The sequence below is a fragment of the Bacillus thermozeamaize genome (assembly GCA_002159075.1).
Classification (GTDB): Bacteria; Bacillota; Bacilli; order ZCTH02-B2; family ZCTH02-B2; genus Bacillus_BB; species Bacillus_BB thermozeamaize.
The window spans coordinates 57,672-115,342 of the sequence record LZRT01000056.1 but is presented as its reverse complement, the minus strand read 5'-3'; the positions used below and the strand labels follow the sequence as shown (position 1 = coordinate 115,342).

Sequence of the window (57,671 nt, the reverse complement as noted above, 5' to 3'; positions counted from 1 at the left end):
CCTTTTCCAACAAGAGGGCGCCAGGTCCCGGAAGGTGGCCGTTGATGAGAGCCGTCACCAGCCCTTCTGTCAACAATGCTTGGACCACAGGGCGCTTGAACTTGGTCTGAGCGACAAAATCGGGATCAAAATACATCGGGTTGTAATCGCCGGTCAACTCCGCACATTTTTCGACGTCTTCCCACGTAAATACACGTGACATTTCCGCCATCTGACCCAGGTAATATTTTTCCAACAGCGATGGCTCCATGCTCCCCCTCTTTTCTTCTGGCATTCAAATTCTAGTAATACAAATCATGACACAGATCATGGAATTCTGTCAAAAGAAAACCACCCCCTAACCAAAGGTGGTATCAGGGGGTGCCATTTATCACAATGTCCCAGCTATTTCTCTATTTTTTTAATCCTCCATCGTCGACAGATCCCCGGTCGGCAGGCCCAGTTCCCAGGCCTTCAACACCCGGCGCATGATCTTTCCGCTGCGCGTCTTGGGCAGGGATTCGCGAAATTCGATCTCCCTCGGCGCGGCGTGGGCAGCCAGCCCGTTGCGGACAAACAGGCGGATCTCTTCCTTCAGTTCTTCACTGGGCTGATACCCCTGGCGCAAAGCGACAAACGCCTTGATGATCTCGCCGCGAACCGGATCCGGCTTGCCAATCACAGCCGCTTCGGCCACCGCGGGATGTTCCACCAGCTTGCTCTCCACCTCAAAGGGGCCGACCCGTTCGCCGGAGGTCATGATCACATCGTCCACCCGGCCCTGGAACCAGACATAGCCGTCCTCGTCCATGGAGGCGGAGTCCCCGGAGACGTACCAGCCGGGAAAGCGGAAATATTCCTTGTACTTCTCCTCGTTTTTCCAGATCTTCCGCATCATCGACGGCCAGCCCGCCTTGACGCAGAGGTTCCCCATCTGCCCGCGGGGCACTTCGTTACCCTCATCATCCAGAATGGCCACCGTAATGCCGGGAAACGGTTTGCCCATGGAACCGGGCTTGATTGGCAAAGACGGGAAATTGGCGATGAGCTGCCCGCCCGTCTCCGTCATCCACCAGTTGTCATGAATCCGCAGTCCATAGGCTTTCAGCCCCCAGCGGACCACTTCCGCATTCAGCGGTTCGCCGACGCTGAGAATGTGGCGGAGCGAGCTGAGATCGTATTCCTTGATGACCTCCTCTCCCGCGCCCATCAGCATCCGGAACGAAGTGGGCGCGCTGTACCAGACCGTGACGCGGTATTTCTCGATGGTGGCATACCAGTCACGGGGATTGAAACGTCCGCCGCGGATCACGCTGGAGACGCCGTTGAGCCATGGACCAAACACCCCGTACGAAGTGCCGGTCACCCAACCGGGATCGGCGGTGCACCAGTAGATGTCATCTTCCTTCAAATCCAGCACCCACTTGGCGGTCTGATAGTGCTGGATCATCGCGTTATGCACGTGATAAACGCCCTTCGGTTTGCCGGTAGACCCCGAAGTATAATGCAGGATCATCCCGTCTTCCCGGTCCACCCATTCGATCTCCAATTCCCTCGAGGCTTCCGCCATTTCCCGCTCATAACTGTAAAAGCGGGTGCCTGCCTCTTCCGGCGGGAGTTCATCGGCCCCCACCAGGATGATGTGCTTCAGGTGAGGCAGTTCTTTATACGGCACCCTGGGCAACAGCGCCGGCGTCGTCACCAGCGCCACCGCCTCGCTGTTTTCCAGCCGGTCGCGTACCGCCTGCTCCATAAATGCTTCAAACAGCGGGCCGGCAATGGCACCCACCTTCAATATCCCGATCAGGCTGACATACAGCTCCGGCGTCCGCGGCATGAAGAGGAACACCCGATCCCCTTTTTTTACGCCCAGCTTCCGCAAGACGTTGCCGAATTGGTTTGAAAGCAGTTTCATTTCCAGAAACGTATATTTCTCATCCCGCTGTGCATCGCTGTAGTACAACGCCACCTTGTTTTTCCGCCAGGTCTCGGCATGGCGATCCACCGCCTCATAGGCCATGTTCACCTTTCCTGTCTTGTGCCAGGTAAATTCTTTTTCCACCTGTTCCCAGGAAAAGGTAGCATAAGCCTCGTCATAGTCCTTCATGTTCGGATTCTCTGCCGTAGGGGGGATCCATTCGCTCATCTTTCTTCCTCCTTGACGGGTTCTTCCATGTTGTTGAAGCGACAGACGATCAATGTTTATATTATCATGGTATTCTGTGGATTCGCAACCAAATTCAGATTTTTACATTTCTGCACCAATTCCGGTATTGGCTTTGACGTACAGCTCTTCATACTTGTCCTCATACGATTCGGGCCTGCTCAGCAGCGTAACGATCACCGACGTCAAAAAGCCCAGCGGCACGCTGATGATTCCCGGGTTGGCCAGGGGAAAGATGGCATTTTCCTTCATCACGCTCGGACCCAGCATCACCAGGGTGACCGCGGAAATCATCCCGACCAGCATGCCGGCAATCGCCCCGGTGGTATTGAACCGTTTCCAGTAAATCGAAAAGATAATCGCCGGCAGATTGGCACTGGCAGCCACGGCAAAGGCCAGCGCCACCAGATAGGCCACGTTTTGCCCTTTGGCCAGGATCCCGATCAGAATGGAAACCGCACCGACGACGAGCGCGGTATAGCGGGCCACCTGGAACTGTTGCTTTTCATCGGCCTGGCCCCGCTTGATCACGTTGGTATAGATGTCATGCGCGAAGGCACCGGAAGCGGCAAGCACCAATCCTGCCACCACAGCGACAATCGTGGCGAAGGAGACTGCCGCAATGGCCGCCATGAACATCTCCCCGCCGATGCTTCCCGCACCTCCGCCGAGATACTGCGCAAGCAACGGGGCAGCCATGTTTCCGCCTTTGTCTGCCGCCTTGATCGCGTCCGGACCCACCAGGACGGCGGCACCAAAGCCGACGAACGTAATCAACACGTAAAAGGCGCCGATGAGGATCATCGCCCAGATCACCGATTTACGCGCCTCCTGCGCCGACGGCACAGTGTAGAAGCGGATGAGGATATGAGGCAAGCCTGCCGTGCCGAGGATCAGGGCAATTCCCAAGGACACCAGGTCAATCGGATTCTTGTAGAGCAGCCCGGGCTGCAGGAATTCCACCCCGTTCTTCTCAGCCACCGCGCCGAACAGATTGGACGGGTTAAAACCGAAGATCACGGCCAAAAAGAGGATGATGATGATGGTGCCCGACATCAAAAGCACCGCTTTGACAATCTGTACCCAGCTGGTGGCCAGCATCCCGCCGAACACCACGTAGATGATCATCAAGACACCGATGAGCACCACAGCCCCCTCGTAGGGAATCCCGGTCAACAGCTGGATGATCGACCCGGCACCCACCATCTGGGCCACCATGTAGAAGGTGCTGACCACCAGCGTCACAATCGCCGCCATCGTCCGCACGGGCACCGGCTTGAGCCGGTAAGCCAGGACGTCGGCCAGCGTGTATTTGCCGGAGTTGCGCAAGGGCTCGGCAACGATATACAGCACCACAATATACCCCATCAGCCAGCCAACCGCATACATGAACCCATCATAACCGTTCAGGGCCACCAAACCCGCAATCCCCAGGAAGGAGGCTGCGCTCAGGTAGTCCCCGGCAATGGCCAGGCCATTTTGCCACCCGGTCAGCGAACGCCCGGCCGCGTAAAAATCGGTGGTGCTCTTGTTGCGCTTGGCGGCCCAGTACGTGATGTACATCGTCAGCGCAACAATCGCGGCAAAAAGTACGATCCCAAACACATGCGCGCCCATCTTCACGCCCCCTTCCGGCCGTATTTGTCCATCAGGATTTTGGCCTGTTCGTCAAACTGCCTGGCCTTGCCCACATACAGAAATGCCAGCCCCCAGGCGACGAGATAATAAAGCATGCCGTACAAATAGCCAAAGGTGACATGGCCCACGACAAAGGAATTCATCAGCGGCCTGGCATAACCGGCCAGGATTGGCAAGGTCAGATAATAGATCAAAAAGAGCAGCACAATCGGCCAGATAAAGAGCAGTTTGGAGCGCCTGAGTCGCTGAAATTCCGCCGAATTGGCAATCCGGTCATACCTCTCCACAAGCTGCACCCCCATTGGTAAATATTAACATTTGTAAATCTTCTGTCATATTAAGATCAGGGCAGTAAGCGCTTACTGTTTTCAGTATATCGCGAATATGGAGTGCAGTTGTGAAAAGAGGCTTTAATTGCTTTGTTCCGTGTCTGATTTGTTCATATTCGATGTCGAATGGTGCAAGCATTGGCGCCTGCGATCCTGGGTCACCACCCCAGCAGCGCGAATAACCGCTTTGCCGCCGCCCGGCTGACAGGGATTTTGCTCCTTTTTCCGTCCTTGAGAATCAGGTTCCAGGCCCCATTGAACCAGGGCGTAATCTCCTGGATGTAATCCAGATTGACCAGATAGCTTCGGTGCGTGCGAAAAAAGGGATACCCTCGCAGTTTTTCCTCCAACTCCTGCAGGGTCATCCGGCTTTGAATCGTCTCCTTTTCCGTATGAATTTCCAGGTACCGGTCCACGCGAACCGCGTAGCAAACGGATTCCGGCTGCAGGACCACCATTCTCTCCCCATCCTCGATCAACAGCTTGCTCAACCGCACTTCCTGCAACTGGGTTTGAGCGGCGGCCGCCGGCGCGTTGGACATCCTTTTGCGCACCCGTTCCATCGCCACCTTGAAGCGGGCCTCATCATACGGTTTCAACAAATAATCCACCGCCTCCAGTTCAAATGCCTCCACGGCGAAATCGTCATACGCGGTCGTGAAGACAAACAAGGGAACCTCATCGTCACGGGATTCGGTGACCAGCCGCCGGGCCACCTCCACACCGGAAGGTCCTGGCATCTGGATGTCCAGAAAGATCACATTGGGACGGTATTGATCATATAACGCCAGCAATTGTTCGCCGGTCTCCGCGCTGGGGCAAAGGGTGACATCCTCCTCCTGCTGCAAAAGGTATGCCAGCTCCTCCCGCGCCAACCGTTCGTCCTCCGCAATCATGGCCCGAATCTTCATCACATCCCCTCCCCGTTATTCATCTCCCGATGGGGGATCCGGAAAAACACCTCGCTTCCCCCCGACGGCAAGTTGCGGATATGGAGGCGGGAAGACTCACCCAGCAACCCAATCAGGCGCTGGTTGACGTTGTACAGGCCGATCCCTCCCCCCTTCGAGCTGGACAACGGCATCCTTCCGGCCTGTTCCAGCACCGTTTTCGGAAAACCGCAGCCATTGTCCCGCACGGTGATCTGAATCCATCGGGAGCCTCTGGCGATGACGATCTCCACCCTCCCGCCATCCGCCACATTGCGCAGCCCGTGGGTAATGCAGTTTTCCACCAATGGCTGGATGGAGGATGGCGGCAACAGGGCCTGTCCGACACCTTCTTCAATCCGGCAAGTGATCGTCAAGCGTTCGGCAAAGCGGGCCCGGATGATCTCCAGATAAGCGTTCAGATGCTCGCACTCCTGTTCCAGCCGAATCAGAGAAGCGGAGGCCAGGCGGAGGTTCAAGCGCATGTAGTGACCCAACTGGACCGTGATATGGCGCGCCATATCCGGATCCACCCGGATGAGCGTGGCGATCAGATGCAGCGTGTTGAAGAGGAAGTGGGGGTTGATCTGTGCCTGCAAATTCCGCAGTTCCGCATCCCGAATCAACAGCCGCATCTTCTCTGCCGCCACGGCGCTGAGCTGATTGGAGATCAACTTCCCCAACCCTTGCGCCAATGCCACCTCAACGGCACGTAATTGGTGGATTTTGCCGTAATACAGTTTGATCAGCCCAATCACTTCGCCAGACTGGAAAATCGGCACGATAATGGCCGCCTGCAACGGGCAGTTCGGATAACGGCAGCGAATCTCATCCCGGGAATGGGCGACAAAAATTCGCCCTCCCCGAATCGCCTCCTGGGCCAGGCGGGTCATCAGCGGATCACCTTGCCGGTGGTGATCGGCCCCCAAGCCGATATGCGCCAAAACCGCTTCCCGATCCGTGACCGAAACGGCACCCACGTTCAACTCCTTGTAGAGCAACTCGGCAATCCCCCGGGCACGCTCCACCGGCGACTCGTTCTCCAAATAAGGCAACGCCTTTTCGGCAATCGCCAGAGCCCGCCGCGTCTCCAGCGCCGCTTCCTGTTCTTTCTCATGCCATGCCAGACGGATCATGGCCGTAAACACGGCAATGGCGACGCTGTTGGAAATCACCAGCGGCGGTCCGATCAGATTGACCAATGACACCATCACCTCGGGTTCCTCCGTAAAAATGAGCAGCAGCCCCATCTTCAAAATGGGAGGAAAAATGCCGATAAACAACGCCTTGGACGGGGCGATAATCCGCTCCTCGGAAAAAAAGCGGGCCGTCAGCCCGGCCAGCAGGCCGGTCAGTGGATTCACGAGAAGATTGGCCAAACTTCCCATCCCCCCAAGGGAAAACAGGTAAACACCGGCCATCACCCCGGCACCCAACCCGACAAACGGGCCGCCCAACAGCCCCGCTATCACAATTGCGACCAACGACGAACCGACCAGCATCTGGGATTCTTCCAACGAAAACACCCAAAAATGGGGGATAAAGCTCTCCCCGTCCATCAACACCCCGGCCTGCGCCGCAGCTATCCCGAAAAGGCCGAAAATCATCGCGTGCAGCAAGGTCGTCTTGACATCAAGCTCCCGATCCAAAAGGGAACGAAATCCGGGAATACGCGTCAGCATAAAGGCCACAACCAGCAACAAACCAAGCCGTTCAAACAGGGTCAGCGTCAGGAGTTCCACGTCTGTCTCCTCCCCGCCTCATCCAGCGGATCGATGCCTGTCTGTGCCCGTACCAACAGACGGGCAAAACGGGCCTGATCGAGCGGCTTGCGTGACAAAAGCGTTCCCAGCACGGCACCCAAAAAACCGATTGGAATGGCGATAATTCCCGGATTATATAACGGAAAAATCGCTTCCCTGGCAATCCAGCCATGTTCCGGACTCATGATATGGGGACCCAAGATCACCAATACCAAGGAGGCCAAAAAACCGCTGGTCATTCCCACCATGGCCCCCACCTCATTGAAACGCTTCCAGTAAATGGTCAGCACAATCGTGGGGAGGTTGCTGGAAGCGGCCACGACAAAGGTGAGCGAGACGAGAAAAGCCACATTGAGGTTTTCCAAACCCAGCGAAAACAGCGTGGATATCAATCCGATCCCGGCCGCCGTCCACTTGGCCACCCGCAGCTGCTCCTTTTCCGTCGCCATGCCGCCGCGTAACACATGATTGTACACATCATGCGCCAGGGATGTCGTGGCAGAAATGACCAGCCCCGTGACGACAGCCACAATGGTCGCAAAGGCGATGGCCGCGATGAAGGCCATCAGAAAGTCACCGCCCAGCACTTCGGCCAGCAAGGGAGCGGCCAGGTTGCCCGTCGGGTCCGTGGCCATGAGCTGCCACCACCCGACCAGCGCCACCGTGCCCAGTCCCAAAATCAGGGTCATCACATAAAAGAGGCCGATGATCCAACTGGCGGTGATCACCGAACGCCGGACCGCCACCGCATCCTTCACCGTAAAAAAGCGGATCAGAATGTGCGGCAAACCGGCCGTCCCGCAAAGCAGCGTCAGGTTCAAGGAAAGCATCTCCAACGGCGAAGCAAAAAGGTTTCCCGGCAAAAAGAACTGCTCCCGCAGCGGCGTCCCTTCCACCACCTGCTGCAGCAAGGCCGACAACTGCCAGTCAAATCGGGACAGCAGCATCAGGGAGAGAAGAAACGTCCCCGACATCAACAGCACCGTCTTGACAATCTGTACCCACGAGGCAGCCACCATCCCTCCAAAAACCACATACACCGTCATCAGACTGCCGATCACCAGCACCGAAACCGAATAATCGATTCCCAGCAGCATCCGGATCAGCAGGCCGGAGGCCACCAGTTGCGGGATCATATAAAAAATGGAAATCATGAAGGTGCCCGCCGCCATCGCCAGACGCATCCGCCGTCCGGGAAACCGGAAACAAATGACGTCGCCCACCGAAAACTTTCCGAGATGGCGGACCGGTTCAGCGACGACAAACAAAACGACCAGATAAGAAACCAGAAAGCCGATGGAATACAAAAAGCCGTCAAATCCTTCCAGTGCGATGGCGCCGGTGATGCCCAGAAAAGAGGCCGCACTGATATAATCGCCGGCGATCGCCATGCCGTTTTGCAGCCCGGTCAGGCTGCCCTCGGCCGTGTAAAACAGATGCGTGGTCTGTTTTCGCTGCGCGGCCCAATGCGTGATGATTAAGGTGCTGCCCACGATGCAGAGAAACAGCAAAAAAGTGGTCAGATTCATCGTCGAATCCCCTGTCTGATTTCTTCAACCAGCCGATCAAACGATTTGGACTTGCGCCAGTAGAGCCAAGCAAAGAACCAGGTCATCACCAATTGCGCAAAAGCGAATAACCATCCCCAAGGCAAATCCCAAAACGGCGACGGCAGGCTCATCCAATGCGGAAACAGTCCGATCGAGACGGGCAGAATGAAATAAAAGGCCATAAAACAGGCGATGGCCCGCACAAGGAACCGGTACTTGCGGCGGATGAGCAGCCGAAAAAGCGCCATTTCAGCCATCATTTCGGCCTGTGTTTTGCCAGCCAAGGTCCATGACCCTCTTTCCGATTTTTCAGTATTTCTTTTTAAAAAAATGTACCATGATTCGGAAATCGTCGCAAAGGATATTTTGGCCGGCCAATGTGTAGCTATTCTGTGAATTCACGGTTCCGTTGTTTTTTCCCGCATACCGATCCAGTATAATGAGTACACCAGAAGTTACTCCGATAAGGAGAGGAGCTGCGGCAAATGAAAGTGAAAATGAAACACGTCAAGCAGTACCATTCGATGCCCTTTGTGACGCCGAATGGGGAAGAGCTGTTGATCGAAGGCCCGGTACCTCCTGAAACCGTCGCCCGTTACCCGCTGCATGAAGAATGTGACGCCTTTCGCATCCCGGAAAAACAGCACCAGGCGCTGATCGAGATTGCCGGTTTCGAGGAAGCGAGGATTATCCTGGCACACAACGAAACCGTGACGGTCGGCTACGTCACATTCCTTTATCCCGATCCGCTGGAAAGCTGGTCAGACGGACACATGGAAGACCTTCTCGAACTGGGAGCCATCGAAATCGCGCCAGCATACCGCAAAGGAGGACTGGCCAAGGCGCTTCTCAAGGTGGCTTTCATGGATCCCCATATGGAAAACTATATCGTCTTTACCACCGAATACTGCTGGCACTGGGACTTGAAACGCACCGGCCTGTCCGTCTGGGAATACCGCAAAGTGATGGAAAAAGTGATGAACAGTGCCGGTCTGGAATGGATGGCCACCGATGACCCGGAGATCTGCTCACACCCCGCCAATGCCTTGATGGTCCGGATCGGCAAACAGGTTCCGCAAAGTTCCATCGAAGCCTTTGATCGCCTCCGCCTCCGCCGCCGCTACATGTACTAATCTTTCCCCCCGTCTGTCGGACGTGCTATAATAACCTCAATCTAAAAAACTGACAGACAACCTTGTGGGAGAAGGACGCGATGGCAAAACACAACAGCGCCTTTGTCTACAGTGAGGCGTTTCAAACCTACAAATTCCACAACGATCACCCATTCAATCAAAAACGGCTCCAACTGACGCTCGATTTGATTCAAAAAATGAAGCTCATCCGGCCGGAACAGATCATCACCCCGCGAATGGCCACCGAGACAGAACTGGAACTGATTCTGGATGCACATTTCATCCAGGCCGTCAGGCAGCTTGATCCCACCGAAGATGACACCCCCACGCACCCCATTGACGCAGAAGCATATGGACTTGGCACCGAAGACAATCCCATCTTCCCAGGCATGTACAAAGCCAGCCTGCTCAGCGTCGGCGGGACGCTGGTCGCCACCGAACTGGTCATGGAAGGGCATGTCCGGCACGCGCTAAACCTGGGAGGAGGACTGCATCACGGTTTGCGAAACAAGGCAGCCGGCTTTTGCATCTTCAACGATGCGGCCGTAGCCATCGCCCATATCCGCAAAAAGTACCAGGCACGGGTCCTTTACATTGACACCGATGCCCATCACGGTGATGGTGTGCAATGGCTTTTTTACGATGATCCCAATGTCATGACCATCTCCATTCACGAAACCGGACGCTACCTCTTTCCAGGAACGGGCGACGTGGATGAACGGGGGGCGGGAGCGGGCCTTGGCTACAGCATCAACCTGCCTTTGGACGCTTTTACCGAGGACGATTCTTATATCGACATGATTCATCAGCTGCTGCCCACGGCCGCCCGCAGCTTTCGCCCTGACGTGATCATCAGCCAGAACGGATGTGATGCCCACCGCTTCGATCCCCTCACCCACCTGGCCACTTCCATGCGCGTCTTTCAGGCCATCCCCCGGCTGGTTCATCAATTGGCGCACGAGCTGTGCGACGGCCGGTGGATCGCCTTGGGAGGCGGCGGTTATGACATCTGGCGTGTCGTTCCCCGTGCCTGGGCGCTGCTGTGGGCGGAAATGAACGACATTCACTTGGAAGATCAGCAGCTGCCGCAGCAATGGCTGAATCAATGGCAGGCGGAAAGTCCGGTAACCCTTCCGCCCAGGCTTTTTGACCCGCCGATGAAACCGATTCCACGCCGCCAGGAAATTGAAGCGAAAAACCGGCGCACCCTGGAACGACTGTTGTGGTACGTTCCAAAAGCGTAAAAAAAGGCACAGGGCGGATTCGTCATCTCCGCCATGTGCCATTATTCATCGCCGATGGGACGCGTGCGTGTGGAATCCCTTTCGATCCACTGGTGCAGCAATACGACCCGCTGTTCCTCGACCGGTTCATGATTCATGAACTTGGTCAACAGGCGCATCGCCACCGCACCCAGATCGTACATTGGCTGTCCGATGGTGGTCAGCTTCGGCCGCACCATGGACGCCAGTGGGATGTTATCATAACCGATGACCTCAATATCCTCCGGCACCCGCAGGCCATGCTCCTGAATGGCATGAATGGCGCCGACTGCCATTTCGTCACTGACGCAAAAAACCGCCGTCGGTGGTTCGGGGATCGCCAGCAGCTCCTGCATCGCCGCAAAGCCGGAATCATACCGGTAATCCCCGATCCGGACCAACTGTTCATCAAAGGGGAGATCCGCCGTCTCCAGCGCTTCCCGGTATCCCTCAAATTTGGCCCGGCCCCGCTGCGGATCCTCCAACGGCCCGCCAATCAGCGCGATTCGCCGGTGCCCTCCCTCGATCAAGTGGTGCGTGGCCTCCGAAGCGGCAAGGCGATGGTTGATGTTGACCGCGGGAAACCGGCGCTTCTCATCCCGCGTGGCACAGAGCACGATGGGTACATGCGCGGAATCAAATACCTCCTCGTGCTCCGGCGTGATCTCCCTGCCCATAAACAGCAGGCCGTCCACCTGCTTTTCGAGAAAGGTATTGATCAAATCCAGCTCTTTCGGTTTTTGTTGATCGGAGTTCCCCAAAATGATGTTATAATGGTACATTTTGGCAATATCTTCCACGCCTCGTGTCACTTCGGCATAAAAGGGGTTGGAGATGTCCGGAATCACCACCCCGACGGTGGTCGTCTTCTTGCTGGCCAGTCCCCGGGCCACGGCGTTGGGACGGTAGCCCAAACGTTCAATCGTCTCCATCACCTTTTTCCGCGTGGACGGTTTGACATTCGGGTTTCCGTTCACCACGCGGGAGACGGTAGCCATCGAAACCCCCGCTTCCCTGGCCACATCATAGATGGTCACGCTCATCCGACGCCTTCACCTCCTTGTTTCAAAACCTACGACTCGACAAAAGACAACTTGTCAATCAGGCCAGCTTCCCGCAACCCCTTCATCAAACCGGAAAACTGCTCCAGGTTCAGCTGCTGGTTGGCATCAGAAAGAGCCACCGCGGGATTGGGATGCACTTCCACCATAATTCCGTCTGCGCCCGCTGCCAGGGCGGCCTTGGCAATCGGCAGGACAATGTCCCTCCGGCCAGTGGAATGGCTGATATCCACCAGAACCGGCAGATGGGTCTCTTGCTTGAGAATCGGCACAGCCGAGATATCCAGCGTGTTCCGCGTTGCCTTCTCATACGTGCGGATGCCGCGTTCAATCAGCATCACCTGATCATTTCCCTGGGAGAGAATGTACTCGGCTGCATACATGAACTCCTCCATGGTTGCCGCCAAGCCCCGTTTCAACAAAACCGGCTTGCGCACTTTGCCGGCCTCTTTCAGGAGGGCAAAATTCTGCATGTTGCGCGCGCCGATCTGGATGACATCCACGTATTCCAAGGCCTGTTCCAAATCACCCGGCGTGACGATCTCGCTGACGACGGCCAGACCGAATTCATCGGCCACGCGCCGCAAAATGCGCAGCCCTTCCACGCCCAGTCCCTGGAAATCATACGGAGAGGTGCGAGGCTTAAAGGCTCCGCCCCGTAACAGCTTCACCCCTTCCTGCACCAGGACCTTGGCCACCGCCCGAACCTGTTCCTCGGTTTCGACGGAACATGGACCGGCCACCATCACCGGCTGATGGGGCTCACCCAGCACCACATCCCCAACCTTGACATGAGTGTTGCCCGATTTCCGCTTGCGGCTGACCAGCAACGCTTCCTTGCTGTCCTCTTTTTGCAACTTGAGGCTGGCCTTGAAAATCTCCTTGAACAAATGCTGTATCGTGGCATCATCAAATGGGCCCTCGTTCATCTCGATCAGCCGGGCCAGCATTTCCGACTCGCGAACCGGATCGTAACGGCGCACACCCTGCTTTTCCTTAAGTTGCCCAATTTGCTCCACGACAGCCGCCCGTTCATTCAACCATTTCAACAACTGGATATTGATTTCATCCAGGCGTTTCCGTAATTCTTCCAAACTGTTTCCATCCAGGCTGCTTCGTTCCAAACCTCTCCACTCCCTTAAATCGATCTTTTATTTTGTCTATTATAACGGATTTGCCTGCTGTCGTCACCCGGCACACGTTTCTGGCAGACAAATCATCTCATGGGAAATGCGGACAGATCATCACGTGGGGAAACACATGGGGAAATAAGAATTTCTGGGATGCAGCCTGCAAGGGTATAATGAAGGGGATAAAGGTAAAGTGAGAAAGCATCAATGAATGAGGTGATTGGCCATGGCAAACACGGTAATTGTGATGAAAGGGGATCAGACCGGGCAGGAGTTGCTGGAAGAGGCCCTGCGGATTCTGGCCCCAAATGTGATCGGGTTCGAGGTTTTGTTGGAAACGTATGACCTGAGCCTGGAACATCGCCGGCAAACACGAAACAAGGTGGTTTATGAGGCAGCCCAGGCGATGAAGCAGGCCGGCTACGGGATCAAGGCAGCCACCATCACGCCGGAAGAAAAAAATGACGTTGGCAGTCCCAACGCCATTCTCCGCGAAGAAATCGACGGCAAGGTCATCGTGCGAACCGGCCGCCGGATACCCGGGATTGTGCCCATCGCGGGCCTTCATGCCCCTATCTCCGTTGTCCGCATGGCCGTCGGCGATGCATACGGCGCCAAGGAATGGCGGGAAGGCGAAGGCCTGGAAGAGGTGGCCTACCGGACAGAAATGATTGACCGTGCCACCTGCCGGGCTGTCGCCGAATATGCCTTTCAGCAGGCCAAGCGGATGCGGGGCAAGGTGTTTGGCGGGCCGAAATACACCGTCAGCCCTGTCTATGAAGGCATGCTGAAGGAGGAAATGGACGCGGCCTCAAAGCGCCACCCGGAAGTGGAATACGAACCGCAACTGATTGATGCCACCTATGCGCTGCTCGTCTCTTCCGGCGGGGAACCGCTGGTCATTCCGGCGTTGAACCGGGACGGCGATTGCCTCAGCGATCTGGTGCTCCAGCTGTTCGGCAGCATCGCCGGCGCCGAATCGCTCCTCCTCAGCCTGGATGAACACCTCAGGACACGCGTGGTCATGGCGGAAGCCCCGCATGGCACAGCCCCCTCCCTTTACGGTAAAAACATCGCCAACCCGATGGCCATGATCCTGGCTTGCGCAGCACTCCTGAACCACTTCCCGGACAACAAGGGGCCGATCGCCGCCCGCGCTATTTATGAAGGAACCATCGAAGTGGTGCGGGAAGGCACCCGCACACCGGATCTGGGGGGAACAGCCACCACTTCCGAATTTGTCGATGCCGTGATCAAGAAAGTACAGACCAAACTGGACGCCTGGGATGCCATTCATTACGAACTGTAGCCGATGCCAGCTTCAGCCATCGATCAGCTTCGCGCCAGTACTTCTTCGCGCCAGGGCTTCACGCTATGTATCAGGTAGAAACCAGCTGCGCCCAGGCGCGGAGCTTCTCCTCAATCTCTCCCATCCAGCGAGCATCTCCCAATGAACGGGCCAAAAGCAACAGATCCAGCAGTTCATCCACCTTAATCCGGCGCATCGCTTCCGTCCAATGCTCCTTCCCGTTCCCGGTCGCCTCATCGGCCGCCTCGACCAATACCTGTGTAAAAGAGGAAACCTCTTGAAAAGCCACAAGTTGGGATTTCGGATGATCCCCCAACTTTTTCAGCAACGCTTTCAGTTCCGGTTTCACCTCTTCCACCACCTGCGTCCGTCCGCAAGCACGGCAAGAGGTGACCGGCACATTTTTTATTTCAACTTGGCCCTGATAAACCAAGGTGCGAAGCTGAATTTCCATCGTTTCCCCACATTGACAGCGAATTCCCATCGCGAATCCAAACCATCCTTTCATTTCCATCCAATATCTCATGAATCCTTGGATTCTGATTGATCTGATTCGCGATGGATGATGGAAATCCTGCTTGTGACGGATAGTACTTATTGGCACGAATGCTTGAAGATGACACTCGGGAACGGCACGCAGGGCTAGGCAAAAACTTCCGTCCTGCGCGGCCGGCGACGGGCCACGCCGGTACGAATGGCCGCCTCGATGACCGCCTCCCGAACCCGTTCCACCACCTGTTGATGGAAAACGCTGGGAATGATGTAGGACTCATTCAACTCCTCATCCGAAACGACAGAGGCGATCGCTTGTGCAGCCGCCAGCTTCATCTCTTCGTTAATCTGGCTTGCCCGACAATCCAGTGCCCCGCGGAAAATCCCCGGAAAACAGAGGACATTGTTAATCTGGTTGGGAAAATCGGAACGGCCGGTCGCCATCACCCGTACATAGGGCGCCGCCTCAATCGGATCAATCTCTGGAATCGGGTTGGCCATCGCAAAGACAATCGGATCGCGGGCCATCTTCTTCACATCATCCACTGTCAGCGTATTGGGCTGGGACACGCCGATGAACACGTCCGCACCGACAATGGCATCCGACAGTGCCCCCTTGACGTTTTCCAGATTGGTGTTTTCAGCGAACCAGCGGTGGTTGTATTGGGTATACTGCCCGTTTCGTTCGATCACGCCGGCCCGCGCAATGCCGATGATGTTCTTTACCCCGGCGCTGAGCAACATTTTGCCGATCGCCACGCCGGCAGCACCTGCGCCGGAGATCACCACCTTGATGTCTTCAATGCGCTTGTTCACGATTTTCAGGGCGTTCAACAAGCCAGCCAGCGTGACCACTGCTGTTCCGTGCTGATCGTCATGGAACACCGGTATGTCCAGTTCCTCTTTCAGCCGCTCCTCAATTTCAAAACAACGGGGTGAAGAAATGTCCTCCAGGTTGATGCCGCCAAAGGCGGGAGCAATCAACTTCACCGTCCGGACAATTTCATCCACATCTTTCGTATCCAGGCAGATGGGCACCGCGTCGACGCCGGCAAATTGCTTGAACAGTACCGCCTTGCCTTCCATCACCGGCATCGCCGCCTTCGGTCCGATATCCCCCAGGCCGAGCACCGCCGTCCCGTCACTGACCACAGCCACGGTGTTGCGTTTCATGGTAAAGGTAAAGGCCAGGTTTTCGTCCTCATGAATCGCCATGCTGACCCGCGCCACACCCGGTGTGTAGACACGCGACAGATCATCCCGGTTTTTGATGGGAAATTTCGGCTGGGTCTCCAGCTTGCCGCCCAGGTGCATCATGAAAACCGAATCGGAAACATGGACCAGCTTCACTCCCAGGATCTGTTTGACCACTTCCACGATCTGATCCGCTTGCTGCTGATCCGCAACATTGATCGTCAAATCGCGCACCGTATACTCCGGCGTCGACTCGATCATGTCGATGCCTACCACATCCCCGCCCGCTTCGCTGATCGCGGAAACGACAGAACCAAAAGAGCTGGGAGGGGAGATCTCCAGGCGAAGGATCACATTTGGATTGGCTTTTGTTGGCAACGTCATCGATGGCATACCTCCTTTTTAGGCCTCGATTCAATGGCAATCGATTTTGCCGCTCCTTCGGCTTCCATATTCGGGAACTACAAAGATACTAATCCTGGTTCACTTTCCAGAAGGATACCATACAACGCAATAAAAACATAGAGCCGATTTGCGACGATCCCATTGTTTTATAACAGAATGAATAGATGTCTGATATTATAACACAGGACAAAACGATAGAAAATCCCAAAAGGAAAAAAATTTTTCGGTCAATCCTGCAGCACATCCAATCGTTTTCCCTGCCGCCTTCCATAACCGATCCACACGAGCAAAATCAGGAATACGCCCAGTAAGCCTGCCAATCCAGTCAACCCATTCAACAGGTCATTTCCTCCCTGAAGATGCAGCAGGGAGACGCCACCCAGCCCATTGATCGTGCCGTGATAAATGGCCGGCGCCAGAACCGATCCGGATTGGCTGCGGATGTACGTCAATATCACTGAATGCAGCACGCAGAAGAGGAGCATCATGCCGACGCCAGCCAGCCGGTGCACCGGATAATTATGTCCCAGCAGCAAGATGAGCGGCGCATGCCAGAGGCCCCAAATCAGCCCGATCAACAAAGACGATTGCCAAAAACCAAGCGGACGGAAAACCTGGTATAAATACCCTCGCCAGCCTGCTTCCTCGCCAAACGCAAACACCGCATTGACGCTGATCCCCGCCACCATTCCCGAGACCAAAGCCAGCCAGAAAACGGGAAAACGGCTTGCCTGTTCCATGATGTTCGCCATTTCCTCATCCGATAAGTTCTGTCCCATTCTTTCAACCTGGATCCCCTCCTTGGCCGGGGCAAAATCCACTCCAGGAAAAAACAGGTTGATCCCCAATGTGAGCAGGACGAGCAGCGGCGGCAGCAGCCATGCCATGGTGAAAAACCGGTTCCAGCGAAAACGGATGCCCAACATCTCTTTCACGGAGCGCCGATCGACAAACCGCGCCAAAACAACGGACACAGCCAACGGCACGAGCATATACAGCGACAACGCCAGCATCCATATTGGGACGGGCCAATGCCGGCCGAGCAAATAGGCCAATCCGAACAACCCCCAGTTGATGATGAACGTCAAAAGAACAAAACGAATCGCTTTCCTCCGGTTTTCCTGCGTCATCACCCAATCACGCCTCTCCGAATCATTTTTATCAAGCCATCTATCCATCAGCCAATCAGAAGGCTCACCATCAGAATGCCAAGCGGCAACCCAAGGATCAGCAAGAGAAAAAGCCAGGCGGCCGGCCGGGCAAAGTTGAGCGTAAAGCCGATGCCAAAGCGTTTCTCCAAAAATAGCGCCGGGTCATCCGGATTGAAGTAAAACTGTCCCAGTTTCCAGTACCGGTCGTCATCCCTGTTCATCAGCCTTTCTCCATCCTGGGCCTTTACGCGCACGCGGCTTCCGCCCTGACCCGTCCGGAATGACAGCGCCAGCGTCCAAACCAGCACCACCGCCGCAAAGAGGGAGCTAATGATTGCCGTGACAAACCCAGGTACAGCCACAATGAACGTCAACTGCGCATAAAAGAACAACAGCGTGATCAAGAGCGTATTCCAGATGAGAAAAGCTGACCACCGGCGGCGAAAAATCACGTTTCTGCTGCGCGATGTTTCAGGGTCATCCGGATCCAATTGCTGCTTGGCCAGGCCAATGGTCCAGTTGACGAATCCCATCAGGCAGATGATCCCCAATTGGAACAGCGGAAAAAGGGACATGGTGCCCCATGATTTGTCCGCCCAGTTGGTCACCTGCCCGGAAAAGTTGTATTGCATGGGCACTTTCTCCGGGATGCGATCCCAAAAGATGACGGTCATGCCCACTGTAAGCAACATCACGAAAATGGACGGCAGGAGCCAGAAGTTCGAATATCGAAGCGGCTGCTCCCGGAAGCGCGTATCAACCACCACCTTTTCCACATAACCGGTTTGCCACTGGCGTTCCGCTTTGAGCCACTTCATCCGGAAGTGATAATGCAAATAAAGGCCAAAATGAAGGGCCAGCACAAGCAGCGGCAAAGCGGTCAACATGGCCCCTTGAAGCCCCTCGCCCACCGGCACGCGCCGCGCCAACCATGTCATCAGCAGGAGGCCGGCGACCAAAAGCACAGCGCTTCCGCCCGCAAAACGCCGGACAAACTGCTTGCGCATCTGGACCAATTCTTCGTCGGCGTATACCTCTTTTGGAATCGACACGCCGAAACTTTCCGTTCGACGGGTTAAATAGGGTATACTGGCCAGCAATACCACAACCGGCACCATCGTCAACGTCTCGATCAGCATGGCAATGAAAAGTTCCTGATTCATCTCATTCTCCTCCTTGCCCCCGGAATTGCGCATACAACGCACGGCATACCTCTAGAAACCGCTCCTCATCCAGCCTCCGGCAAATGCTCTCGGCCACCAGCGGTTTCAGCATCGCCTCAAGCCGTTGGAGATAGGCCTCATCGGCACCGGGAAAACCTTCCGTGTTCACCACCGCTCCCCGTTTCCGATGTGTCTGGATGAACCCTTCCTGTTTCAGCAACTGATAAGCCTTGTTGACCGTGTGCATGTTGATTCCCAAATCGGCCGCCAGCATCCTTACGGATGGCAGTTCATCGCCCGGTTTCAGTTCTCCCTTGGCAATCCCTTCGAGTATGCCGTTCACCAATTGGGTGTAGATCGGAACATCCGATTGCAAATCCAGCTCGATGAACATGGCATTGGCGCACCTCCTTTATTCCATCTGTTATATATATTATATAACAGATAAAAAAGAAAAATCCACCTCAAATCAAGCGGATGGCCGCCGGAGATGGATTTGCACAAAAATGGGTTCACATGATCGGAAGGAAAGGTAAAGATCAGGTAAAGCATTCAGTACACAGTAGCGACGCCAAACATGAAAAAAGACGGCATTCGTGTTACAATGCCAATTAAAATGCCATCCATCGTCATCTTCGTCCCGGCCTCATAGAAAGATCAGGAAAGGATCAGGAAAGGATGCTGGCCTTGACTCGCACACGATTATACATCCTGCTCATCGGCGTGATGGTGATCTGGGGACTCAACGTCATCGCCGTCAAGTTCATCGTTGACCAGTTTGCGCCCGTCACGATCACCTCGCTCCGGATCTTTACCGCTTCCCTGTCGCTGATGCCGCTCCTTGTTTTAAGGCGGCTCTGGCGGAAGCTGACCCGGCGCGAGATGACGTATCTTTTCACCATTTCCCTGACAGGCATTCTGGGCCATCACTTTTTTCTCTCGGTCGGACTGGCAAATACCACCTCCGCCAACGGCGGGCTCATTCTCGGCACGATCCCGATCGCCACGTCCATCTTGGCCGCGGTCATGTTGGGAGAACGGCTGTCCCCGTTCCGGATCGGCGGACTGTTGTCCGGATTTGCAGGCGTCGTTCTGATCGTGCTGGCCCAGCAGACGGGCTCCTGGCACCTGTCGATGGGCGACCTGTTTGTCTTTTTCGCCGTTGTGGCCCAGGCAATCAGTTTCGTTTTGGTGAAAAAGGCCACCGCTACGCTGGAAGCCGCCTATGTGACGGGCATGTCCCAGCTCATCGGTTCCTTTCTCCTTTTTTTGCTGGCCCTGCAACTGGAACCGCACGGCATGGCCAGTCTGACCCAGGGAACGCTCCTGGCTTGGTCGGTCTTTCTGGCATCCGGCGTACTGGCCACAGGGCTGGGACATCTCCTGTACAACACGGCCATTCACCAGGTGGGCACGGCCGAAGCGGCCATCTTCCTGAATCTGACGCCTTTGTTTTCCCTGCTGGGAGCGGTATGGTTCCTCGGCGAGCCGCTCCATCCGGAACATCTGGTCAGTTTTCTCTTCATCGCCGCCGGGGTGTTCCTGGGCACCGGCATGGTCGATGAATCCATGCATCGCAGGCGGATGAAACGGCAAGCCGAGAAACGTCTGGCACAGGAATGTCAGTCGCTGGAACAGTGAAACGACTCTCCCGGAAATCCTGCCCCTCACATTTCCCCGGCCACGGTCTGATTCACGCTGCTTGCCGGCTTACGTCCGAGAAACAGATGATACAGCACCGGAACAATCACCAGCGTCAGCAGTGTCGAGGTGGTCAATCCGCCCACCACCACCGCTGCCAGCGAACGGGACAACAGGCCACCTGAGGTGCTGAACAACAGGGGCGTCAGCGCCCCAATCGTGGCGATGGCTGTCATCAAGATGGGACGCAACCGGGTCATGCCGGCTTCTTCCAGCGCTTCCTCTACGGGCATCCCCTGCAGCCGGTTTTTCTTCACCCGGTCGAGGAGGACAATCGCGTTGGTCACGACGATGCCGTTTAACATCAGCAAGCCAACCATGGCCGGCATGCCGATCGGCTCCTGCAGGAAGAAAAGCCCGGCCAGGGCGCCAATCACTGAAAAGGGAATGGCAAAGAGGATCACAAACGGCACGAGGGCCTCGCCGAAGGCTACCGCCATCACCACGTAGACCAGGAGAATGCTGAGCATCAGGGCAATCCCCATGTTTTTGAACCCGTCACTCATCGCTTTCGAGGCTCCCTCAAAATACCAGCTGACCCCATCCGGCAGCTTCAGGCCTTCCAGCCGTTCCTTCGCCTCCTCCAAAACCTTTCCGGTGTTGGAATCGGTGATTAGCCCCTGAATCATGGCATACTCCCGCTGGTTGAGGCGCATCACGCTGCGCACCGAACGGATCTCCTTCAGCTGCCCAATCTGATCCAGCTGGACGGCCTCGCCGAGAATGTTGGGAATCTCCTGGCTGCCCAGCTGCTCGATGGTAGACACGGGTTTGCGTTGAAGCCCCAACATCACATCGGTATCCTGCCCATCCAGCGAAAGCTGGGTGACCGCCTCTCCCTGAATGAGCGTCCGCAGGTTCATCCCCACCATGCCCGGATTCAGCCCGTGCCGTGCCAATGCATCCTCATCCAGCACCAGCTCTACTTCCGGAATCTCCGCTTTCAGGGAAGTGTCCAAATCGGCCAACCCGGGAACCGCCTTCAATGCATGCAGCATCTGATCGCTAGCCTGGCGGATCGTTTCAATATCCGGACCGTTGACAACCAGGACAAACTCATTGGCCTGTCCTCCGACAAGCCCGCCGATCTCGGTCACCGTCACGCTCTGCGCCTCTTTCAGGCCGCTGAATTCCTGGCGCAACGACCCGATCAGGGAAGAAACCTCGGCTTCCGGCACGTCCTCAGCCACCTTAAAGGCAATGGCTGCGTAGTCGTTTTTTCCGGATACGGTGGCGGCCACCCACTGAATCCCTTCCTTGCTCAAGAGCGTCTCTTCCACCTTGCGGGTGACTTGATCCAGTTTCTTGATCGTCGTTCCTGTCGGCATACGGACCTCCACCGCGTAATCCAACACCTTCTCCTGCGGCAGGAAGTTAAAGCCCAGCCTCGGGACCATCAAGCCGACACTGGCCATCAGCAGCAGGAAGGCCAGGCTCAGTGTAGCCAGACGATGGTGAAGCGACCAGCGCAAGACCCGCCGGTAGATTCGCTGCAAGGCGTTGACGCGCGGCTCCTCCGGTTTCAGGTTAAGCAGGAACAGCCGGGAGAACAGCGGGACGACTGTCACTGCCACCAGCAGGGAGAAAAGCAGTGAAATCACCACGGTCCAGGCCAGCGGCGCAAAAAATTTGCCGACAATGCCCGAGACAAACCCCATCGGCAGAAACACCGCCACGGTGGTGATGGTGGACGAGGTAATGGCATTGGCCACCTCCTGGGTGGACTGCGCGACCAACTCCGCATCCCGTTCCCTGGACAGGCGGACCCGGCGGAAAATGTTTTCGATGACGACAATCGAATCATCCACGACCCGCCCCACCGCCACGGCAATCCCGGACAGCGTCAGGAGGTTGAGCGTATAGCCCAGGTACCTGAGCACGATCAGAGAAGTCAGGACAGACAGCGGAATCGAAATCACCGCGATCAGCGTAGAACGCAGATTCCGCAAGAAAAGAAGCGTCACCGCAACAGCCATCAAAGCCCCCAGCAATGCCTCCCGGAGCATGCCATGGACGGAGGCTTCAATTTGGGTGGACTGATCCCGCAGCACTTCCACCTGGTAGCCTTCCGGCAACGGATGATTGCTCAGCACCTTCTCCACCTGTTCCACGATGGACACCACATTGGTTCCCGTCTCCGGAATCACTTCCAGAATGACGGCCGGTTTCCCGTTAACGCGGCTCAGCGTCGTGGCCTCATCCGTTTCATAGGTGATTTCGGCGATGTCTCCCAGCTTCAGCGTTTCGATTTTCGCTTCGGCAGAAATGGAGGCGTTTGACTTGTTTCCGGACGGGCTTGCCGGGGATTGCGGATGGCTCTGGGACAGGGATGCGCCCGCCTGCGATACCTTCTGGCCGAGCTGCTGGAATTGCCGCTGGAGCTGCTGCAACGTTTGTTCCTGCTGTCGGATCTTTTGCTGAAGGGCTTGAATCTCCTCCTCCGGCACCGCTTCCGGTTCCGTCTGCCGCTGTGCCAACAGCTGCTGCAACCGCGATTGATCCTGCATCTGCTGGCCGGCCAGTTGTTGAATTGCCGCCAATAGATGGATTTGCTGCTGTTGCCATCCCTGCACCTGGCCAAGCTGGCCCATTCCCTTGCCAAGCTCCTGCAGGTGTCCGCCCATGCTGTTCATGCCATCACCGATGGAATGAAACGCCTTATCCAGTCCCGACAGGTCCTGCTTGACCACCGGCAGTTCAATCTGCTTCAATTCCTCAATCGATTCCAGCTTCTGGTTGACCCGGATGGGAAACCGCCGGTCAGCAAAAGCGATCTCTCCGGTCGGGACCGAAAGGTTGTTGGCGATAATCGCCTGTTTGACCTGATCCATCGTCAGGTGATGTTTCTTCAGGGCGTCCGGGATCAGGCGGACGTACACTTTTTTCTCTTCGGCGCCCGTCAGCTTGATCTCAGAAACCCCTTCAATCGCCTCCAGCGAGGGGAGCAGCCGCTCCTCAACATGTTGCTGCACCTTGGCCAGTTCCTCTTTCTCCGCATAGACGCCGATGCTGTAGACAGCCGGATTTCCCGAAGGAGACTGGCGGTAAAACTGAGGCTGCTTGACCTCCTCCGGCAACTTGACCCGCTGCAAGGCATCGCGCACTTCCCGCTCCGCCTCATCTAACTTTACATCCATTTCCATCTCCAATGTCGCATAATAGACGTTGGGATTCCCCTCGGAGTAAATGTTCTTGACACCCTTGATGTTCCGCAGCTGCGCCTCCAATGGCTTGCCGATATCGTTCATCGCCTGTTCCGCGGAAGCGCCGGGATAGGGAATGACGACAGTCAGATAAGGAATATCCACATTTGGAAATTGTTCAATGTTCATTTGCTGTACAGACAACAGTCCACCGCCGATGATCATGGCGATGATCAGCAAAACGACAACCGCATTTTGCATACTGAAACGAATCAGCCTGCTCATATCTCCCGTCCTTTTCTAAGAATTTGTAAACATGGCAACCTTTTTCATCCGCGGTTATTATACTTGAGTCGGGACAATTTTTCACCTGGACCCGGGAACGAAAACGTCCCGACCAGAGTCTGATCTGTAAACAAAAAACTCTGGTATCCCCTCATGGATGGATGAAGGGACTTGCCAGAGTCCTCATCACGGTTGCTGCCGTCTCACTTTTGTTACTGCGCCATGGACGTTTCCGGTTGCGTTTGGATGATGCGCTGTTCCTTTAGTCTCTCCATTTGCTCCTGCGTCAGTCCGAGCCGTTCCGCCAGAACCTCTTCCGTATGCTGACCGAGGAGCGGCGGGCTGGAGGTTATCCCGACCGCCGACTCTGACAATTGGACCGGCAGCCGAGGCAGGCGGATATTTCCGAGCGTCGGATGTTCCACCTCTTGCAGCATCCCGACCGCCTCTACCTGCGGATCATCCAGGAGGCTGCCTATCCGGGTTACCCGGGAGCAAGGCACGCCGGCGGCACTCAATCGTTCCAGCCATTCCGCCGATGTCCTGGTTTGAAGAATGCGGATGATTTCCCGATCCAGCTCTTTCCGATGGCGGACTCTCGAAAGGTTGGTGGCATACCGTTCGTCCGCCAGCCACTCCTCTTTTCCCAACGCGGCAGCCAGTTTGGCAAAAAGGTTGTCGTTGGATATCCCGATCAACAACTCCTCATCCGCCGTCGGATAGGCATCATAGGGAGCAAACGCGGCATGCCCCGCCCCCATCTTCTCGGGTTCCTGTCCAGTGGCCAGATAAGCGAGGAGATGGTATCCGACCCACGACAGTCCCGTCTCAAACAGCGAGGCGGTCACCCGTTGCCCTTTTCCCGTCGAGCGACGCTCATATAGCGCCGCAAGCACCCCGACGGCGGCCCACAGGGCGCTTCCCTGATCGAGGATGGACACGCCGGCGCGCACGGAGGGGCCTCCGGGCGCACCGGTCACTGTCATGATCCCCGTCCGCGCCTGCAACAGGCCGTCATATCCGGGTTTCTCACGCTCCGGCCCCGCCTGCCCGTAGGCGGAAATGGTACAGTAAACCAACGAAGGGTTCAGCTGTTTCAGCCGCTCGTACCCAAAGCCTAGCTGCTCCGCCTTTCCGTAACGAAAGTTTTCAACAAACACATCCGCCTGTTCGATCAGCCGGTACATCAAGTCCCTGCCCTGCGGCGTGCGGATGTCGATCACAACCGACTTCTTGTTCCGGTTGATATTGAGAAAATAACAACTTTCCCCGCCGATGTGCGGGCCCATGCCGCGGGCGTCATCCCCTCTGCCGGGACGCTCCACCTTGATGACCTCTGCTCCCAGATCGCCGAGGATCATGGTGACACTGGGTCCGGCGATGTTGGCCGTCACATCCACCACTGTCACGTCTTGCAATGGCTTGCCCACCGCCTCACCCCCTTCCTCATCCATGAACATGATACCGCCCACGCTTCCGGCAAAATGTAAGGAAGCCTCATTCTTTCGGCCGCTTCGGAATCAGGGCCTTCCGTTCAAAGGTCAGCACGGTTTCGCCGCGCTGGTTCCAGGCGCGTGTGCGAACGTGGACAATGCCGCGATCCGGCTTGCTTTGCGATTCCACTTTGTCCAGGACGGTGGTCTCTGCGTAAATCGTGTCGCCATGGAATGTCGGACCGACGTGCTTGACGTTGGAATACTCCAGGTTGGCGATCGCCTTGCCGCTGATCGAACGGACAGTCATGCCAACAACGATACTGAACACCAACGTGCCGACCACCAACCGCTGTCCGTGCTGCGTGCCGGCTGCATAGTGGGCATCGATATGCAAGGGGTGATGGTTCATTGTCAGCATCGAAAACAAGGTGTCATCATACTCCGTGATCGTCCGGCCAGGCCAGTGCCGGATCACCTCGCCCACTTCAAAATCCTCAAAATAACGTCCAAATTCCTCCATCCTCACCTTGTTTTGCTCCATTGTCGCTCCTCCTTATTGTTATCTATCTGTATTGGTCATCTATTGTATCTGTTTCTATTTGATCAATAAGAACGAGGCAGTCCCAATACATGTTCGGCAACATAGGAAAGAATCAGATTGGTGGAAATCGGCGCCACTTGGTACAGGCGGGTCTCCCTGAATTTCCGCTCCACGTCGTATTCTTCCGCGAAGCCAAAACCGCCATGGGTTTGCAGCGCCACGTTTGCCGCCTCCCACGAAGCGTCAGCAGCCAGCAATTTGGCCATGTTGGCTTCCGCGCCGCAAGGTTGTCCCTGATCAAACAGCGAAGCCGCATGGAACCGCATCCGGTCAGCCGCTTCAATGTTCACGTAGGCCCGGGCGATCGGGAACTGGATGCCCTGGTTCTGTCCGATCGGGCGGTTGAAGACCACGCGCTGCTTGGCGTAATTGACGGCCCGTTCGATAAACCAGCGGCCGTCTCCGATGCATTCGGCGGCGATCAAGATGCGCTCCGCGTTCATGCCGTCCAGAATGTAACGAAAGCCCTTTCCTTCCTCGCCAATCAAATTTTCGACCGGAACTTCCAGGTTTTCGATAAACAATTCCGTCGTGGAATGGTTCATCATCGTGCGAATCGGGCGAATGGTGATCCCGTTCCCCACCGCTTCCCGCAAATCAACCAGCAAAACAGATAAGCCCTCCGTCCGCTTTTTCACCTGATCGATCGGGGTGGTGCGGACCAGCAGCAACATCAAATCGGAATATTCCGTTCGTGAGATGAACACCTTTTGCCCGTTGACAATATATTTGTCCCCTTTGCGCTCGGCAAAAGTCCGCAGTTTCGTCGTATCAGAACCGGTATTGGGCTCTGTCACGCCAAATGCCTGCAGCCTCAGCTCGCCGCTGGCTATCTTCGGCAGGTATTTTTTCTTCTGCTCCTCGGAACCGTGACGCAGCAGGGTGCCCATGGTGTACATCTGGGCATGGCAAGCACCTGCGTTCCCGCCGCTGCGGTTGATCTCTTCCAGGACGATGGAGGCTTCGGTAATCCCCAGCCCGGAACCGCCATACTCTTCCGGAATCAGCACGGACAAATAGCCGGCCTTGGTCAACGCGTTGACAAACGCTTCCGGATATGCCCGCTCACGATCCAGTTCACGCCAATATTCGTCCGGATAATCGGCACAGATTTTCCGCACGGCTTGCCGCAGATCTTCGTGCAATTCTTTGGTTGCCAAGAGAAAACCTCCTTACCATTGGGATAATCAAAAGATAAAAACCAACAAAGGTTATAATTAAGGATACTGTATCCAATATCGGATGTCTAGCCTTAGTTCTTGGACTTATAGAGGTAGTGGTATGCGTGTACCGCAAATTCAATGGCTAGCCGTTTTTCCGGCGACATGAAATCGCTTCCCAGCAGTTCTTCCAGTTTTTGTATCCGGTGATACAGCGTTTGCCGCACCACAAACAATTTTTCCGCCGTCTCCCGTTTTGAACCATGGCAGGCCAGGTAGGTATACAGCGTCTGCATCAGTTCGCCATTGCGCTGCCTGTCGTAGTCGATGACAGGCTTCAGGTAATCCATGACAAATTCCTTCAGTTCTTCGTCGGATACGGCATCAAAAAGGCGGTAGATATGCAAATCTTCGTAAAACAGCCTGTTTTTCTTGCCGGCTTTTTCTTCAATCTCAAGCACTTTTTGCGCCATCTGAAAGCTTTTGCTGATGTGCGTGACATCGTCCACCATTTTTCCGACACCAAGCTTGAGCTCCGTAAAACCCACTTTATCCGATACGGCCGATCCCTTGATGCGCTCCAACGCTTCCGTGACGCGCGTTTTCCACGCTTGACCATCCCGTGTGTCAACCAGGATAAAAATGAGGAACGGTTCACGCATGGTGGAGAGCGTGATAAAACCGTACTGCTGAAAAATCGAACGGGCAATGACGGCCAAATGCAAGATTTGTGATTCGTTGAATGTCCTGTCAAAACTTTGCTGTTTCTCAATGCCGGCCACGCAGACACATCCCTTAAACGTTTTAAACGCAAACGTCTTGAAAGCGGGGTCGATGGTTTTCAGCCGACGGAACACTTCTTCATCCTGGTGTTTGCCGCTCAGCCAGTCATATATCCACTGATCTTCTTGATGCCGCCTTCTTTCTTCCACATACAATGTCCGCATCAGTTCCTGGGCCACCGCCGTGGCGCAGCGATCCAGGATTAAGGAATCAAATTCGGTGAGTTCACGGTTGCGTGAAATGAGTGCAAGATCAGCCCACTTTTGATTGAACGCCTGAACCGGTTTGACCGCGACGCACAAACCGGATCGCGCCAGCTCGCCGGAGCGGACCAGAGACAATATCTTTTCTCTTCTTTCTTCTGCCCCGGGATTCGGGATACAGAGCGCTTCCCCCTGCAGCGGAAGATAGGCGACCTGTACGTTCAAAAAGCGGTGAAGACGGTGCAAAATCTTCGGCAGGGCGTTGGCGGAAAGCAGCAGTTGATTCACCTCGTTTGAGAATCTTTCCAGTTGATCCACCATTTCATAGTGCTTGTTGATCAGCGCGCGGTGCAGATCCTGGGTAATATCGACATAAGGAATTTCATCCGCTTTCTCCCACACGATAACCGGAAAATGGTGCCGGTCGGCCATCTGAATCAAGTCATCCGGGATCTTTTCGAAGTAGTAGCCCAACTGGATGCAAAGCGCCGATACGTTCTTTTCAATCAACTGCTGAAGAAAAGAAAGGCGCAGATGCTTCTGTCCCCACACGATGCCTGTCGAGAGAATCAGCTCATGCCCATGCAGCAGCTCCCCGATTTCCGTGACTTCAAACACATGTACCCACTTGACGACACGGTTTAACCCTTCGTGGCCTGCTACCACTTTGGCCTTGCGAAACAGCGGCCGCTCAAGAATCTCCTTCACAGTCAATGTATGGTAAACGTCCATCGGAACGAATGCCCCCAAAAATAGACGAAATGTAAAATTTCAACGGCATATTATTAACATTTCGATACATGCCGCAATGAAATTTCATAACTTAGAATTTATGCGTGTACTGATATTTTATCGTATTTCACATCTTTGTAAAATTGGGTCGAGAAACTGATAGGATTTCGCAAGAAAGCTTCATCTCTTCAATTGATCAAAAATTTATAAAAGGAGTGGTTGTATGTAGATTCGGTGAAATACACAAAATATGAAAACGCTTTTTTGGCGCGAGATTTTTCTATGTATACTAGAAATCTTAAACACTATAATAAAAGCATTTCTATTAATCAAAATGATTATTTCTCAGCTTAATAAGGAGTGGTTGTAATATGGAAAAAGTTTTAAATACACAAACCAGCATGTCTTCCATTACAAGTAAAGAAGAAAGGAAAGAAGATTACGCATTGGAAAAAGTCCCACAGCATTATCGCATGAACTGGTGGTCAATTACCAACGTGGCCATTGGTGTAGCGACAGCACTTGTCTTTATGCAAATGGGCAGCCTAATGGCAGTATCATACGGTTCGGTTAATGCCCTGCTTGCTGAAATATATGCGACTGTGATTACTGGAGTTCTGGGAATTGTAATCGCATACTTTGCCGCAAAATCTGGGTTGAACGTCAATCTGATGGCCCGTGGCGGTGGATACGGATATATTGGCGCTTCGATCACTTCATTTATCTATGCTATCAATTTCATTATGTATTGTGCCATTGAAGGAGCCATTATGGCTGGAGCGGTTTACGAATATTTGCCACAGATTCCATTATGGGTTTATATGATCTTTTTTGGTCTCGTCGTTATTCCTTTCAACTGGTTTGGTGTGAGACAGTTGGATCAATTTCAGAAGTGGTCGTTGCCAATTTTCATCATTTTACTCATTGCAGGCATGATTGCAGCAGCGAAAATGGAACCGGCTTATTCGGGATCAGTGTGGACGTACCTACCCGAAAACGCGAAGATTGGAGGAATCGCATTATTGACTTGTATCGGAACAATGAATGGCCTGGTAGGCATTGTTGCTTTGCTGCTATCCGACTACGCCCGATTCATTAAATGGGAACAATTCAAGATTGGCGTTTTTGCAGTAGGTTTTATTCCACCACTGGTCTGCTTTTTCCTCATGGGCGTCATTGGCATTTGGTTCGGCGTACGCTTCATGGAAGCCAATCCAGGAGTTTATTTCGTACAAGCCATAGGTATTTTTGGAGCGTTATTTTCTATAATTACTCAATTTAGAATAAATATCACTAATTTATACAGCGGTTCTCTTTCGTTATCCAACTTCTTCGAAAATGTCTTTAACTTTAAGCCTGGTCGCACGTTCTGGGTGGTTTTTGTTTCTGTCACAGCGATTATTTCGATGCTTGCTGGGATTTTAGATCACCTTGGTCCGTTGCTTACTTTCCAAGGAGTTTTTCTATTTGCCTGGGCAGCTACGATCGTCGCTGACGCCATTATTGTAAAAAAAGTGTTAAAATTAGGACCGAATTATTTCGAATATCGCAGAGAATATCTGTATGCTTGGAACCCTGTCGGGGTTACTGCTCTAATCATCGCAAGTATCCTAGGAACATTTGCAGCCTTTGGTTTCATGGGCACACTACTTCAAAATATCGCAGCATTCTTTGCTGGAATCGTTGCCTTCATTTTGGTCATCGTACTGGCATTAGTAACCCAAGGAAAATATTATGCCAAACAAATCGTTACAGACCACCCTGTAGAAGAAGTTATTTAGCAAATTTTCTAAATTATTAAATTTAATCTTCAGATTTGGAGGATGATATTATGACCCAATACCGCATTGCCATTGATGTCGGAGGAACATTTACAGGTGTCATTGCTTTCAATGAACATGACGGAAAGATGCTCGTGACAAAAGTGTCATCCACTCCATCTCATCCAGAGACAGGCGTAATCAACGGAATTGAAAAGTTAAACCTATCAGGAAAAGAGATCAAAATGTTCTCTCACGGAACCACTGTTGGCACCAATGCGTTAATCGAACGTAAATTGCCAAAAACAGCACTCATTACCACCAAGGGATTTAGAGACGTTCCGGAAATTCGCCGTGGAACCAAACTCGATTTGTGGGATGCGTATAAAGATGTAGCACCCCCCTATATTCGGCGCCGGGATCGCTTCGAAATAGAAGAAAGAGTGGATTATTCGGGAAAAATTTTGGTTGAAGTTAGTGAAGATGAAGTCAGGCAGCTTGCACAAAAACTGAAAAAACGCAAGTATGAATCGGTTGCTATTTGTTTTATCAATGCTTATGTAAACGGAACCAATGAAGCCAGATTAAAAAAGATTCTAGAAGAAGAATTGCCCGGCGTGTATATTTGTACATCCAGCGAAATCTTACCAGAGATATTTGAACATGAACGAATGAGCACTACAATCATCAATGCCGTTCTGGGTCCAAAGGTCAGTCATTATATTAGCTTACTAGAAAACAAGATGAAAAACAAAGGTTATGAAGGCGATATTTTGGTTGTGCATTCGGGTGGCGGCGTGATGACATCAAAAACTGTTCCTCGTTATGCAGCACGTCTGGCAAGTTCCGGCATCGCCGCCGGAGCAATCGCAAGTCAATATATCGCCAACTTATGTGGGTTCAAAAACGCAATAGGGCTTGACATGGGGGGGACCAGTACCGACATTTCCCTCATGTATGAAGGAAATCTACGCATTACAAAAGATTGGTATATCGAATACGGATATCCGATTGGGTTTCCAAGTATTGAGATTTTAACGATCGGGGCCGGCGGGGGCAGCCTGGCTTGGATCGATGAGGGCGGCTCGCTACGCAATGGTCCGCAAAGTGCCGGCGCCGAACCTGGGCCAGCCTGTTATGACCTCGGAGGGACAGAGCCAACCAATACAGACGCCAATCTTGTTCTCGGTCGCCTGAATACCAAGCTGTTAGATGGTCAAATGGAATTAAACAAAGAAGCGGCATTGAAAGCGATACGAAAAATAGGCGAAAAATTCAGGTACACGGATTATGAAGCAGCCAACGCCATATTAAAAGTGGCCAATGCAAATATGTGTGATGCGCTACGTTTGATTTCCGTCCGGCGCGGCTATGATCCACGAGAATTTGTACTTGTTGCATTTGGAGGTGCCGGTCCATTGCATAGCGCATACCTGGCTAAAGAAATGGATATTCCGCATGTCATCATTCCGCCTCATCCAGGAGTAGCTGCTGCGCTGGGCTGTCTGTTAGTTGATGTACGCCATGACGTATCGAAGACATTTGTAATAAGTGTAAACGAGGTAGCAGCTGAAGAATTGGAAGAAGAATTTTCCAACTTGGAAAAAGAAGCAATCCAGCTTCTCGAAAAAGACGGCATAGGTCCTGAAAACATGAAATTGATCCGCTATATAGAAATGCGCTACCTAGGACAATGGCGCTCACTACATGTTTCTTTAAGCAAACCAATTCAATCGCTCAGTACGGCTCTTGAGAAATTTCATCAAGAACACGAGAGAGAATTTGCCTTCTCAAACCGGGATCAAGGTGTAGAAATTTACGGTTTGCGAGTGGAAGCCATTGGTACAGTACCAAAACCCGAATTGCCCAAAAAAGAACCGAAGGGAACATTGGAAGGGGCACTAAAAGAATCAAGAGATGTATATTTCGAAGAGACCGGAGGATTTGTTCGGACACCCATCTATTACCGTCCGGATATTCCAATACAGGCAGAAATATACGGACCTGCTGTTGTAGAAGAATTGGATTCCACTATTTTGATTCCACCAGGGTTCCATGCAAAGGTTGATGAATATGGCAATCTCATCATATCTTACAAAAATTAGATGAACAGGAGGGTAAGAAAGCCATGACTAATGTTAAAACTGTTAACAACAAAGTCAAACTAGACCCAGTAACGTTCGAAGTATTGAAAAACGGTTTTATCAACTTGGTTGATCAAATGGCGGAACAAATACTGAGAACTTGTTATTCCTTTGTGATTTATAACCGAGATTTCAGTTCTGCTTTGTGTGACGCAGATGGGAACACAGTCATGCAGGGAACGCAAGACATTTCCGTTCATGTGGGAACCTTGCATCTGACAGCAAAAGCGGTGATTGAGGACTTTGGAGACGACATTCATCCGGGTGACGTGTTTCTTGTAAATGACCCATACAGAGGTGGCACCCATTTTAATGATGTGCGGGTCATCCGTCCAGTTTTTTACAACGATAAATTGATCGCTTTTATGCAGTCGAATGGTCACTGGGCGGATATGGGTGGTTCGGTACCAGGATCTTTTGATATTAATTCGAAAGACCATTATGGTGAGGGTGTACGTATTCCGCCCGTACGAATTTGGAGCAAGGGAAAATATTTATCAGATGTTGCTAATCTTATCGTTTCTAATATGCGTGTACCAGAAGAACGATTAGGAGATTTGCGCGCCCAAGCTGAAGCAACAAAGGTAGCAGAAAAACAATTAATCCGACTTGTGGAAAAATACGGGTTGGATACCGTCTTAACGGCATTTGAAGAAGTGCAGGACTATGTAGAAAGACTAACGAGGGCTAAATTGAAAGAATTACCAAACGGAACTTGGGAGACGGTGGATTACATCGATATGGATCCTGAATTGGGAGACGGTTTAATTCCGATCCATGTCAAAATGACGATCAAAGATGGCGAGATTTATTATGATCTGGAAGGTTCGCATCCGTATATCGGATGTTTCTTGAATTCCGCATTTGGCTCTACTCTATCTGCCCTTTATGCGGGAACAAAAACATTTTTCCCAGATGTACCGCTCAACTCAGGATTCTATCGAGTCATTCACACCCATTTACCCGAAAACTCGGTGGTAAATGCGCCTTGGCCAGTGGCCGTGACCGGATTTTGTTCTGGGGCCTATGAGAAAATTATGAACGCCTGCTTTGAACTTTGGTCAAATATCATCCCTGAAAGAGCCCTCGCCTGCTCGTTTAACTTGGAATACCTTTTAATTGGGGGTTGGGACAAACGAGCAAATTATGACCGTTATTTTATGTGGTATGACTGGATGGCCGGAGGGCACGGAGGACGCAGCGATCGCGACGGTGCCAATGCCCTTTCACCTGTATTTGGTCTCGGGTTGAGCATTCAGCCTTGTGAAGGTCAGGAACGACTTTCCCCCGTCATTACCACAAAGCATGAGATTATCCCCGATTCAGGAGGGCCAGGAAAATACCGTGGTGGATGCGGGGTAGAAAAGGGAGGCATCCTGACCAAAGTGAAAGATACAGTGATGTCCTATTGTTGCGATCGTTCCCGCTCCGTAACCTGGGGGTTATTTGGAGGACTGCCATCCTATCCCCACGGGGCGTGGTTAAATCCAGGAAAAGAAAACGAACAGTTTTTAGGCGCCATTTTTTCCAATGTAAAAGTAAAAGAAGGAGACAGTTTCACGCGTCCGTCAGCCGGTGGCGGAGGCTTGGGAGACCCCTTACAGCGATCTCCTGAGGCGGTTTTGGAAGATGTGATTGATGGATACGTCTCCATTGAACGAGCGGAAAAAGATTACGGCGTGGTAATTAGAGAAATTGACAGAGACCTGGATCAATATGAGATCGATATGGAGGCCACCCAGCGGACACGTGAATATATCCGTAACAACCGGAAAAAATGGCTAAACGAAGATATCAATGTGGTATATGAGATGTACAAAAAGGGCGAAATCGACAAGTTAGATCTCATTCGACGTTATGGAGTCATCGTTGATTTTAAGAATGATACAGTTTTGAAAAAATCAACTCAGCAATTTCGGGAAATGTTGCAAAAACGTTCAGTTGCATATTGGGATTAATTTATAGTTAGGTATATAAATGAAATTTTGATGAGATTATATCTGTAAAAGGTGGCTCCTATGGGAATTGTGAATGGATATGTGACGTTTCAACCATAGGATGGCCTCCTTTTTTATTCGATTCTCCAGGTAAACGCACCAAGAAGCGAAACGAACAAAAGAATGTTGTTGTGTACACAATGTAAAGTGTTACTATCAATTTTCTTGACCAGATGGTTAGTGCTTGTTTTCTTCTTTATTATGTAATCTGAAAATAATCACGGTTTAAGGGGGGATGAAAGCGTGATTATCGGCATTCCCAAGGAGATCAAAAACAACGAATTCCGTGTCGCTGTGACGCCTGCCGGTGTCCATCAGCTGACCCAGGCCGGGCACCAGGTGATTCTGGAGCGGTCGGCCGGCGCCGGCATCGGGTTTTCCGACGAGGATTACCGTGCCGCGGGGGCACGGATTGCCGACCGGGAAACCGTCTGGCGGGAAGCCGAGATGGTGATGAAGGTCAAAGAACCGCTTCCCGAAGAATATCCATATTTCAGGAAAGGGTTGATCCTGTTCGCCTATCTTCACCTGGCTGCCGCGGGCGACCTGGTTTTTGAACTGATGAAAAGCGGCGTCCATGCGGTGGCCTATGAAACCATCCAGTTGGACGACGGATCGCTCCCTTTGCTGATGCCGATGAGCGAAGTGGCCGGACGCATGGCGGTGCAGATCGGCGCGAGGTTTCTTGAGAAAAGTCACGGCGGAAAAGGCATCCTGCTGGGGGGCGTGCCCGGGGTCAAGCCGGGGCATGTGGTGATCATCGGCGGCGGGATTGTGGGAACCAACGCGGCCAAAATGGCGCTCGGCATGCGCGCGCGGGTGACGATTTTGGAGAATTCGCCAAAAAGGCTGCGCGAACTGGATGACTTGTTTCATGGACAAATCAACGCCCTGATGTCCAACCCTTACAACATCGCATCGGCGGTCAAAGAGGCTGACCTCTTAATCGGGGCGGTGCTGCTCCCCGGGGCGAGAGCCCCCAAGCTGGTGACAGAACAAATGGTCAGCCAGATGCAGCCGGGGTCGGTCATCGTGGATGTGGCCGTCGACCAAGGCGGGTGCATCGAGACGGTAGACCGGGTCACCACGCATGACAACCCTGTCTATGAAAAACACGGCGTGCTTCATTATGCGGTGCCCAACATCCCTGCCGCCGTACCGTATACGTCAACCATCGCCCTGACCAATGCCACCTTGCCCTATGCCCTTCAGATTGCCAACGAAGGCTTGGAAAAAGCCATCCAATCCAACAAGGCGTTGCGGAAAGGGCTGAATGTCACCGGCGGCCGCGTTGTCAATCCTGCCGTGGCCGAGGCATTCCAGTTGGAGACCCATCCGATCGCGTAAAGCCTGTCTGTTCATGGATCATCATTTCAAGATTGCGGGAGAGGAGTTCGCTATGGGTACGACATTGGCACTGAAAGAAGCGGACAGACGATACTATTTGCACCCGACAAGCTCCATCAAGGACCATTTCCATCACGGCCCGAAACTGATTTTGGAACGCGGTGAAGGCGTTTACGTGTATGACACCCAAGGCAAGCGTTACATCGACGGCCTTTCTTCCCTCTGGAACGTCAACGTGGGGCATGGACGCCGGGAACTGGCCGAAGTAGCATTCAACCAGATGCGTCAGCTGGCTTACAGCTCTTCCTTCAACAATTTTAGCCATGAACCGGTCATCCGCCTGGCGGAAAAGCTGGCTTCCATCACGCCCGGGGATCTGAATGTCACCTTTTTTACATCCGGCGGTTCAGAATCCAATGACACGGCATTTAAGCTGGTCCGGTATTATTTCAAATTGAAAGGCGAACCACACCGCTTCAAAATCATCGCCAGGAACAAGGGGTATCACGGCATCGCCATGGGCTCCACCAGCGCCACCGGCATTCCTGCTTTCCGGGAGATGGCCGGCCCATTGGCCGAGGGGTTTCTGCACGTGCCCGCTCCCCACTGCTATCACTGTGAACTCAATTTGACGCCGCCGGATTGTCAGCTGGCCTGTGCAGCTCAAAGCATCCGCCGGTTGATTGAAAAAGAAGGTCCGGAAACCGTGGCGGCGATCATTCTTGAACCCATTCAGGGAGCGGGCGGGGTCATCGTTCCGCCGGCAGGGTATTTTCGGGAAGTGCGCAAGATTTGTGATGAATACGGCATCCTCCTCATCGCTGATGAGGTGATCACCGGCTTCGGCCGGACCGGCAAATGGTTCGGCATGCTGCACGAAGGCGTGCAGGCCGACATCATGACCATTGCCAAAGGCATCACCAGCGGCTATGTTCCGCTGGGAGGAGTGGTCATCAGCGAACGAATGCACGCCGAACTGGCCGCGCTCTCCAGCGGAGTGATGGCACACGGTTACACGTACAGCGGACATCCGACCGCCTGTGCGGTGGCACTTGAAAACATTGCCATCATCGAGCGCGAGCACCTGGTTGAAAACGCCGCCAAAATGGGCGAATTGCTGCGGCGGCGCTTGGATGAGTTGAAAGCACAGTCACCCATTGTCGGCCATGTGATGTCAAGAGGCCTGCTGGCTTCTCTCGATCTGGTCCGTGACAAAACGACGAAAGAACTTTTTGATCCCGACTCCGGCATCGCCTTTAAGGTGGCGGACGCGGCATTGAGGCGAGGACTGATTGTCCGTGCCATCGCCATTCAAGGTTCCCAGATTGTGGCCATGGCCCCGCCGTTAATCATCAATGCGGCGCAAATTGAAGAAATGGTGGCGATTCTGGCCGAGGCAATTGATGAAGTTGCCGCGCAAATCTAAAGTGCTGCCTAGCATGCCAACAAGCATACGTATGCACCGCCTAACATAGGCATCCCGTATCATGAGCGAATTCTGACATTCGTGTCTACTTACGTTGTGTTTGACATGGGGAGGGTTAGGGATGAGAAAATATCAAATGTACATTGACGGCCAGTGGTGTGACAGCTCAAGCGGGGAGACAATGGTCAGCATCGATCCGGGCAATGGCGAGCCGCTGGCTGAAGTTCCGCGCGGCACAGCCGAGGACGTTGCGAAAGCGGTCGCCGCCGCACGCAAAGCCTTTGAATCGCCGGCATGGAGCGACATCCCGCCGGTCGAGCGGGGAAGATTCCTCTTTAAGATGGCGGAACGGATTCGCGGCCGCAAAGAGGAATTGGCCCGCCTGGAATCTCTGGACACGGGCAAACCCATCTCCCAAGCCCGCACCGACGTGGAAGTGGCGGCCCGGTACTGTGAATATTACGGCAGTGTGGCCGACAAGCTGCTCGGCGAAACGATCCCCATCCGCCCGGATGTTCTGGACTACACGCTGCGGGAACCGCTGGGCGTCTCGGCGCAGATCATTCCCTGGAACTATCCGATACAGATCGCCATGAGGGGGATCGCCCCGGCGCTGGCCACAGGCAACACGGTGGTGGTAAAGCCGGCGGAAGACACGCCGATGACCGCCCTGGAGGTGGCCAGGATTGCAGAGGAAATCGGGCTTCCCGCAGGCGTGCTGAACGTCGTTACGGGATACGGACCGGAAGCGGGAGCGGCGCTGGCCGGCCATCCCGACATCAATCAGCTGACCTTCACCGGTTCGGTCGCCACCGGCACGCAAGTGATGAAGGCAGCCGCCGAAAACGTGGTACCCGTCACGCTGGAGCTGGGCGGGAAGTCCCCCAACATTGTCTTTGCCGATGCCGATCTGGAAGAGGCGGCCGCCTGGGTGGTCCGCTCCATTACCCAGAACGCCGGCCAGACCTGTTCGGCCGGTTCCCGTCTGCTCGTCCAAAAATCGATTCACGAGCCATTTGTCCGGCGGGTTGTGGAAAAGATGGAGCAGTTGACGCTGGGCCACGGACTGTCCGATCCGGATGTGGGGCCCATTATTTCGAAGAAGCAGCTGGATCGCATCCTCGGCTATATGAAGGTGGTCAAAGAGGAGGGTTCGGTGATCCTCACTGGCGGCGAGGTGGCCACCGAAGGTGAATTGTCCAAAGGATTCTTTTTCAAGCCGACGGTGATTGACAAGGTCAAGCCGCAGGACCGGCTGGCCTGTGAAGAGGTTTTCGGCCCTGTCCTGTCGGTTCTCACTTTCGAGACGGCCGAGGAAGCCATCCATCTGGCCAACAGCACAGAATACGGACTGGTGGCTGCGATTTGGACAACCAACATCCATACCGCCCACTACCTGGCCCAAAAAATCCGGGCCGGGCAGATTTTCATCAACAACTACGGGGCGGGCGGCGGCGTCGAAATGCCGTTCGGCGGTTACCGCAAGAGCGGGTTTGGCCGTGAAAAAGGTCTGGAAGCATTGCGCTACTACACACAGGTCAAAAACGTGGCGCTCCGGTTTAACAGGGGCAGCCAGGCTTAACCCACGCACGCTTCACGCGAGGCGCCACAGGCCATATGGAAACGAAACGGGAGGCGAACCCTGACAGGTTCACCTCCCTTTTTCCTTTGCCATAAACGCAATCAATTTGTCCCGCGTCCGGAAAATATGCTGTTCCAGCACCTCCCGCAGCTCCTTTGGCCGCCTCGCCTTGGCATGTTCCAGCATCAACCGGTGTTCCTGGCGGGCCTCACGGATCTGGTCTGACAACAAGCTTGGCGTAATGGGGGGAATGCCTTTCCATAATGTGTCAATCATCCCGTGGATCCGCCGCCACGGGCAGCCTTCCCGCAAGATGCGGTGGAAGCGGGCATTCAAGCGTACATACTGCTCCACCGCCGCCTCATTGGCCGGCAAGGCTTCCATTTGTTCCACCAGACTTTCCAGTTCCTCGAGATCCGCCTCCTCCAAAAATGGAAGCGACTTTTCAACGGCAATGCCTTCGAGCAGGGCACGCAGGAAATAAATCTCTTCCACGTCCTCAATCGACACCGGAATGACAATGGCTCCCCGGTGCGGCTCGATGCGAACCAGACCCTCCATCTCCAGTTGCCGCAACGCTTCACGAATCGGCATCCGGCTCACGCCCAATTTTTCCGCCCATTCTTCTTGTATCAGCCGATCGCCCTCACGGAATTCGCCCCGCAGAATCGCCTCGCGCAATTTGGATGTCACACGGTATTGCAAAGTGGCCTTTTCTTCCTGGGTCAGCCGGTACCCTTCTTTCATGCTTCAGATCTCCCCTACTGATTCCTGGTGATGTTGCAGATAGATGCTGCCATTGGTGCAACTGGCCATCAACTGGAGATGAAATTGCTCCGTCTCACGCGTGCGAAAACTGTAGGTGTGATTCAGCCATTCTTTGACCTCGCCGAGCACTTCGATGTCTGTCAATTCGTTAAAAATCTTGCCGAATGCCCCGGCAAGCTCCCCCTGGAGGGAAACGTTTTCCGGCAGGCTCACGCGAATGGACCCGTTGGTCGCCTTCAGGAAAACCTGTCCTTCGACAGGCTCGGCAAGCTGGAGATGCAACAATGCGTTGACCGTCCTGCAGGATGTGTCTCCAAACGCTCCGGCCGCTTCAATGGGACTGTTCACGCCGGAAAGGTTGGTTTCCTGGAATCGGCATTCCGTCACTTCCAATTTGCCGTTCGCGGCGGTCGCATCCAAGCGCTGGCCCACTACCTTGTTGATCGCAATATTTCCATTATAGCTGTGCAATACCAGCCGATCCACGTCCAGGTCCTGCAATTGAATGGCGCCGTGATGGGTGACGACAATCAGCTCTTCCAGCCAGGCGCGCGGCACGTAGGCCCGCACCTCGGCACGGAAGCGGCGTTGTTTTTCCAGCTCCAGAAAAATCCGTTCCTCTTTTTTGAAACGCACCTGCTTCCTGAGGAGACGCAAAGCCTCTTCTTCCATCTCTTCTTTTACATAACCCCGGATTTCAATCCGGTATCCCGAGTCATCCCATCCGCGCAATTGAACGGTACCATGCGGAATCGCGATGGCCAGCTGCTTGACATCCATTTCGCCGGAAAAAACCTCTTCCACCGTATGCACATTGCCCCAGTGAAACTCGCCCAGATCAAAATCAAGCCCCCGAACCTTTTCAATGGCCGATTCGAATACCTCGCCAAGGCGCGTGCTGAGCAAGCTCCAACGGGAACTCCATTTTCCCTCTGCTTCTGCATCCCAGCTCTCTCTCCGCTCCTCCTTTTCTTCGTGAGACAGCTGGTGCGGTACAGGAAAAAAGTCATCCCTGGCTGGCCGCTTACCCCGCTTTCGCTCACGGGGGCTGGTTGCCGCCGTGTTGGCAATGAGGGCGAAAGGTTCCAGCGCCTCCAGCAATTTCACCGCTTCATCCGGAGTGATGGTCCGCTGCTGGACCATCTCCAAGATCAGTCGCTGCTCTTCTCCCATCCGTATCTCCTCTCCTTCATCAGCGGACTTGCTCGCCGGATCAGCCGGTGGACATGCCCACCAGCTGTTCCAATCGTTCTTCCGTCCGGCGCCGATCCCGTTCCAGAATTGGCTTCAGATAGCGCCCCGTATAGGAAGTCGGGTGTTCGGCCACCTCTTCCGGGGTTCCGCAGGCCACCAGATTCCCCCCGCGATCGCCACCCTCCGGACCCAGGTCGATCAGGTAGTCGGCCGTCTTGATCACGTCCAGGTTGTGTTCGATCACGAGCACGGTATCGCCATTCTCCACCAGCCGCTGCAGCACATTCAGGAGCCGATCCACATCGGCCACATGCAGGCCGGTCGTCGGTTCATCAAGGATGTACAGCGTCCGGCCGTTGCTGCGCTTGTACAGCTCCGAGGCCAGCTTGACCCGCTGCGCTTCCCCGCCTGAGAGGGTCGTTGCCGGCTGTCCGAGCTTCATGTATCCGAGGCCGACATCATGGAGGGTCTGCAACTTTCGTTGGATCCGCGGGTGGTTCCGGAAAAAGTCCAGCGCCTCTTCCACCGTCATTTCCAACACATCGGCAATCGACTTGCCCTTATAGCGCACCTCCAGCGTTTCCCGGTTATAGCGCTTGCCGCGGCACACTTCACAGGGAATGTACACATCTGGCAGAAAGTGCATCTCGATCTTGATAATCCCGTCCCCCCGGCATGCTTCACAACGGCCTCCCTTGATGTTGAAGCTGAAACGCCCCTTCTTGTAACCGCGTACGCGCGCTTCCTGCGTCTGGGCAAACAGCTCACGGATGTCATCAAACACACCGGTGTAAGTGGCCGGGTTGGAACGGGGCGTACGGCCGATCGGCGACTGATCGATGTCGATGACTTTGTCCAGGTGTCCGACGCCTTCGATCGCCCGGTGCGCTCCCGGCTTCTCCTTTGCCCGATGCAGGATGCGGGCCAGCGCCTTGCGTATGATCTCGTTGACCAGCGTGCTTTTTCCCGATCCGGAGACACCGGTGACACAGATAAACAGGCCAAGCGGCAGGTGAACATCGATTTCCTGCAGGTTGTTTTCGCTCGCCCCCTTCACCACCAGCCACTTCTCACCGGGCTTTCGGCGGCTCAGCGGGACGGGAATAAAGCGGCGGCCACTCAGGTACTGCCCGGTCAGGGAGTCCGGGGATTGCATCACCTCTTCCGGGGTGCCGCAGGCAACCACCTGGCCACCGTGCGCCCCCGCGCCCGGGCCGATGTCCACAATGTAATCGGCCGCCCGGATCGTATCCTCGTCATGTTCCACCACAATCAAGGTGTTCCCCAGGTCACGCATTTCCTTCAGCGTGTTCAGCAGCCGGTCGTTATCCCGCTGATGCAGGCCGATGCTGGGTTCATCCAGCACATAGAGCACGCCGGTCAAGCGCGAGCCGACCTGTGTCGCCAAGCGAATCCGCTGCGCCTCGCCGCCCGAAAGCGTGCCCGCCGAACGGCTCAGCGTCAGGTAATCCAGCCCGACGTTGTCGAGGAATTGCAACCGGGAGCGGATCTCTTTCAGAATCAGGTGCGCAATCTGCCGCTCTTTGTCGCTCAGCTCCAGTTCAGAAAAAAATTCCAGCGCCTCGCGAATGCTTCGCTCGGTCACCCAAGCAATATTCCGCCCGCCAACCTGCACCGCCAACACTTCTGGCTTCAGCCGCTTGCCCTGGCAGGCGGGACACGGACGAATCGACATATAACCTTCAATCTGCTCGCGCACCATCTCCGAAGTGGTCTCCCGGTATCTGCGGCTCAGATTGGGAATCACCCCTTCAAACGGAATCCGCGCCTCGCGCACCTGGCCAAAGTCATTCTCGAAGCGGAAACGGATCAGCTCATCCGGGGCGCCATAGAGGATCTTGTCCAGCTGTTCTTTCGGCAGTTCCTGGACTGGCCGGTGCATATCAATGCCGAAGTGGGCACAGGCGGCAGCCAGGAGCTGGGGGTAATAGTTGGAGGAACTGCCGACCCAGGGCGCAATCGCCCCTTCTGCCAGCGTCATGGATGGATCGGGAATCACCAGATCCACGTCCACCTCCATCTGGCTGCCAATGCCGTCACAGGCCGGACAGGCGCCGTACGGGCTATTAAACGAAAACATCCGCGGCGACAATTCCGGCAGGCTGAAGCCGCAGATCGGACAGGCCAGCTTCTGGCTGAAGAGGATTTCCTCGTGGCCCATCACATCCACCAGCACCCGCCCGTCTCCCGCCTGCAGCGCCGTTTCCAGCGAATCGGCCAGGCGGCTGGCCACGTCCGGCTTCAGGACGATCCGGTCAACCACCACTTCAATGGTGTGTTTCTTGTTTTTCTCCAGCTGAATCGATTCGCTCAGGTCACGGATCTCGCCGTCCACCCGGACACGGACAAACCCCTGCCTGCGCACCTCCTCCAGCAGCCGGACATGTTCCCCTTTGCGGCCCTGCACCAGCGGCGCCAGGATTTGCAGGCGCGTCCGTTCCGGATAGGACAGAAGCCGGTCCACCATCTGCTCCACCGTCTGGGAGGTGATTTCGATGCCGTGCTCAGGACAGTGAGGCCGTCCGATGCGGGCGAAAAGCAAACGCAGGTAGTCATAAATCTCGGTCACCGTGCCGACGGTGGAACGGGGGTTGCGGCTGGTCGTCTTCTGATCGATGGAGATGGCCGGGGACAATCCCTCGATCATGTCCACATCCGGCTTGTCCATCTGCCCGAGAAACTGCCGGGCATAAGCGGACAGGGATTCCACGTAACGGCGCTGCCCTTCGGCATAAATCGTGTCAAAGGCCAGCGAGGACTTGCCTGAACCGCTGAGGCCGGTGAAAACCACAAGCTTTTCACGCGGAATCTCCACGTCCACGTTTTTCAGGTTGTGCACACGTGCCCCTTTGACGACTATTTTGTCCTGTCTCATTCGCGCCTTCCTTTCTTCAACGTTCTGTCCACTCACTCTCCGGCCACTTTATTGCCGCGCTTTGGCTCCCGCTGGCCTTTCAGGGGTTTCAACTCGCCCTTCAGTTCAATAATCAGGTCGCGCAGTTCAGCAGCCCGCTCAAACATCAGGTTGCGCGCCGCCTCTTTCATCTCCGCCTCCAGACGGGCCAAGAGCTGCTCGCGATCTTTCCTGGCCAGCTCCTTGAACCGCCGCTCGTCAAGGTAATCTGCCTTCTGCTCGGCCACCTTGACCGCTTCAATCACGTCCCGGACCGCCTTTTTCACCGTCTGCGGCGTGATCCCGTGTTTTTCGTTGTACGCCATTTGGATCGCCCGGCGGCGGTTGGTCTCATCAATCGCGCGGCGCATCGACTCGGTGATCTGATCGGCGTACATGATCACCTTGCCGTTGGCGTTTCGCGCGGCCCGTCCGATGGTCTGAATGAGCGACCGCTCTGCCCGCAAGAAACCTTCCTTGTCCGCATCCAGGATCGCCACCAGCGATACCTCGGGCAGATCCAATCCTTCCCGCAGCAGGTTGATCCCAACCAGGACGTCAAACTCGCCCAGCCGCAGGTCACGCAGAATCTGCATCCGCTCCAGCGTCTTGATCTCCGAGTGCATGTAGCGGACGCGAATCCCGACCTCTTTCAGATAATCGGTCAAATCCTCCGCCATGCGCTTGGTCAGCGTCGTGATCAGAACCCGCTCATCCCGCTCCACGCGCTTGTTGATCTCGCTGATCAAATCGTCAATCTGCCCGGCGATGGGACGCACCTCCACCTCCGGGTCGACCAAGCCGGTGGGCCGGATGATCTGCTCCACCACATCCGGCGCCTTCTCCAGCTCATACTCTCCCGGCGTGGCCGAGACAAAGATGATCTGGTTGATGTGCCGTTCAAACTCCTCAAACTTCAGGGGCCGGTTGTCGGCCGCCGACGGCAGGCGAAAACCGTGTTCGATCAGCACCTCCTTGCGGGCCCGGTCGCCGTTGTACATCCCCCGCAACTGCGGCAGCGTCACATGCGATTCGTCGATCAAAATAAGAAAATCTTTCGGAAAGTAATCAAGCAAGGTATACGGGGTAGACCCCGGTTCGCGGCCGGTCAGGTGCAGGGAATAGTTTTCAATCCCCGGACAATAACCCATCTCCCGCATCATCTCCATGTCATACCGCGTCCGCTGCTCCAGACGCTGCGCCTCGAGCAGCTTTCCGGCCGCCCGCAGTTCCGCCAGGCGCTCCTCCAGTTCCTTTTCAATGCGCTCCAGCGCCCGGCGCATCACCGGCTCGGAGGTGACGAAGTGTGACGCCGGGAAGATGGCCACGTGTTCCCGCTCGCCGATGATCTCGCCCGTCAACACATCGATCTCGGTAATCCGTTCGATTTCATCGCCAAAAAACTCCACCCGTACCGCCTGCTCACTGCGGGAGGCTGGAAAAATCTCCAGCACATCCCCCCGCACCCGAAAGGTGCCGCGGGTGAAGTCGATGTCGTTCCGTTCGTATTGAATATCCACCAACGCGCGCAACACCTCGTTGCGGCTGCGTTCCATGCCGACGCGCAGGGAGAGGACCAAACTCCGGTACTCCGCCGGATCTCCCAAGCCATAGATACAAGAGACACTGGCCACAATGATCACGTCGCGCCGCTCAAACAGGGCGCTGGTAGCCGAGTGTCTGAGCTTGTCAATCTCGTCGTTGATGCTGGCATCCTTTTCAATGTAAGTGTCGGTTTGCGGAATGTAAGCTTCGGGTTGGTAATAATCGTAATAACTTACAAAGTATTCCACCGCATTGTGTGGAAAAAACTCCTTGAACTCGCTGCAAAGCTGGGCAGCCAGCGTCTTGTTGTGCGCAATCACCAGCGTCGGCTTGTTTACCTGGGCGATGACGTGGGCCATGGTCAGCGTCTTCCCGGTCCCCGTCGCGCCGAGCAAGGTCTGATATTTCTTGCCCTTCCGGATCCCGTCGACCAGTTTGGCAATCGCTTCTGGCTGGTCGCCTTTCGGTTCGTATTCGGATACCAGCTGGAATCGGTCCATCTCCGTTTCACCTCGGGAATTATTATATCATACGCGTTACCGAAACAAGAAAAAGGCTGCCGCGGGAAAACCGGAATCGGGAAGAGAATCAAGCAGGGAATCAGGAAGGGGATCAGGAAGAACGGTTCCGCCTATCCGACGGCACCGGGATGATGCCCAACTGGTGGTGCTCCCCTTCGTAAAGCGCCCGCTGCAAAAAGCGCACTTCGCCGTGCCGGTCCAACACCTCCAGCTTGCAAAAGGCGGGATTGGCCTGCACAGCGTGGTACAGCTGGCTGGCTGAATGCACGGGCTGGCCATTCACCCGGGTCACCACCTCACCGGGCTGGATGCCCAGCGCCTCTGCGGCGCTCTCCGGCAGGACCGCCAGCACCTTCAGCCCTCGCTTATCCGGAACAAAAAGCGGATCGGCGTTCCGTTCGCGCCAATAATGGGCCGCCCAAACCCCTGACTCCCAGAGCAAAAACAGAAATACACCGATGCCCGCGAACCCTGGCAAAACCTGGCCGGCCACTGCCAGAATCAGGGCCAGCAGCCCGCCTGCCAGCCGCCGCTGCACCCACCAAGAGGCCTGTTGCGCTGGAAAAAGAGCCTTGCTGGCCACGCCGGCGCCGATATACAGCGGCAGGGGAATCATTGTCAAGGTGACGTCAGCCCACGCAAAAAAAGGCCACCCGGCGTTTGAAAACGAAAGGCCTCCATCCATCGCCGGGCCCCACACCAGCAAGGGAAGCGGCCACCATCCTTCCATCCGGTAACCGCCAATCGGCAGGCCCCGCCTGCCTTGAAAAATGAGCGGAAAGGCATGACGGCGGACATCACGGCGGAACATCCAGGCCTCCGCCAGCTGCAATAAACCCAGCAGCACCAGCCAGGAGGGCCAGTGCGTTTCCTGGAACGCGTCGATCCACCAAATTTGGGATTCCTTCCACGGCCCCATCGGCAATAGCACGCCCGCCAGCCAAAACAAGGCAAACGCGCCATAGACCGGCTGCAGGCGCCGCCGGACCAAAAACAGGAGAAGCGCTGCACCCCAGAGAAGCGCAAAACCCTGCGCGGAAAACACCACGCCAATGGCCAACAGCACGGCACTGATCAGAAAGCTGATGAGCACTCCTTCAAGCAACTGCCTGGCGGTCCGCACAAACGGCGCATGCAACCGCAGATGGAGCATCTCCCGCTCCTCCCGCACCAGCTGGATATTTCGCCAACCGATGAGCAGGACGGTCACGTAAAAAAAAGGAGTGAGCAGCCATTCCCCTAGTGACTGGAAAAGAAGGAACAACAATTGCGACAATAAGTTCATATCCTCACCTGTCCATACCCACGCGCTTGTCTCACGTGGGTATGTATTCCACAATCATTGGCCGGTTTCCTGCTTCTCGACCCGCTTTTCTAATAATTTCAAAGCCGTCTGCAGCTGAAGATCTCTTTCCTTGTCCTGCATCCGTTCCATCAATGCCTGGTTGAGCCGCACGGCCGTTTCCGCATTGACCACGCCCGTGGGGGGCAGCTTGGACAGCCGCTGAAAAGCCTTGACCGCATTTTCCGTCTGTTGATCAAAATAACCGTCATCGCGGCCTGGCGAATATCCTACCGATTTCAGGACCATCTGCAAATTTTTCACTTCCAGGGTATTCATCTCCCGTTTCAGCGTCGTGGAGGGGTTTAGCGGGACAGCCGTAAAGTAATCCGGTTGCTTCACTTCGTAGTCCGGTTTCACCCCTTTTTCATGCACCCAGTTCCCCTTGGGCGTCAGCCACTTGGCAACGGTCAGTTTCAACTCGCTGCCGTCCTCCAGCGAAAGCGTATTTTGGACGGTTCCCTTGCCGAAGGTCGGGGTACCGACGACTGGAACGCCTCCCGACTCTTGCAATGCGGCGGCCAGGATCTCGGAGGCGCTGGCGCTGCCCTCATCGACGAGAATGACCATTGGCATGTCGACTGCCTGTCTTTTGGATGAATAGGTTAATTCACGGTTTCCCTGCTTGTCCTCAACCTGTACGATCACCGATTTTGCCGGCAACAAGGTGTCCGCAATTTCCACGACGCTTTCCAGCAAACCGCCCGGATTGCCCCGCACGTCAATCACCAGGCCCTTGATCCCCTGCTCCTTCAGTCGCTTCAATTCTTCCTCAAAACGCTGTGCCGTGTTGAGGGAAAACTGTGTGATCTGGATCAGTCCGTACGCGCCGATTTTTTCCGCATAGACGGTTTCAAGCGGGATCTCGTCCCGAATGACGGTAATTTTCAGGGGTTCCTCCAAACCGGGACGGGCAACCAGCAGTTCCGCTTTACTCCCTTTTGGCCCGCGGATTTTGGCGACGGCCTCTGTGAGACTCAACCCTTCCAGTGACTCTCCATTGACCGCCAGGATTTGATCGTTGACGCGAAGACCTGCCTTCTCCGCCGGCGAGCCCTTAATCGGAGCGAGGATGGTCACCCGGTTGTTCTGCATGATCACCTGCGCGCCGATCCCTTCAAAGGAGGATTCCAGAGAATCCTGAAACTGTTCCGCAGAGTGCGGATCCATATATGTGGAATGAGGATCCTCCAAGGATTCCACCATTCCCTGGATCGCCCCATCCAGGAGCGTCTGGTCATCGACGGGCGTCACGTAGTTTTCCTTGATCAGGCGATAAGTCCTGAGCAACTTGTCCAGCTCCGCCTCGTCCAATGAATCGGCCCCCGCCATGGAAGCAAGTCCGGAGCTTTTCCAGAGCCGGCTCAGAAGCCCGCCCTCTCCAGCCAGCACGATTTGGGTCACCAAGCTGCTCGCCAATGCGACGACCAGCAAGAGAACGACCACCGTTCTTCGTCTCACTCACTTCACCATCCTTTGCCATCTGGTACAATCTATGAATCAATGTGCCCAGACATGTTCACCTGCTTGCCAATCCCTATCTCTATCATAAACGATTTCCGAACCATAGGGGCTGGAAAGACAAAAAAGAACATTTTCCAACAAAAAATTCCCGCCCCATTTCCAAAGTGTGGCGGGATACGTTGTCTATGCGGTTCATGATATGGCATGCTTACCGTACGTAATTCCATGGGCTTTGCACGTTGCCGTTGACAATCACTTCAAAGTGCAGGTGCGGGCCTGTGGAGTTGCCGGTGGATCCCACTTCGGCGATGGTCTGTCCGCGTTCCACCCGTTGTCCGACACTGACGTGAATGCCGCCCTGACGGATGTGCCCGTAGAGCGTCCAGACACCTCCTCCGTGATCGATGATCACCGTATTTCCATATCCGCTTGACCAGCCTGCGACCAGGACGACTCCGCTTTCGGCGGCCACAATCGGCGTCCCCTGCGGCGCAGCGATATCGATGCCTTTATGGAATTTTCTCGTCTTACTAATGGGATGATTGCGGTACCCGAAATCGGATGAGACGTATCTAGAACTAGGCACAGGCCAGGAAAAAATGCCGCTGCCCACATAACCGCCCGAGCGGGATGAGCTGCCTTGCCGAGGACGGTTCTGCGAATTGCGCAACTGCTGCTGCAGTTTGCTTCGTTCCGCCGCAAGCGCCAGCAGGCGCTGCCGTTCCTCTTCCTCGATTTCTTCCGTCTCTTCAATGGCAGCCGTGATCTGAGCCACCAGCGCTTTTTTCCGTTGCTGTTCCGCCTCCAGTTGGGCTTTCAGATGGGAAGCTTGTTGTTTCAACTGATTCAGGGACGCCAAATGCTGTTCAATTTCCGATTTCTTCCGGGCGATTGCGTCCCGGTCCGCCTTTTGTTTCTCCAGCAGATCAAAGTCCTGGCTGACGATCAACTGGATCGCCTGGATCCGATCCAGCAAATCGGAAAAGCTCTTGGCGCCGAAAAGCACCTCCAGATAGCTGAGGTGGCCGTTTTCATACATAAAACGGACGCGTGTCTTGAGCAATTCATCCCGCTTCGCCACGCGCTCCTCGGCTTCCGCCAGCTCCTGTTTCGCCTTAGCCAGTCTTTGTGACGTCTGATCAATCTGGCCCTTTAGCCTCGCCAGCTGCTCTTCCGCCTGACCAATCCGGGCATCCAGTTGCTGAATCTGCCGGTTGACGGCCTCCCGATCCTTGGTCAGCCGGTTGATTTTTTCATGAGCCTGCTCGATTTTCTGCTTCGCGGCTTTTTCCTGCTGCGTCAGCCTGTTCAGTTCGCCTTTGAGCTTGTCCACGTTTCCGCTCGCAGCTGCGGGAATGGCAGCAGACAATGCCACGACCGCTGAGAGCACCGCAACTGCGGAACGCTTCTTCCATGAACCCTTAAAACCCGATTTCTGGAAACTCAACGGTTTGTCCCCCTTTTACGAACTTGCCTGAGCCTTGACTGCAGAAACATTTGTCATACGCGCAGAAAACGGCTGACCGAAATCCAGCTTCCGCCACCGCCGATGCATGCGCCGAATAACAGCAAAATCCCTGTCAACTGCAGGGTCAGCGGATAAACAGGCAACAGTTCGATCGAATACATGGCCAGCGTGGCCTGGGACTTGTCCACCATCACACTGTACCCAATCCCCAGAAGCAGCGCGGGGATCAGGGCGCCAAACACCCCCAGCAGGATCCCTTCCACAAGAAATGGGCCACGGACAAACCAGTTGGTAGCCCCGACAAGCTTCATGATCTCAATCTCCTGACGGCGCGAGAAGATGGTGATGCGTATGGTGTTGGAGATGAGAAACACAGCGGTCACAGCCAGCAACGCCACCAAAATCAGCCCCACCCAGCGCACCGCATCCGTAAAGGAGAGAAGCTTGTCCACATACTCCTGGCCATAATTGACGTTGCGAACCGTCTCCAATCGCTTGAGCTGCTCCGCCAGAGGGGCGATTTGCTGCGGTTCGTAGGTACGCACGAGAAACGCATCCGGGAGAGGGTTTTCCTCCTTCAGCCCCTCAAGCAGCTGGCCTCGCTCGCCAAGGCTCTCCGAAAACTGCTCCAATCCTTTTTCCTTGGGGATGAACTGGACCTCCTTGACCGCAGGATCGTTCCGAAGACGCTCTTCCAATTGTTTGGTCTCCTGCTCTCCTGCCGTCAGTTCCATGTACACCTTCATCTCGACCTGGTCTTCCACCGTAGAGGTAAAGTGATTGATGTTGCTGACCAGCAAGTAAAACAACCCGAGGATGAGCATCGACAAGGCCACCGCGTTGACCGACGCAAAGCTCATCCAGCCGTTGCGGACGATGCTCTTCAGTCCGTCCCGCAATGCACGAAGCAGGCGGTTAGCGATCATATCCGTATTCCCCCCGCTGCTCGTCGCGAACGATACGACCGTCTTCCACGGCGATCACACGTTTGCGAATGGTGTTGACAATCTCCTTGTTGTGTGTCGCCATGACCACCGTTGTGCCTTGCCGGTTGATCTCCACAAACAGCTGCATGATATCCCACGATGTATCTGGATCGAGGTTGCCGGTCGGCTCATCCGCGATGATCACCGAAGGCTTGTTGGCCAGCGCGCGGGCCAACGAGACGCGCTGTTGTTCGCCGCCGGATAGTTCGGAAGGATAACGTTCCTTTTTATGTAGCAACTGCACCTGCTCCAACACTTGTTCGACACGTTTTTTGATGCGTGATTTCGGGGTATCGACCACTTCCAGGGCGAAGGAGACATTTTCATATACGGTCAAGCGATGGAGCAGCTTGAAATCCTGGAAGACGACGCCAATTTTCCGGCGGATCTTGGGAATTTCCCGCTCCTTGATGCGGGACAGGTTAAACCCGTCAAAGAAAATTTGGCCTTTTGTCGGTTTTTCCTCGCGATACATCAGTTTGATCAATGTGGACTTCCCGGCGCCGCTCGGGCCGACCAGGTAAACAAACTCGCCATGCTTGATCGAAAGATTGACGCCACGCAAGGCATGAGAACCATTGGGATAGGTTTTCCAGACATCGAACAGATCGATCATGGTGTTCACCTCGTCCCTTAGCCCGGACAGCTCCAGACAATATTAAACCTTCGACACATATCAGCAAAATCCTCTATTACAATTCTGTAACAAGACAAAAAAGCGGTTTTCACGGCAAATTGCCACATTTCGCCGACAAACGTCCCTTCACGCCGGGTATTATATCATGCATCCGGCGCTGCCGAGGATGCAATTTTTGACATCTGCTTCAAAAATCTCCTAATAATCCTCTTCGACATCGTACCGCCCATTTTTGAGGGTACCGCTTCTAGAATTCTTCCATCTGGATTTGATAAAATGGGAATGAAGTTTACTTGAAAGGGAGCCAATGGATTGATGGGGATGGAATCTGCAGACAAACAAGCGAAACAGCAACTGGTTCAACAGTTGCTTCACCTGCTGGAGGACAACAGCCGCTACGACATTCCGACGCTCGCCGGCCTTCTGGCCACCTCGGAAGAAGAGGTAGACGCCTTGATCAAGGAATTGGAAGACAAGAAAGTGATCCTCAAATACACGGCCACCATCGCCTGGGACAAGACCGATCATGTTCCAGTGACGGCCATGATCGATGTCAAGGTGACGCCGAAAAAAGGCGTCGGCTTTGACGAGATCGCGCGGCGCATCTACCGCTATCCGGAAGTGGAGGCGGTATACCTGATGTCGGGAGCCTACGATCTCTCCGTCATTGTAAAGGGCAAGACGATGCACGAAATTGCGGAATTTGTGGCCAAAAAACTCTCTCCCTTGGATTCGGTCATATCCACCACCACCCACTTTATCCTAAAAAAATACAAACATGATGGTGTCATCTTCGATGACGGATCGGATGACCGGCGCATGGTGATCACGCCATGAGCAAGCGACTCGCCCTTTCATCCATCCGGCATCGTCTGTCGCATACGGTCAGTGCGCTCCCTCCTTCCGGCATCCGCCGCTTTTTTGATCTCGTTTCCACGATGGACAACGTCATCTCGCTCGGCGTTGGCGAACCCGATTTTGTCACTCCCTGGAAGGTGCGCGATGCCTGCGTGGAAGCGCTGGAACAGGGATACACCACCTATACGTCCAACAGCGGTCTCCCCGCATTGCGGGAGGCGGTTGCAGAGTACCTGTGGGGACAATACCAGCTGCGGTATGAGCCGGGAGAAGAAATCCTCATTACCGTCGGGGCCAGCGAAGCGATCGATCTGGCGTTGCGCGCCATTCTCAATCCAGGGGATGAGGTGCTGGTTATCGAGCCAGCCTATATTTCCTACGCGCCGTGTGTCACCCTGGCCGGAGGCACCCCGGTCGCAGTGGACACAGATGCCCGCACAGGCTTTAAGCCGACAGCGGAACAGCTCGAGCGGCACATCACTCCGCGCACCAAGGCCATCATCTTTTGTTTTCCCAACAATCCGACAGGAGCCGCCTTGCGCAAGGAGGAGCTTGCCTCGCTGGCAGAGGTGATCCGCCGCCATGATCTGTTGGTTATCTCGGATGAGATTTACGGCGAACTGACTTACGAGGGAAAACACGTCAGCATCGCTTCCCTGCCGGACATGAAAGACCGGACCATCCTGATCTCCGGCATGTCCAAGGCGTTCGCCATGACAGGCTGGCGGATCGGATACGCTTGCGGCCATCCGGAAGTGATTGAGCTGATGCGGAAAATACACCAGTACACCATGCTTTGCGCACCGATCATGTCGCAAATGGCCGCGGTGGAAGCGCTGCGCAACGGCCTCGATGAGATGCGCGAAATGGTTCTCTCCTACAAGCAACGGCGCAACCTGTTCATCAAGGGCTTGAATCAGATTGGCCTTCCCTGCCATCAGCCAGAAGGCGCGTTTTACGCATTTCCGTCCATCAAGGAGACCGGCCTGACATCAGAAGAATTTGCCGAACGCCTCCTGTTTGAGGCCGGCGTGGCAGTGGTCCCGGGCAATGTGTTCGGAAAAAGCGGCCACGGCTACATTCGCTGTTCCTATGCGACGTCCGTGCAACAGATCACGGAGGCCCTGGAACGGATGGCCCGTTTTCTCCAGCGGCTCCGCTGACCTCCGTCGCCAAGCCGCTTGTGCCGAATCCCGCAAGAACCGAAGTCAGGAAAGACTCGTTCTTGCGGATCGGTATACGGATAATTGACGAATAATTCAAAACGTGGTCACCAAAATAAATAGACAAAAATAAATAGATAAATTAAGTAAATCAAGAAAAGGAGAATCGCCATGAACCATTCCGAGTCTGCAAACTACGATTGGAAGAAACTCGTTGACGATTTAAACCAGTATCTCCGGCTGAAAGCCATTCCAATCGGGATGAAACTGTTCGAATCTGTGGAAGAAATGGAAGCGATTCCAAAGATCCGAAGACCCCAGGACATGGTGCTGGCGGATCAGGTGGTTGCCCAGGCGGCCCGTCTCGGCTGGACCGTTGGCGTGACGGCGGAAAACCTGATGGTTCAGTGCAGCGCCATTCTCGGGTTGCATCCGCAGGATGAAACCTGGCTTTCCGGCAAACCCATGGCAGGCGTCTGGTTTGAAACCGAGGAAGACGCCGCCGCGCATCAGCAAGCCCTGGATGTGGTCCCGTTTGGCCGCTACAAGGCGATGGCTGTCGCTCCTTTGTCCTCCGGCCGCCTCAACCCGCCGGACATCTGCCTGATCTACGCTACGCCGGGACAAATGATCCTGTTGATCAACGGCCTGCAATGGGCAGGGTATAAAAAGTTCCACTGGAGCGTGGTGGGAGAAAGCGCCTGTGCCGACTCCTGGGGGCGTGCCCTGGCCACCGGCGAGCCCAGCCTCTCTATTCCCTGTTACGCAGAACGCCGGTACGGCGGAGTTCAGGATGACGAATTGCTCATGGCCATGCCGCCCCATTACCTGCCCAAATGCATCGAAGGCCTGGCGCACCTGTCCAGAAACGGCCTCCGCTACCCCATCCCGCCTTACAGCATCCAGGCCGATCCCACATCCGCCCTGGCGCCCATCTACCCCAGCTGGATGCCGAACCGCACGGCGGAAACAGCGCGGTAATTTGCGAAACGACGCGATCATTTGCATGAAAAAAGCCTCGGGCGTGTTGCCCGAGGCGCTCATCCTTCACCAATCGCCTGCGCCCGTTCCAAAGCTTCCTCTTTTTCCGCCAGCCAGTTTCTGGTTGCGGACAGCTTCTCCTCCGCCTGGCGGAGGGCTTCCTCCACTTGGGGCCGCGCCGTCCCTCCAGCCACATTCCGGGCATTGACCACCCGTTCCGGCTGCAACACCTGATAAATCTCCTCGTCGAACAACGGCGACCATTGGCGATATTCGTCCAGGCTCAGGTCCAGCAGGTATTTGCCGTGCTGGATGCAGTACAGGACCGCCTTGCCCACCACCTCGTGGGCCTGGCGGAACGGCATCCCCCTGTTTACCAGGTAATCGGCCAGATCGGTGGCATTGGAGAAATCCTCCCGTACCGACTGCAGCATCCGCTCCCGGTTGACCTTCATCGTCTCCACCATGGGAGCAAACAGGGCCAACGCGCCGTCCAGGGTGGCCACCGTGTCAAACATTCCTTCTTTGTCTTCCTGCATGTCCTTGTTGTAAGCCAGCGGCAACCCTTTGAGCACCGTCAGGAGGCCGATCAGGTGGCCGTATACCCGCCCGGTCTTGCCGCGTACCAGTTCCGGCACATCGGGGTTCTTTTTTTGCGGCATGATGCTGGAGCCGGTGCAGAAGGCATCGTCCAGCTCCACAAACTGATATTCGCTGCTCGACCAGAGAACCAGTTCCTCACTCAGCCTCGACAGGTGCATCATCAACAGGGAAGCGGCCGCCAGAAACTCAATGATGAAATCCCGGTCACTGACCGCATCCAGGCTATTTTCGTAAATCCCGTCAAAGGCCAGCTGCTCGGCCACCCACTGCCGGTCAATCGGGAAGGTGGTCCCGGCCAGCGCACCCGCCCCCAGGGGCGAACGGTTGATCCGCTTGTAGGCGTCCATCAGCCGTTCCACATCCCGTTGGAACATCCAGAAATAGGCCATCAGGTGGTGCGCCAGCAGGATCGGCTGTGCCCGCTGCAGGTGCGTGTAGCCCGGCAGGATGGTATCCAAATGTTGTCCGGCCTGCTTGTGGAGCGCCTCCTGCAGACGGAGCAGGCGTCCCGTCAGCAGGACCACCTTTTCCCGCAGCCACAGGTGCATGTCCAGCGCCACCTGATCATTCCGGCTGCGGCCGGTGTGCAGCTTTCCGCCCACCGGGCCCACCTCTTCAATCAGCAGCGCCTCGATGTTCATGTGAATATCCTCATGCGCCACGGAAAACGTGACCTCACCCTGGCGAATCCGCTGGCGGATGGCCAGCAGTCCCCGGACAATCGCCGCCACATCTTCCGCAGGCAGAATCCCGCACTTGCCGAGCATTTTCACATGGGCCAAGCTGCCCTGGATATCCTGCTCCGCCAGTTGCTGGTCAAAATGGATGGAAGCGGTGTACTGCTCCACCAGTTCATCGGTCGGTTTTGTAAAACGCCCCCCCCAGAGTTTCATCTCGCCTACACCCCTTTTCGTATCAGCCTGATTCCGCAAAAACGGCCCATGGCAAAGTCAAGCCTGCCATAGGCCGCAAGCCTATCCACAAGCAATCGGCTCACACCAGCGTCCCCTTGGCCGCATCCACCTTCATCGGCGGCAGCTCAACCGTCCGGCCGTTGACCTGCGAATACACTTTGGTCGGCAATCCCCAGAGCGTGATAAACCCGACCGCTGCATCGTGGTCAAAGGCATCATCCGCCGTATAGGTGGCCAGCCGTTCATTGTACAGCGACAACTCGGAACGACGTCCGACCACAATCGCATGACCCTTGAACAGCTTGACGCGGATCGTGCCGCTGACCGACTGCTGCGTTTCCTCAATAAACGCCTGGACCGCCTTCATCAACGGCGAAAACCAGAGGCCCTCGTAGATCAGGTTGGCCATCTTCTGTTCCAGGAGCGGCTTGAAATGGGCCACCTCACGCGGCTGGGTCAAGTACTCCAACTCCCGATGGGCGGTGATCAGCACGGTGGCAGCCGGCGTCTCGTACACTTCCCGCGACTTGATTCCGACCAGCCGGTTTTCAATATGGTCAATCCGGCCTACGCCATGCCTTCCCGCAATCCGGTTCAAGGTCATGATCAACTGGTGCAAGGGCATGGCCTCGCCGTTGAGCGCCACCGGCGTCCCTTTTTCGAAAGTAATCGTCACCTCTTCCGGCTCATCGGGTGCTTCCGCCAGGGAAGCGGTCATCGCGTACGCCTCTTCCGGCGGCTCCACCCACGGATCCTCAAGCACGCCCGCTTCACAACTGCGGCCCCACATATTCTGGTCGATGCTGAAGGGATTTTCCTTGCCGACCGGCACCGGAATGCCGTGTTTGGCCGCGTATTCCAGTTCCTCCTCCCGGCTCATTTTCCATTCGCGCACCGGCGCCACGATCTTCAGCTCCGGATTGAGCGCATTGACCGACACCTCGAAACGCACCTGATCATTCCCCTTGCCGGTGCACCCGTGCGCGACCGCCACGGCCCCCTCCTGCTCGGCCACCTGCACGAGAAGTTGCGCAATCAGGGGCCGGGAAAGGGCGGAAACCAGGGGATACTTCCCTTCGTACAGCGCATTGGCTTTGAGCGCGGGAAGGAGAAACTCCTTGGCAAACAGTTCCTTGGCGTCCACCACATAAGACTTGATGGCGCCCACTTTCAACGCCTTTTCCTTGACAAACTCCAGATCCTTCTCCTCACCGACATCCACCGACAGGGCAATCACATCGTAGTTATACTTTTCCTGCAGCCACTTGATGGCAACCGAAGTATCCAGCCCGCCCGAATAGGCCAGGACAATCTTTTCCCTCGTCATCTTCATCCTCCCAGCTTTTGATCAGTTCTGCTCA

The 57,671-nt window shown here is 54.9% G+C and carries 45 protein-coding genes (2 of these 45 cut by a window edge); 13 read left to right on the top strand and 32 right to left on the bottom strand.

What is annotated here, in order from left to right; all coding sequences use genetic code 11:
- The 8 genes from BAA01_14515 to BAA01_14480 form a co-directional block, all read right to left on the bottom strand.
- Positions 1 to 250, bottom strand: the 5' portion of a protein-coding gene (locus BAA01_14515) for a hypothetical protein (GenBank protein OUM88831.1). It extends 176 nt beyond the left edge of the window; 250 of the gene's 426 nt are visible here — the first part of the coding sequence; the start codon lies at positions 248 to 250; the stop codon falls past the left edge of the window.
- Positions 251 to 400: 150 nt separating this feature from the next.
- Positions 401 to 2,125 carry an acetate--CoA ligase gene (locus BAA01_14510; protein ID OUM88830.1) on the bottom strand — a complete coding sequence of 575 codons (1,725 nt, stop codon included), beginning with the start codon at positions 2,123 to 2,125 and terminating at the stop codon, positions 401 to 403.
- 102 nt (positions 2,126 to 2,227) lie between these two features.
- Entirely contained in the window at positions 2,228 to 3,760 is a 1,533-nt protein-coding gene (locus tag BAA01_14505) for a cation acetate symporter (protein OUM88829.1), read from the bottom strand.
- Positions 3,761 to 3,762: 2 nt separating this feature from the next.
- Positions 3,763 to 4,083, bottom strand: a complete 321-nt coding sequence (locus BAA01_14500; GenBank protein OUM88828.1) for a hypothetical protein — start codon at positions 4,081 to 4,083, stop codon at positions 3,763 to 3,765.
- A 185-nt stretch (positions 4,084 to 4,268) separates the two neighbouring features.
- A complete protein-coding gene (locus BAA01_14495; GenBank protein OUM88827.1) occupies positions 4,269 to 5,021 on the bottom strand; it encodes a DNA-binding response regulator in 753 nt (250 codons plus the stop codon).
- Entirely contained in the window at positions 5,021 to 6,781 is a 1,761-nt protein-coding gene (locus BAA01_14490) for a histidine kinase (protein ID OUM88826.1), read from the bottom strand. The genes BAA01_14495 and BAA01_14490 overlap by 1 nt, the downstream gene beginning before the upstream one ends.
- Positions 6,769 to 8,331, bottom strand: a complete 1,563-nt coding sequence (locus BAA01_14485; protein OUM88825.1) for a cation acetate symporter — start codon at positions 8,329 to 8,331, stop codon at positions 6,769 to 6,771. Before BAA01_14485 ends, BAA01_14490 begins: the two co-directional genes overlap by 13 nt.
- Entirely contained in the window at positions 8,328 to 8,612 is a 285-nt protein-coding gene (locus tag BAA01_14480) for a hypothetical protein (protein ID OUM88850.1), read from the bottom strand. Before BAA01_14480 ends, BAA01_14485 begins: the two co-directional genes overlap by 4 nt.
- Before the next feature lie 237 nt (positions 8,613 to 8,849).
- On the opposite strand from BAA01_14480, the gene BAA01_14475 reads away from it, so the two are divergent.
- Together BAA01_14475 and BAA01_14470 are read left to right on the top strand one after the other, a co-directional pair.
- Entirely contained in the window at positions 8,850 to 9,485 is a 636-nt protein-coding gene (locus BAA01_14475; GenBank protein OUM88849.1) for an acetoin dehydrogenase, read from the top strand.
- A gap of 80 nt (positions 9,486 to 9,565) precedes the next feature.
- A complete protein-coding gene (locus tag BAA01_14470) occupies positions 9,566 to 10,729 on the top strand; it encodes a histone deacetylase (protein ID OUM88824.1) in 1,164 nt (387 codons plus the stop codon).
- A 41-nt stretch (positions 10,730 to 10,770) separates the two neighbouring features.
- Here BAA01_14470 and BAA01_14465 read toward each other — a convergent pair whose 3' ends face one another.
- Entirely contained in the window at positions 10,771 to 11,790 is a 1,020-nt protein-coding gene (locus tag BAA01_14465; protein OUM88823.1) for a catabolite control protein A, read from the bottom strand.
- Positions 11,791 to 11,819: 29 nt separating this feature from the next.
- Positions 11,820 to 12,917 (bottom strand): chorismate mutase, encoded by a 1,098-nt coding sequence (locus BAA01_14460; protein OUM88848.1) that lies wholly within the window; start codon positions 12,915 to 12,917, stop codon positions 11,820 to 11,822.
- A 247-nt stretch (positions 12,918 to 13,164) separates the two neighbouring features.
- Between BAA01_14460 and BAA01_14455 the strand changes: the two genes are divergently transcribed.
- The gene (locus BAA01_14455) at positions 13,165 to 14,247 is read left to right on the top strand and encodes an isocitrate dehydrogenase (protein OUM88822.1); all 1,083 of its coding nucleotides are present in this window, start codon (positions 13,165 to 13,167) and stop codon (positions 14,245 to 14,247) included.
- A gap of 70 nt (positions 14,248 to 14,317) precedes the next feature.
- Here BAA01_14455 and BAA01_14450 read toward each other — a convergent pair whose 3' ends face one another.
- The 5 genes from BAA01_14450 to BAA01_14430 form a co-directional block, all read right to left on the bottom strand.
- Positions 14,318 to 14,731, bottom strand: coding sequence for a hypothetical protein (locus tag BAA01_14450; GenBank protein ID OUM88847.1), 414 nt, complete (start codon positions 14,729 to 14,731; stop codon positions 14,318 to 14,320).
- 158 nt (positions 14,732 to 14,889) lie between these two features.
- Positions 14,890 to 16,317, bottom strand: coding sequence for a malate dehydrogenase (locus tag BAA01_14445; GenBank protein ID OUM88821.1), 1,428 nt, complete (start codon positions 16,315 to 16,317; stop codon positions 14,890 to 14,892).
- A gap of 248 nt (positions 16,318 to 16,565) precedes the next feature.
- Positions 16,566 to 17,330, bottom strand: coding sequence for a hypothetical protein (locus tag BAA01_14440; protein OUM88846.1), 765 nt, complete (start codon positions 17,328 to 17,330; stop codon positions 16,566 to 16,568).
- A gap of 185 nt (positions 17,331 to 17,515) precedes the next feature.
- Positions 17,516 to 18,622 (bottom strand): hypothetical protein, encoded by a 1,107-nt coding sequence (locus BAA01_14435; protein ID OUM88845.1) that lies wholly within the window; start codon positions 18,620 to 18,622, stop codon positions 17,516 to 17,518.
- A 31-nt stretch (positions 18,623 to 18,653) separates the two neighbouring features.
- Positions 18,654 to 19,046, bottom strand: coding sequence for a GntR family transcriptional regulator (locus BAA01_14430; GenBank protein OUM88820.1), 393 nt, complete (start codon positions 19,044 to 19,046; stop codon positions 18,654 to 18,656).
- A 293-nt stretch (positions 19,047 to 19,339) separates the two neighbouring features.
- On the opposite strand from BAA01_14430, the gene BAA01_14425 reads away from it, so the two are divergent.
- Complete coding sequence (locus tag BAA01_14425) at positions 19,340 to 20,293, top strand: hypothetical protein (GenBank protein OUM88844.1); 954 nt, start codon at positions 19,340 to 19,342, stop codon at positions 20,291 to 20,293.
- A 26-nt stretch (positions 20,294 to 20,319) separates the two neighbouring features.
- Here the strand turns inward: BAA01_14425 and BAA01_14420 are convergent, their stop codons facing one another.
- From BAA01_14420 to BAA01_14400, 5 genes are all read right to left on the bottom strand, one after another.
- A complete protein-coding gene (locus tag BAA01_14420) occupies positions 20,320 to 23,781 on the bottom strand; it encodes a hypothetical protein (GenBank protein ID OUM88819.1) in 3,462 nt (1,153 codons plus the stop codon).
- Between the two features lie 212 nt (positions 23,782 to 23,993).
- Positions 23,994 to 25,235, bottom strand: a complete 1,242-nt coding sequence (locus tag BAA01_14415; protein ID OUM88843.1) for a formyl-CoA transferase — start codon at positions 25,233 to 25,235, stop codon at positions 23,994 to 23,996.
- A 43-nt stretch (positions 25,236 to 25,278) separates the two neighbouring features.
- The gene (locus BAA01_14410; GenBank protein ID OUM88818.1) at positions 25,279 to 25,758 is read right to left on the bottom strand and encodes a dehydratase; all 480 of its coding nucleotides are present in this window, start codon (positions 25,756 to 25,758) and stop codon (positions 25,279 to 25,281) included.
- A gap of 62 nt (positions 25,759 to 25,820) precedes the next feature.
- Positions 25,821 to 26,978 (bottom strand): acyl-CoA dehydrogenase, encoded by a 1,158-nt coding sequence (locus BAA01_14405; GenBank protein ID OUM88817.1) that lies wholly within the window; start codon positions 26,976 to 26,978, stop codon positions 25,821 to 25,823.
- A gap of 92 nt (positions 26,979 to 27,070) precedes the next feature.
- Positions 27,071 to 28,696 carry a hypothetical protein gene (locus BAA01_14400; GenBank protein ID OUM88816.1) on the bottom strand — a complete coding sequence of 542 codons (1,626 nt, stop codon included), beginning with the start codon at positions 28,694 to 28,696 and terminating at the stop codon, positions 27,071 to 27,073.
- 371 nt (positions 28,697 to 29,067) lie between these two features.
- Here BAA01_14400 and BAA01_14395 point away from each other — a divergent pair, with 371 nt between their 5' ends.
- The 6 genes from BAA01_14395 to BAA01_14370 all read left to right on the top strand — a co-directional run bounded on the left by BAA01_14395 (position 29,068) and on the right by BAA01_14370 (position 38,952).
- A complete protein-coding gene (locus BAA01_14395; GenBank protein OUM88815.1) occupies positions 29,068 to 30,477 on the top strand; it encodes a permease in 1,410 nt (469 codons plus the stop codon).
- A 50-nt stretch (positions 30,478 to 30,527) separates the two neighbouring features.
- Complete coding sequence (locus BAA01_14390; protein OUM88814.1) at positions 30,528 to 32,561, top strand: hydantoinase; 2,034 nt, start codon at positions 30,528 to 30,530, stop codon at positions 32,559 to 32,561.
- Between the two features lie 23 nt (positions 32,562 to 32,584).
- Positions 32,585 to 34,558: a methylhydantoinase gene (locus BAA01_14385; GenBank protein OUM88813.1), complete on the top strand. Its 1,974-nt coding sequence runs from the start codon at positions 32,585 to 32,587 to the stop codon at positions 34,556 to 34,558.
- Between the two features lie 282 nt (positions 34,559 to 34,840).
- Positions 34,841 to 35,944 carry an alanine dehydrogenase gene (locus BAA01_14380; GenBank protein OUM88812.1) on the top strand — a complete coding sequence of 368 codons (1,104 nt, stop codon included), beginning with the start codon at positions 34,841 to 34,843 and terminating at the stop codon, positions 35,942 to 35,944.
- 52 nt (positions 35,945 to 35,996) lie between these two features.
- Positions 35,997 to 37,370, top strand: coding sequence for an aminotransferase (locus BAA01_14375; protein OUM88811.1), 1,374 nt, complete (start codon positions 35,997 to 35,999; stop codon positions 37,368 to 37,370).
- Between the two features lie 121 nt (positions 37,371 to 37,491).
- A complete protein-coding gene (locus BAA01_14370; protein ID OUM88810.1) occupies positions 37,492 to 38,952 on the top strand; it encodes an aldehyde dehydrogenase in 1,461 nt (486 codons plus the stop codon).
- A 69-nt stretch (positions 38,953 to 39,021) separates the two neighbouring features.
- On the opposite strand, the gene BAA01_14365 is transcribed toward BAA01_14370, so the two are convergent.
- The 9 genes from BAA01_14365 to BAA01_14325 form a co-directional block, all read right to left on the bottom strand.
- Positions 39,022 to 39,699 carry a hypothetical protein gene (locus BAA01_14365; protein ID OUM88809.1) on the bottom strand — a complete coding sequence of 226 codons (678 nt, stop codon included), beginning with the start codon at positions 39,697 to 39,699 and terminating at the stop codon, positions 39,022 to 39,024.
- A gap of 3 nt (positions 39,700 to 39,702) precedes the next feature.
- Positions 39,703 to 40,893 (bottom strand): hypothetical protein, encoded by a 1,191-nt coding sequence (locus tag BAA01_14360; GenBank protein OUM88808.1) that lies wholly within the window; start codon positions 40,891 to 40,893, stop codon positions 39,703 to 39,705.
- Between the two features lie 40 nt (positions 40,894 to 40,933).
- Positions 40,934 to 43,810, bottom strand: coding sequence for an excinuclease ABC subunit A (locus BAA01_14355; GenBank protein OUM88807.1), 2,877 nt, complete (start codon positions 43,808 to 43,810; stop codon positions 40,934 to 40,936).
- A 32-nt stretch (positions 43,811 to 43,842) separates the two neighbouring features.
- A complete protein-coding gene (locus tag BAA01_14350; GenBank protein ID OUM88806.1) occupies positions 43,843 to 45,873 on the bottom strand; it encodes an excinuclease ABC subunit B in 2,031 nt (676 codons plus the stop codon).
- Positions 45,874 to 45,985: 112 nt separating this feature from the next.
- Complete coding sequence (locus BAA01_14345) at positions 45,986 to 47,179, bottom strand: hypothetical protein (protein OUM88805.1); 1,194 nt, start codon at positions 47,177 to 47,179, stop codon at positions 45,986 to 45,988.
- 54 nt (positions 47,180 to 47,233) lie between these two features.
- Positions 47,234 to 48,697, bottom strand: coding sequence for a peptidase S41 (locus BAA01_14340; protein ID OUM88804.1), 1,464 nt, complete (start codon positions 48,695 to 48,697; stop codon positions 47,234 to 47,236).
- 211 nt (positions 48,698 to 48,908) lie between these two features.
- Positions 48,909 to 50,147, bottom strand: coding sequence for a hypothetical protein (locus BAA01_14335; GenBank protein ID OUM88803.1), 1,239 nt, complete (start codon positions 50,145 to 50,147; stop codon positions 48,909 to 48,911).
- Positions 50,148 to 50,200: 53 nt separating this feature from the next.
- Entirely contained in the window at positions 50,201 to 51,094 is an 894-nt protein-coding gene (locus BAA01_14330) for a cell division protein FtsX (GenBank protein ID OUM88802.1), read from the bottom strand.
- Complete coding sequence (locus BAA01_14325; GenBank protein OUM88801.1) at positions 51,084 to 51,770, bottom strand: cell division ATP-binding protein FtsE; 687 nt, start codon at positions 51,768 to 51,770, stop codon at positions 51,084 to 51,086. The genes BAA01_14330 and BAA01_14325 overlap by 11 nt, the downstream gene beginning before the upstream one ends.
- 342 nt (positions 51,771 to 52,112) lie before the next feature.
- Here BAA01_14325 and BAA01_14320 point away from each other — a divergent pair, with 342 nt between their 5' ends.
- From BAA01_14320 to BAA01_14310, 3 genes are all read left to right on the top strand, one after another.
- The gene (locus BAA01_14320; GenBank protein OUM88842.1) at positions 52,113 to 52,628 is read left to right on the top strand and encodes an AsnC family transcriptional regulator; all 516 of its coding nucleotides are present in this window, start codon (positions 52,113 to 52,115) and stop codon (positions 52,626 to 52,628) included.
- Positions 52,625 to 53,812, top strand: a complete 1,188-nt coding sequence (locus BAA01_14315; protein ID OUM88800.1) for an aromatic amino acid aminotransferase — start codon at positions 52,625 to 52,627, stop codon at positions 53,810 to 53,812. Before BAA01_14320 ends, BAA01_14315 begins: the two co-directional genes overlap by 4 nt.
- A 171-nt stretch (positions 53,813 to 53,983) precedes the next feature.
- Complete coding sequence (locus tag BAA01_14310) at positions 53,984 to 54,793, top strand: hypothetical protein (protein OUM88799.1); 810 nt, start codon at positions 53,984 to 53,986, stop codon at positions 54,791 to 54,793.
- A 59-nt stretch (positions 54,794 to 54,852) separates the two neighbouring features.
- Here BAA01_14310 and BAA01_14305 read toward each other — a convergent pair whose 3' ends face one another.
- The 3 genes from BAA01_14305 to BAA01_14295 form a co-directional block, all read right to left on the bottom strand.
- Positions 54,853 to 56,289 (bottom strand): argininosuccinate lyase, encoded by a 1,437-nt coding sequence (locus BAA01_14305; protein ID OUM88798.1) that lies wholly within the window; start codon positions 56,287 to 56,289, stop codon positions 54,853 to 54,855.
- 100 nt (positions 56,290 to 56,389) lie between these two features.
- Positions 56,390 to 57,637: an argininosuccinate synthase gene (locus BAA01_14300; GenBank protein OUM88797.1), complete on the bottom strand. Its 1,248-nt coding sequence runs from the start codon at positions 57,635 to 57,637 to the stop codon at positions 56,390 to 56,392.
- Positions 57,638 to 57,668: 31 nt separating this feature from the next.
- Positions 57,669 to 57,671, bottom strand: the 3' end of a protein-coding gene (locus BAA01_14295; GenBank protein OUM88796.1) for an ornithine carbamoyltransferase. The gene runs 960 nt beyond the window's last position; only the last 3 of its 963 coding nucleotides appear in the window; the start codon falls outside the window, past its right edge; it ends in the stop codon at positions 57,669 to 57,671.

Bases quoted from the DNA above. Each gene is read 5' to 3' on its own strand.
- BAA01_14510 (OUM88830.1), bottom strand. From the start codon at position 2,125: ATGAGCGAATGGATCCCCCCTACGGCAGAGAATCCGAACATGAAGGAC.
- BAA01_14505 (OUM88829.1), bottom strand. From the start codon at position 3,760: ATGGGCGCGCATGTGTTTGGGATCGTACTTTTTGCCGCGATTGTTGCG.
- BAA01_14500 (OUM88828.1), bottom strand. From the start codon at position 4,083: ATGGGGGTGCAGCTTGTGGAGAGGTATGACCGGATTGCCAATTCGGCG.
- BAA01_14495 (OUM88827.1), bottom strand. From the start codon at position 5,021: ATGAAGATTCGGGCCATGATTGCGGAGGACGAACGGTTGGCGCGGGAG.
- BAA01_14485 (OUM88825.1), bottom strand. From the start codon at position 8,331: ATGAATCTGACCACTTTTTTGCTGTTTCTCTGCATCGTGGGCAGCACC.
- BAA01_14480 (OUM88850.1), bottom strand. From the start codon at position 8,612: ATGATGGCTGAAATGGCGCTTTTTCGGCTGCTCATCCGCCGCAAGTAC.
- BAA01_14475 (OUM88849.1), top strand. From the start codon at position 8,850: ATGAAACACGTCAAGCAGTACCATTCGATGCCCTTTGTGACGCCGAAT.
- BAA01_14470 (OUM88824.1), top strand. From the start codon at position 9,566: ATGGCAAAACACAACAGCGCCTTTGTCTACAGTGAGGCGTTTCAAACC.
- BAA01_14465 (OUM88823.1), bottom strand. From the start codon at position 11,790: ATGAGCGTGACCATCTATGATGTGGCCAGGGAAGCGGGGGTTTCGATG.
- BAA01_14455 (OUM88822.1), top strand. From the start codon at position 13,165: ATGGCAAACACGGTAATTGTGATGAAAGGGGATCAGACCGGGCAGGAG.
- BAA01_14450 (OUM88847.1), bottom strand. From the start codon at position 14,731: ATGGGAATTCGCTGTCAATGTGGGGAAACGATGGAAATTCAGCTTCGC.
- BAA01_14445 (OUM88821.1), bottom strand. From the start codon at position 16,317: ATGACGTTGCCAACAAAAGCCAATCCAAATGTGATCCTTCGCCTGGAG.
- BAA01_14440 (OUM88846.1), bottom strand. From the start codon at position 17,330: ATGCTCGTGCCGTTGGCTGTGTCCGTTGTTTTGGCGCGGTTTGTCGAT.
- BAA01_14430 (OUM88820.1), bottom strand. From the start codon at position 19,046: ATGTTCATCGAGCTGGATTTGCAATCGGATGTTCCGATCTACACCCAA.
- BAA01_14420 (OUM88819.1), bottom strand. From the start codon at position 23,781: ATGAGCAGGCTGATTCGTTTCAGTATGCAAAATGCGGTTGTCGTTTTG.
- BAA01_14415 (OUM88843.1), bottom strand. From the start codon at position 25,235: ATGGATGAGGAAGGGGGTGAGGCGGTGGGCAAGCCATTGCAAGACGTG.
- BAA01_14410 (OUM88818.1), bottom strand. From the start codon at position 25,758: ATGGAGCAAAACAAGGTGAGGATGGAGGAATTTGGACGTTATTTTGAG.
- BAA01_14400 (OUM88816.1), bottom strand. From the start codon at position 28,696: ATGGACGTTTACCATACATTGACTGTGAAGGAGATTCTTGAGCGGCCG.
- BAA01_14395 (OUM88815.1), top strand. From the start codon at position 29,068: ATGGAAAAAGTTTTAAATACACAAACCAGCATGTCTTCCATTACAAGT.
- BAA01_14390 (OUM88814.1), top strand. From the start codon at position 30,528: ATGACCCAATACCGCATTGCCATTGATGTCGGAGGAACATTTACAGGT.
- BAA01_14385 (OUM88813.1), top strand. From the start codon at position 32,585: ATGACTAATGTTAAAACTGTTAACAACAAAGTCAAACTAGACCCAGTA.
- BAA01_14375 (OUM88811.1), top strand. From the start codon at position 35,997: ATGGGTACGACATTGGCACTGAAAGAAGCGGACAGACGATACTATTTG.
- BAA01_14370 (OUM88810.1), top strand. From the start codon at position 37,492: ATGAGAAAATATCAAATGTACATTGACGGCCAGTGGTGTGACAGCTCA.
- BAA01_14365 (OUM88809.1), bottom strand. From the start codon at position 39,699: ATGAAAGAAGGGTACCGGCTGACCCAGGAAGAAAAGGCCACTTTGCAA.
- BAA01_14360 (OUM88808.1), bottom strand. From the start codon at position 40,893: ATGGGAGAAGAGCAGCGACTGATCTTGGAGATGGTCCAGCAGCGGACC.
- BAA01_14355 (OUM88807.1), bottom strand. From the start codon at position 43,810: ATGAGACAGGACAAAATAGTCGTCAAAGGGGCACGTGTGCACAACCTG.
- BAA01_14350 (OUM88806.1), bottom strand. From the start codon at position 45,873: ATGGACCGATTCCAGCTGGTATCCGAATACGAACCGAAAGGCGACCAG.
- BAA01_14345 (OUM88805.1), bottom strand. From the start codon at position 47,179: ATGAACTTATTGTCGCAATTGTTGTTCCTTCTTTTCCAGTCACTAGGG.
- BAA01_14330 (OUM88802.1), bottom strand. From the start codon at position 51,094: ATGATCGCTAACCGCCTGCTTCGTGCATTGCGGGACGGACTGAAGAGC.
- BAA01_14325 (OUM88801.1), bottom strand. From the start codon at position 51,770: ATGATCGATCTGTTCGATGTCTGGAAAACCTATCCCAATGGTTCTCAT.
- BAA01_14320 (OUM88842.1), top strand. From the start codon at position 52,113: ATGGAATCTGCAGACAAACAAGCGAAACAGCAACTGGTTCAACAGTTG.
- BAA01_14315 (OUM88800.1), top strand. From the start codon at position 52,625: ATGAGCAAGCGACTCGCCCTTTCATCCATCCGGCATCGTCTGTCGCAT.
- BAA01_14310 (OUM88799.1), top strand. From the start codon at position 53,984: ATGAACCATTCCGAGTCTGCAAACTACGATTGGAAGAAACTCGTTGAC.
- BAA01_14305 (OUM88798.1), bottom strand. From the start codon at position 56,289: ATGAAACTCTGGGGGGGGCGTTTTACAAAACCGACCGATGAACTGGTG.
- BAA01_14300 (OUM88797.1), bottom strand. From the start codon at position 57,637: ATGACGAGGGAAAAGATTGTCCTGGCCTATTCGGGCGGGCTGGATACT.